Here is a 56,263-nt window from a genome sequence, read left to right as displayed (position 1 = left end):
TCGGCGGCTGGGAGGCAGTGGTCACACAAGCGTCGTCCGTAGGCGTGATGCTGGGGCGCTGAGCGGCGCCCCGGGCCCGGAAGAGCGGTCCGGGCGGGGACATCCGGCCTTGAAACCCCGTGGGGACGGGGGTGCGGCGGACGGCAGAATGCCCGCGCAGCTGGGGAGCTGCGCGGGCATTGCCATACCCACCCCCCCGTCACCGGCCGCCTCTCCCGCCCACCCGCCACGCAGGTGCTCGCCATGCAGGCGGTGGCGCAGGGAATGTGCGCCACCGGCACACGGCCGGGCGGGTCGCCCGCATGGACTGGGATGATCGGAACCCGGCCTCCGGCTCCGGGGACCAGGTGCGCGGACTGCGTGGCAGGCCTGTCCGGCCCGGGGCTGCGCGGGTGCCACGGCTTCGGCTGGCTGCGCGGTAGCCCCGGCCTGGGATGCACGGCGGTGCCCCAGGCCCCGGCTTCGGTTGCGTGGGTGGCCCTCGAGCCCGTGTGCGTAGCGGTCTTGCCCCGACTGCATAGGCCCCCTGGGGCCCCGCTAGGGGCTCCCCCTTCTCCGGGTCCCGCTGCCTGGGCGGCGCCCGTCGAGGCGCATGTGTAGTTCTTCACCGCGCTGTCCCCGGGGGAACGGACCCGCGCAGACCCTCGCCTGCCGCGTGGGCGTGGTCTCCGGCCCCGGCCGCCTGGGTGTTGCCCCCGACCCCGCCCGCTCACACCGTGCCGTCAAGGCGCGTGGCTGGTCGTACGCTTCGGCGACAGCACTTCGACGTACGGAAGCATGTGACCACCGCGATTCTCACCGCTCTGACCGCCAAAGCCCGGACCGCCGTCCACGCCCGTTCCGGTGAGCCCTGCGTCTGCGGAGACGGGGTGCTCGCCGATCGGGCCGATGCCACCGTCGTCCGGCACGGTGACCTCGTTGCGAAGGCCCACGCTCCCGATACGGAGGCGGGAGAGCTGGCGGTACGCCTCGGGGTGGCCGCACGGCTGCCCGGGGTGCTGTTGGCGCCTCTGCGAGCCGTCGCGGACGGGCTCCACGGGCGTCTCGTGACGTTCTGGCCCCACGGCACCCCGGTCGACCGCGAGGACCCCGACGCCGCCCCCTGGGAGGCCGCCGCCACCCTCCTCGCCCGCCTGCACGCCACGCCCGCGGCCGCGCTGCCGCGCCCGCTCCCGCCGATGCGCGGCCCCGCCAAGGCGGCACGGGCCGTCGAGCGGCTCCGCGCCACGGGCCCGCACCCCGCGGCGCCCCCCGTCATGCGGGCGTGGGCGGGGTTGCCGCCCTGGGCCCGCGCCGAAGCCCCCGCACCCGGGGTTGGGTACTTGTGTCACGGGGACTTCCACCTCGGGCAGCTCGTGCGCACGGCAGAAGGGCAGTGGCTGCTCATCGACGTGGACGACCTCGGTGGCGGCGACCCCGCCTGGGACCTGGCGCGGCCCGCCGCCTGGTACGCGTGCGGCCTGCTCGCTCCGGAGGAGTGGGCGCGGTTCCTCGACGCCTATCGGAGGGCCGGGGGCCCTGCGGTCCCCGGGGACGGCTCCGACCCCTGGCCCGCCCTGGACGTCCCGGCCCGCGCCCTGACCGTGCAGACCGCCGCCCTGGCGATCGCCAAGTCGGTCACCGCCGGACGCCCCCTGGACGAGGTGGAACAGGCCCTGGTCGACGCCTGCGACCGGATGACCGGAGTGGCCGCTCGCCCGACCGAGTTGGCCCCGGACACGACGAAGTAGGGTGCAACACACCGAAGCCGGGCAGTCTTCCGGCTAAGCAGTCACCACCGGCGAGGAGTTGAGCCGTCCACATGCAGTGCCCCAAGTGCCACGCACCGATGCACACGTACAACCGCAATGGCGTCCAGATCGAGCAGTGCAACAACTGCCGCGGGATATTCCTCGACTACGGCGAGCTCGAGTCGCTGACCCGTCTGGAGGCGCAGTGGGGCGGCCAGCAGGTTCCTCCGCCGCCCGCGCCGCCCGCCGCCCCCCAGGCCTACCCCGCGGCCCCGGCTCCGGCCTGGGGCGCCCCGCACGTCGCTCACGGCGGCCACCACGGCCACGGCGACCACTACGGCCACAAGCGTCACAAGAGCTTCGGGCACATGCTCTTCTCGTCCTGAACGCACGACAGCTTGATCTGAACAGCTTGATCTGAACGACGAAGCCCCCGGTCGTGGAGACGACCGGGGGCTTCTGTGTGGTGCGCGATACTGGGATTGAACCAGTGACCTCTTCCGTGTCAGGGAAGCGCTCTCCCGCTGAGCTAATCGCGCAGGTCAACCTGCGTTTGTTGCGTACTGCGTGCGCGATACTGGGATTGAACCAGTGACCTCTTCCGTGTCAGGGAAGCGCTCTCCCGCTGAGCTAATCGCGCGGGGTTCGGTCCGAGGACCAGGATCAGAAGATCCAAGTGGACGATACTGGGATTGAACCAGTGACCTCTTCCGTGTCAGGGAAGCGCTCTCCCGCTGAGCTAATCGTCCTTGGAGGTGGAGACGGGATTTGAACCCGTGTAGACGGCTTTGCAGGCCGTTGCCTCGCCTCTCGGCCACTCCACCAGGAGTGCGGGGGTTCGGGAAGATCCCCCACTTTCCTGCGAGCGGACGACCAGGTTCGAACTGGCGACCTCAACCTTGGCAAGGTTGCGCTCTACCAACTGAGCTACGTCCGCTTGTCTTTCCCGGTCCGCTTGCGCGTCCCGGCGACGTGTTGAACTCTAGCGGATTCCTGGGCCAGTACAAAAACGCGTTTGCGCAGCGTGCTGCGCTGTCCCTGGTCCGAGGCACGCCCGGCGCGCCGGTCATAGACTCACAGCCGTGCACAACCCCCCTCTGACGTCCTCCTCCACGCTTCCTCCCATGGCCCGCTTCGGCGGTCTCGTGGCCACCGGTCTGCGCGATGTGACCAGCGACCCCGCGGCCCTGGACTCCACCGGCTTCTGGGCGGTGTCCGCGGACTTCGAGGGGGGCATGGTCTGCGCCCGCTTCGACGACGTACGCACGGAAGCCGTGCCCGCCCCAGTGCCGGGGAAGTGGCACGGCCCTGCCGCCGGCGACTGGACGTCGTCCCTGGACCGCGCCGCGTACACGGACGGCGTGCGCCGCGTACGCGCGTACATAGCCGCCGGCGAGGTCTACCAGGCCAATCTCTGCCGCGTCCTGTCCGCGCCCGTCCCCGCCGACGCCGACGTGGACGCCCTCACCTCTCTCCTCGCGCGCGGGAACCCCGCCCCGTACGCCGGAACGATCCGCCTGCCCGAACACGGCGTGGAAGTGGCCACCGCCTCCCCCGAGCTCTTCCTGCGCCGCCGGGGACGCTTCGTGGAGTCGGGCCCCATCAAGGGCACCGGCCGGACCGAGGCGGACCTCCTAGAGAAGGACTACGCCGAGAACGTCATGATCGTGGACCTCGTCCGCAACGACCTCGGACGCGTCTGCGCGACCGGCTCGGTCACCGTCCCCGACCTCTGCGTCGTCGAGAAGCACCCCGGACTCGTCCACCTCGTCTCCACCGTCGGCGGCGAGCTGCGCCCCGGCGCGGGCTGGCCGGAGCTGTTCGGCGCCGCGTTCCCGCCCGGCTCCGTCACCGGCGCCCCGAAGTCCAGCGCCCTGCGGATCATCGACGAGCTGGAGACGGCGCCCCGCGGCCCGTACTGCGGCGGCATCGGCTGGGTCGACGCCGACCGCGGCACCGGCGAGCTCGCCGTCGGCATCCGCACCTTCTGGATCGACCGGGCCGAGGGCGTCCTGCGCTTCGGCACCGGGGCGGGCATCACCTGGGGTTCGGACCCCGAGGGGGAGTGGCGGGAGACCGAGCTGAAGGCCGCGAGGCTGCTGGCGGTAGCGTCGGGGGCGTACGAAGCGAGCGGAGGGACCACAACGTGAAGATCTGGCTCAACGGCGGGCTGCAGGACCTCGACGACGCCCGCGTCTCCGTCCTCGACCACGGTCTTACGGTCGGCGACGGCATCTTCGAGACGGTGAAGTCGGTCGAGGGCCGCCCCTTCGCCCTGACCAGGCACCTCGCCCGGCTCGCGAGGTCGGCGCGCGGCCTCGGGCTGCCCGAGCCGGACCTCGACGAGGTGCGCCGCGCCTGCGCCACCGTCCTGGACGCCAACCCCCTCCCGCTCGGCCGGCTGCGGATCACCTACACCGGGGGCCTCTCGCCGCTCGGCTCGGACCGCGGCGACCAGGGCACCACCCTCGTCGTGGCCCTCGGCGAGGCCGCGCGGCGGCCCGACACCACCGCGGTGGTCACGGTGCCGTGGACCCGTAACGAACGCGGCGCGCTGACCGGCCTGAAGACCACCTCGTACGCGGAGAACGTCGTGGCCCTGGCCCGCGCGCGCGAGCAGGGCGCTTCGGAGGCACTGTTCGCGAACACCGTCGGACAGCTCTGCGAGGGCACCGGATCCAACGTCTTCGTCGTCCTCGACGGCGAGATCCACACCCCGCCGGTCGCCTCCGGGTGCCTCGCGGGCATCACGCGCGAGCTGGCCGTCGAGTGGACGGGCGCGCACGAGACCGACCTGCCCCTGGACGTCCTAGACCGCGCCGACGAGGTCTTCCTGACGTCGACGCTGCGCGACGTGCAGGCCGTGCACCGCGTCGACGCACGGCAACTCCCCGTGGCGCCGGGCCCGGTGACCACCAAGGCGATGCGGGTCTTCGACGAGCGGGCCGCGGACGACCTGGATCCGTAAGTCCCGGGAATCCCCGGTGACGGTGCGGGCCCGCGGCGGGTAGAACCTGAGGGATGACCACGACCCTGCGGCCGACCGGGCCGCTTCAGCAGAGCGCCGACGGCGGCAAGGCGCGCACGTACGACGTCTGTGTGAACAGCCGTCCCGTGGGCTCGATAGCCCTCGCCACGCACGAGGTCTTCGGCCCCCGCGTCTGCCGGGTCGGCGACCTGCGCATCGCGGAGCCGGACCGCGGCCGCGGGCGAGGCACCGTGGCGGCGCTGGCCGCCGAGGAGGTGGCGCGCGGCTGGGGCTGCACGCGCATCGAGGCCACCGTCCCCGCCGACGCCACGGCGGCCCTGCGGCTCGGCACGGCTCTCGGGTACGTCGAGCGGAACCGCGTGCTGCGCAAGCCGCTGCCCGCCGACGCGCTCGCCCTGCCCGACGGCGTCGAGTGGCGGCCGATGGCCGAGGACGAGTACGAACCGTGGCTGGCGCACGAGGAGGACGGTTACGTCCAGGACTGGACGGAGCGCGGTGTGTCCGAGGCGGAGGCGCGTGCCAAGGCGCGCGCCGACCACGCGCGCCTGCTCCCGCAGGGCCTCGCGACGCCCGACTCCTGGGTGAGCGTCCTGACCCACCACGGTGTGCGGGTGGGCACACTGTGGGTCGCCCTGGAGGGCGAGGACATCTTCGTCTACAAGGTCGAGGTGGCCGAGGCGCACCGCGGGCGAGGCCACGGCCGTTCCCTCATGCTCGTCGCGGAGACGCAGGGCCGTGCGGCCGGCCGTGACCACATCGGCCTCAATGTCTTCGCCGGCAACACCCCGGCCCTGCGCCTGTACGAGTCGATGGGCTACGAGCCGGTCTCGTACTACCTCTACAAGCCGCTGATCTAGGCGTCGTCCGCCGCGAGGAGACGGTCGGCGACCGCCTCGACGCGCTCGCGCAGGCCTTCCTGGCTCTTGCCGCCGTCCAGGCGCTCGCCGCCGATGACGTACGTCGGCGTGCCGGTGACGCCGATCGCCTTACCCTCGGCCTGGTCGGCGTCGACGATCAGGATGTGCCGTCCGTCGATCAGCGCGGTGTCGAACTCCTCGGCGTCGAGGCCGAGTTCGCGGGCGGTGTCCACCAGGTACTTCTCGCCCTCGCGGTCGAGGTTCTCGACCCCGGCGAGCACCGCCTCGACGTACGGCCACCCCTTGCCCTGCTCGAAGGCCTCCTCGGCGGCCTGGGCGGCGGCGAAGGAGTGCTTGTGCTTCTCGAGGGGGAAGTGCCTCAGGCGCAGCTCGACGCGGTCGCCGTAGCGGGCGCGCAGGGCGCGCACGTCGTCGAGGGCGGTACGGCAGTCGGGGCACTGCAGCTCGCACCAGACGTCGACGACGACGGGACGGGCCGGGTGGTCGGGAGGGGAGTCGCTCATACGCACAGTCTTCCAGCCCGGGAACGTGCCACCCAACCGGGAGGGGCGGCGCCGACCGGCACCTGCGGAGGAGGCCGGACCCCGAGATGACCCGGATATGTCCCTGAGGTCCGACCGGGACATGGCTACGCGGCGCCCGTCCGGTGCAGGATGGAAGGGACGACAGCGTCTTTTCCGACGTACGCCTGCATGCCTGGAGGACCGGATGATTGCCGAGACCGTCTGTTCCGCCGTATCCGCGGCCGGGCTCGGCATCGCCGCGGTCACGGCCTACCGCAAGCGTTTCCTCTCCGCGGCCCGGCTCGCCGCGTACTCACTGGTTCCCATCGGCCTGGTGATGACGGGCGTCGTCGGCTGGGCCGCCGACACGGCGTTCAGCCTCAAGGCCTGGATCGGCTTCGGCGTGCTCGGCGTGGCCTGGCTCATGTTCCTGGGCACGCGCGCGGTGGAGCGCCGCACGGGCGGCACCCGCAAGGAGCGCAAGGCGGCGAAGGCCGCGCGGCGGGAGGCGGTGGCGCCCGCCGCGTCGGCGCCCTCGCTCGGTGCGAGCGCCCGTCCCGCCGCGGGCCGGCCCGCGGCCAAGCCGCAGCAGGCCGCACCCGCGGAGGACTTCAGCGACATCGAGGCGATCCTGAAGAAGCACGGCATCTGACGGCAGCCGGGAGCGTGCGGCGTCAGCGGCCCAGCCGGACCTCCGCCAGCACGTTGACGCCGTCGACCCAGTCGACGGAGGCGTTCGCGCACCGCACGGCCCGTCCGCGCGCGGGGAAGGCCGGGTCGGGCAGGGCGAGTCCGATGCGGTGCGGGCCGCGCGCGCCCGCGGGCATGGGGAGCTCCGCGCGCACGGTGGAGGGCGCCGGAGCCGCGTGGTCGTCGTCGGTCTCCGCACGCCCCTGCGGCCGCCAGTCGCGCCAGTCCGCACCCGTATCGGCCGAGGCCACCGTCCGCCCCGCCGCGTCCAGCAGGACCAGCCGGGCGGGACGCGGCTCTTTGGGCGGCGCGAAGCCGCGGTTGACGACGTCGACCTCCACGGGGAGCCGCCCGCGCCGCCGGGCCGCCCCGAGGTCGTAGCGCGCCTCCCGCACCTCCAGCCGGTAGCCCAGGTGGTCGCGGAGGTACTCGAACTGGCTGCGGTCAACGGCACGCCCCCTGCGGTCCTCGAAGTAGCCGTCCGACATCGGAAGCCGAGCCTCCATGACCTGCTTCCCGGTGAGCCGCGCCGCCTTCCACCCCGGGATGGTGACCGTGGCGTTGTGCACGAGCGAGAGGGTGTCGAAGCGGAGCGTCTGCAGCCGCTGCGCCGCGGCGAGCCCCGGGATGACGGTGCTCCATGCGTAGGGATCGGAGCTCTGCCCCTTGTCCCACGGCATCTCGCCGTCCAGCATCCGCGTCCGCGAGACGTCGAGGTAGGTGGGCCAGCCGGGGTTGTCGGGCACGTAGTAGTCCCAGAGGCCCTCGCCCAGCGTCACGTAGTCGTTGTGGAAGCCGACGCGGTCGAGGATCGCCCTGTTGGTGATCATGTCGCGCTTCTCCGCGTACCGGACCTGGGTGTGCAGTCCCGGCGGCAGCGCCTCGACGAGCGTCGTCATGATGGCGGTGACGGCGTCGGGGTACGTCTCGTGCCGGTAATGGCTGCCGTGCCACTCGCCCCAGGTGCCGAGGAAACCCGCCTGCCAGACCGCGACGACGTCGCTGTTGCGCGCGACCAGCGGTGCCAGCTGCCCGATGTGCCGCTGGACGTCCCGCACGGTGTAGCGCCGGTTCTCCCGCACCCCGTCGTCGTACACGAAGCGCAGGACCGCCGCGTACCCCTTGGCGCGCAGCCCCTGGAAGACGCTCTCGATGTTGTCGAGCGCGCTCCGCGGGATCGTCGAGGTCGCGAAGTCCCAGAGGTAGAAGTAGAGCTGGGTGAGGTTCGCGCCGGGCCCGTACTCGCGTTCCAGGAGGTCGAGGGTCTTCGCGGCGTCGGGGGAGTGGTCCTGCTCGTTCGGCCAGGGGCTCGTCAGGTCGCGGGCGTTGTACGACATCTCGTAGCGGAAGCCGCGACGCGGGTTCGGCAGCGGGGCGCGGCCTTCCGGGTCGTCGGGGCGGATGCCGCGGTGCGGGACGCGGTGCCAGGGGACGGTGCGGCCGATGTGGCCGGTGGTGGCCGACGCGGCGCCGAGCGGCGCCGCCGTGACTCCCGCTGTGCCGAGTGCCGCCGTGCCGAGCGCGGTCGTCAACAGCCGTCGGCGTTCCATGGACATGAGCGGCTCCCTCGTTCGAGTGCGGACGGTGCCGCCGAGTCTCGCTAGGGGAGGCGCCCGTGAGCCATGGACGGAACGCGCTGGGCACTGGACTTTCGCCTGTTCACGGGATCCGGCTGACTGCCGCCGCGACTGGGCGTGTTGGTAGGCGACGACCCGGCCGCTGCGTCATCATCACCGCGAGATGCTGGACACCACCACAGAGGGCGATGCCGCCCCGCCGGACGACGGCGGACAGCCGGACGACGGCAGACGAGCGGCACCGGCCCATGAGCGACGACCTGCCGCCACCGAGCGGCGCGCCACCGACGGCGAAGCGGAGCGGCCCACCGGCGACGAGGAGCGGCAGGGCTGTCTCTTCGCCCTCTCGCAGCCACCCTTGATGATCTTTCTGGCGGTGATCAGCACCCTGATCCTGGTGGCCTCGCTGCACGACCTGCTGCTGCTCTAGCCCGCGGCCTCCTTGCGGCGGGCGCGGTACGCGGCGACGTGCAGCCGGTTGCCGCAGGTGCGGCTGTCGCAGTAGCGGCGCGAGCGGTTGCGGGAGAGGTCGACGAAGGCGTGCCGGCAGTCCGGGGCCTCGCAGCGCCGCAGGCGTTCCTGCTCCCCGGCGACGAGGAAGAAGGACAGTGCCATTCCGCAGTCGGCCGCCAGGTGGTCCGCGACGGAGGCGCCGGGCGCGAAGTAGTGGATGTGCCAGTCGTAGCCGTCGTGGTCGGTGAGCCGGGGCGTGGTGCCCGCCGACGCGATCAGTTCGTTGAGGATCACGGACGCAACCTGCGGTTCGGGGTTGGCGAAGACCTCCCCGAAGCGGGCGCGGATGCGGTGGACGTCGGCGAGGTCGCCTTCGGAGAGCGTGCCGACATCGCTGACGTCGTGGCTTCGTACGAATTCACCGAGCGCCGCCAGATTCGCGAGCCCGTCTGTGCCGTTCGTCTCCGGTGCGGTGTTCACCAGATCGACCACGGCGTCGAGAGAACACCGGGTGTCGTGGGTGATCAGCACGATTCGCTCCCTGGCCTGGGGGTCGGGCCGATGCCCGCCGATGCTGGCCGATGCTAGCGGCTTCGTCACCGGACGCACCGGCGCCGTCGCCGCGGGAGGTCCGCGGCGACGGCGCCGGTGTCTGCGTCTGTTCGCCTTGTGTCGTCGTGCCGTGACTGCTTGCGCCGTCGCCCCGAGTCGGACGGCGTGGTGGTTCTCGACGCGCCCTTGTGGCGCTAGCTCTCGGCCAGGATGTGAGAGAGCTCCGTGTCGAGATCGAAGTGGCGGTGTTCCGTGCCGGGTGGCACGGCTGCGTCCGTTCGCTTCAGGAAGGACTCCAGGGCCCGCGCCGGGGCCTCGAGCAGAGCCTCGCCCTCCGGGGAACTCAGGGCGATGCAGACGACGCCCTGACCGTGGCTCCGGGACGGCCAGACTCGGACGTCGCCGGTACCGGTGGGCCGGTGCAGGCCCTCGGCGAGGAGGTCGCGGGCGAACACCCACTCGACGGTTTCCTCGGCTCCGGTGTGGAAGGTGGCGTGCACGGCATAGGGATCGGCCGTGTCATACCGCAGTCCTGCGGGTACAGGCAGTGAGGACTCGCTCGACACAACGAGGCGCAGGTGCAGCTCGCAGCTGACCGTGGTGTTCATAAGCGCCAGGGCCTTTCGCTCAGTGTGCGCTCGGGGATTCGCACGTCGGCGAAATCGACATGCCACCTACGGTGCCGTTGTAAACCCCTCTGAGGGCTTTGCGTGTCTTTAGGTGCCTCGTATGGCGGGTTGTCCCGTCTCTTCGTGCGCCCATTCCGGTGACGGGTTTCCGTCCGGTAAGGTTTGGCCGCATGAATACGGGGAGTAACGAGCCGGCGGGGGTCACGGATCCCGTCGCCGGAGACAGGTCCGACCAGCCGCTCGGCTCGCGGGCGCCGGGGTTCGTCCAGGCCCGCAGGGCCCTGCACCTGAGCTGGCAGGTCGGCGTCTTCATCGTCGGTCTCGCGGTCGTCGTCGCGGGCATCATCATGCTGCCCCTGCCGGGGCCGGGCTGGCTGGTGATCTTCGGCGGCATGGCGATCTGGGCCACCGAGTTCGTCTGGGCCCAGCTGGTGCTGCGCTGGACGAAGCGCAAGGTCACCGAGGCCGCACAGCGCGCACTCGACCCGAAGGTCCGCCGCAGGAACATCATCCTGACGACGATCGGTCTCGTGATCGTCGCGGTGCTCGTCGGTGTCTACGTGTGGAAGTTCGGCATCACCATGCCGTGGGAGATCAAGGAGTGACCCCCGGGTGACTCCGGGGCGGTCCGGAGCACCCGCTGACATGCGGTAATGTTCTCCGTGCGCCCGGGGCGATTAGCTCAGTGGGAGAGCGCTTCGTTCACACCGAAGAGGTCACTGGTTCGAACCCAGTATCGCCCACCCCGGATTACGGCCCGGAGGCTTTTGAGCCTCCGGGCCGTTCTCGTATTCCCGTGTTTTTCAACAGAATTGACGGGTCGACATATGGGCTCATTGACTCCGCATGTCGTGGCGGCGACCGGAATCAGCGCATTCGGTCCAGCGCATTCCGCAACCGCCGCGCGTCCCGCAGCCGTTGTTCGTACGTCGCGCCGACGACGAGCAGCAGCAGACCCGCGAGCGCGGGCGGCAGCCAGCGGGGCAGGATCCCCACGGCCTGCACGATGTACGGGGCCAGTTCGTGCAGCGTGTCCAGGGCGAGGACCGTGCCGCCCAGGACCAGCGGGGAGCGCAGCCGGTGGTGGGCGCCCAGCAGCGTCAGGGCGAGCGCCGTGGTGCCGAGGAGCAGCGGACGCTGCCAGTACGGATCGGCCCAGGCGGCGGCGAGGCTCGGCAGCAGCGTCGTCGCGAGGCCGGGGCCGTACGCCGTCCAGGAAGAGGTCTCGGGGTCGCGGCGGCGCCGCAGCAGGCCGAGGAGCAGCGCGGGGATCGTCACCGGCAGGGTGTACGCCTCCGGGGCCGACACCTCCCACGAGGCGAGGCGGACCCAGCTCGCCAGTACGAACAGCGCCCCGGCCGCGTACCCGACGGGCCTGCGGTCGGGACGCAGCGCGGTGCCGGACGCGATGAGTCCGCCGAGCGCGAGGGCGAGCGCCAGCGTGGGCGCGGTCCCCGAGGCGAGCAGGACGGCGACGGCTCCGGAACCGGCCGCCGTGATCTCGACGGGCGGTGTCAGGGGATGCCGGCCGAGACGCGCCGCCGCGAGTGCGGCAAGGGCCGGGACCGTGAGGGTGAGCAGCCCGATGTGTTCCGGACGCAGCCCCCACGCGGCGCCTACGGCGCAGACCAGCGCGGTGGCATGGGCGAGGACGGCACACCCGGCGAGCACGGCCGTGCCCGGCGCGGACGCCCCGCTCCGCGCCATGCGCACGCAGACGGCGAGATGGAGCGCCGTGAGCACGCCCAGCGTGGTGAGGGTGGCCGTACTCGTGGCCAACGCGAGGAACGCGACGCTCACCGAGGACACGAGCGCCAGGACGGAGGCGATCAGGGCGGGGGTGATGGGTGTGGTGAGTGCGGTGGGGGTGGCGGAGGTAGGTGCCGCGACAGGTGTGGTGGGCGTGCCGGAAGCGGTGAAGGTGGCGGAGGTGGCCGCAGCGGTGGGCGTAGCCGACGCAGAGGACGTAGCCGACGCAGTGGACGTAACCGACGTGGCAGTCGTGAGCGGTTCTGCGGACGTGCCCCAGGTCGCGGCGGCGAGCAGCGCGGCGGTCACCACAACCTGCGCCGAGACCCCCACCCCGTACGGAAGCCGAAGCGCGGCCGGCAGAGCGATCGCCGCCGCCCAGGCGAGCACCGGCGCACCGTACCGGGCCGCACGCCGGGCCGTCCCGCCCAGCGGGCCGCTCGCCGCGACCAGCACCGCGGCGACGGTCGCGAGCACGAGCGGGGCCAGAAGCGGGTGGGGGAGCGGCAGTTCGAGCAGCAGGGCGTCCCGGGCGTCCGAGGGCGCGCCCGACCAGACCCGGGTCGCCCAGCCGAACGGCCCGAGCAGCGCGATCCCGGCGACCGGCAAGGCCCACAGCACCGCGCAGCCCTGCACCACGCCCGACGCCGCGACGATTCCGCGCCGCAGGGGCCGGGGCAGCGCGGGGCGTGCGGTCCCCAACAGCGCGACGCCGCAGGCCAGATAGGCCGGCACCGTCCACGCGGCGGGCAGCACGGTACGCAGCACGCCGCCGAAGGCGGCCACCACGAGCAGACCGGCGAAGGCCGCCGCGCCGGTCGTCACCTCCCGGCTCTTCGCCCACCACGCGGCTGCCAGCGCGATCAGGGCGGCGAACAGCAGCAGCACGCCCGCGCGTGCCGCCTCCGCCGGGTCCGTGGCATGCACGGACAGCCAGCCGGCACCTGCCGCACCCCACAGACCCAGCACGCAGGCACCGGCCGCGGCGACGACCCGTACCGAACGGACGCCCGCCCACAGCGCGAGCGCGGTGTCGAAGGCCGCCGTCACGAGCAGCGCGGCCGTCATCGCGTGCTCACCGGCGTGCACGGCGCCCGCCCACAGCACCAGGGGCAGTTGCGCCGTCGCGACCGCCGTCGGCAGCGGCGAGCGCAACCCGCCGAGCAGCAGCCCGTACCCCGCCCACAGCGTGGCGAGGACCACGGAGGTCCCCGCCGCGTAACCGAGGGCACCCGTGTCGGAGAGGGACAGATGGCGCAGCGCGTACGCGTCCAGGACGGTCAGCGCGAGCCCGAGGCCCGCCACCGCCTCCGCCGTCGAACGCAGCGAACGGCGCAGCAGGAGCGCGGGAGCGGCGAGCGCCGCCAGCGTCACCGCGCCGAGGACCGCGCTGCGGCCGCCGATGCCCAAGTGACCCCAGCTCACCACCGTGAAGGCGATCGCCGCGACGGTCAGGAGCACCCCGCCCAGCGTGAGCAGGACGTTCTGCGCGCTCGGCGGCGCGGCTCCGGGGGCGGGCGGTCCTGCCGGGCGAGGGGGCGGCCAGGCCGGGCCCGCCGCGCGCAGGGCGCCGAGCAGCCCGGCTCTGCGCTGCAGCAACAGCGTCCTGCGCGCCTCAAGTTGGCGCAGCTCCCAGTCGAGGAGGCGGAGCTCCTCGGCAGGGGGCGGAATGTTCGTCATGCCTCGGAGTGTGGTCCGCGCCACCTCGTGCGGCATGGGTGTGGATACTCAGGGACGTACTCAGATCGGGCCCTCGACCAGGCAGACTCGGTCCATGGACTGGTGCCACTACCGATTCCGCAGCGTCTGGGACATCCCCGGCGCACCCGCCGACGCCTTCGCCGAGCTGCAGCGTGCCGAGGACTATCCGCTGTGGTGGCCGCAGGTGCGCGAGGTGAAACCCATCGACGACCGCAGCGGCGTCATCCGCTTCCGGTCCTTCCTCCCGTACGACCTCGTCGTCACCGCGGAGGAGCGGCGCCGCGACCCCGCGGCCGGAGTCCTGGAGATCGGCATGACCGGGGACCTGGACGGCTGGGCGCGCTGGACCCTCACGGCCACACCCGCGGGAACGCGGGCCCGCTACGACCAGGAGGTCGACGTGCGCAGCCCCCTGATGCGGCGCTTCGCCGTCCCCGGACGCCCGCTGTTCCTGCTCAACCACGCCGTGATGATGCGTGCGGGGCGGCGCGGCCTCGCGGCCCGGCTGGCAGCGGTTTGAAGGAAGGGCGCCCGGACCTGTATTGTTCAGTGCGTTCCCGGGCGATTAGCTCAGTGGGAGAGCGCTTCGTTCACACCGAAGAGGTCACTGGTTCGAACCCAGTATCGCCCACCCGGAGAATGCCGGTCCGTCAGCAGACGGACCGGTTTTTTTCTTGCCCGGCGCCAAGGGCCCGCCGGTCTCCCGCCCGTAGTGGCGCGCGTCAGGCGGCCGCCCTGAGTTCGGGACGCAGCGGCCACGCCGGGTCCACGGCCTCCGGTGTGCCGCTCTTCGCGAACCACGCCTGCAGACCGCGCGCCTGCGCCGCGTGCCAGACGGCCTGCAACGTGTGCAGCTCGGCCGGCGACAGCCGCTCAAGGCGCGCCGCGAAACGGCGCCCCACCGCGCGTACGACATCCATCGCGGCCTGCGCGTCCGCCGCCGCGTCATGGGCCTCGGCCAGCTCCACCTCGTAGTGCGCGCACAGGTCGGTGAGCGTGCGGCGGCCCTTGCGGTACCGGTCGAGCTGCTTGTCCAGTACCCGGGGGTCGATCACGCACAGCGACGAACCCTCCATGTAGCGGCTCAGTGACGAGGCTCGGTGCCTGCGCAACTCCCGGTCCAGGATGGTCAGATCGAACGGCGCGTTCATCACCACGATCGGCCGGCCCGCCGCGCCCTGCTCGGCCAGATCCCGTGCGATCTCCTCCATCACCGGCGCCGGCCAGCGGCCGGTGCGCTGCAGGTGTTCCTCCGTCAGTCCGTGCACCGCGGTGGCGGACTCGGGCACGGGTACGCCCGGATTCACCAGCCAGCGGGTGATGCGCGGTCGGGTTCCCGCGCCCTGCTGGACGACGACGGCGGCCGACACGATCCGGTCGGTCTCGACGTCGACGCCCGTGGTCTCCGTGTCGAATGCGGCCAAGGGGCCTTCGTACCAGCACGTCATGGTGACGCAACTCCTCGTCCTCTCCCGGCAGATGACGTTCGGTCCCCTGCCCACGACGGTGATACCCGGGCCGTTTGCGCTGTACGCGGCCCGGAGACAACAGAGGTACGGGGCTTTGGAATTGACCGCCCGAGCGGACAACTACCGGGTTCGGAAGGCTTGTTGACCATGGCGCTCGCGCAGCCCGAACAGGGTGGGCTGCTGCCCGAGCGGATCGCACCGCCGCGCGGCACACTCGCCACCACCGCCTGTATGGAGACGCTCCAGGTGGGCTATCTGCACGCCGTCGCGGCGGCCGCGGGTTGCTCGCTCTCCCAGCCGTTCCCGGACAACGGCATCGACTGGCACGTCAGCCACAGCGCGCCCGGCCACACGGTCGACGACGAGGTGACCATCAAGGTCCAGCTGAAGTGCACGTACCAGCTGCCGCCGCAGCAGGCCGGTGCCGCCTTCTCCTTCACGCTCGACAACGCACACCTGGAGAAGCTCGCCCGCACCCCGGTCTCGGTCCACAAGATCCTCGTCGTGATGCTCGTGCCCCGCTCGCAGGACGACTGGCTGCGCGCCGGTCACGACCGGCTCGACCTGCGGCACTGCTGCTACTGGACCAACCTCGCCGGGCACCCCGTGACCGGCCGGCGCAGGACCACCGTGCGCGTCCCGACCTCGCGGATCTTCGACGACCGGGCCCTCTGCGAGATCATGACGCGCGTCGGGACGGGAGGACGACCCTGATGCACCGCCCCTTCGACCACGACGAGCCCCTGCCTCCCGGCCGCCCGCACCCCGCCCCGGCCGCGGCCCGGTGGGCGCAGCCGCCCGAACCCTCCTCGGTCGACCCCGCCGTCCTCGCCGCACTCCTCGCCCGGCACGGCTGGCAGCGGCGCGGCGGAGCCCCCGGCCGCTATGCCCGGTGGACCCCGCCGGGCCCCGGCGGCGCCGGCACCAGCCTCCTCGTGCCGGAGAGCCGCGCCTTCCCCGACTGCGAGGACCTGATCGGCGAAGCGCTCGACGCGCTGGCCCGCAGCGGCTCGCCCGCCGCCCGCGACGTCCTCGTCGGACTCGCCGTGCCCAGCGACGAGATCCACTGGTGGCGCGACGAACCGGTGGGGCCCGCAGGCACCGCGACCTGGCCGGCGGAGGAACAGCTGCGCTCCGCCGCGCGGCGGATGCTGCTCGCCGGGGCGCTCGCCGCCCGTGCCCGCGCCGGGTACCACGGCGCGCGCCACCGCGGGCCCGCCGCCGCGTCCCTGGAGAACGTCCTGGTGGGCCCGGCGACGGGCGGGCGCAGGCTCACCGCCTTCGTCCCCGTCATGACCGGGCGGCCCCTCGCGGTCCGGCTGCACCAGGCCCTGTACGCGGCCCGGGAAGCCGTCGACTACCAGCGCGCGACCGGCGGCATGGACGCCTTCGACGGGGCGGTCGAGGCGGGCGTCAGCCACGAGCTGACCGAGGCGCTCGTCGCGCTCGTGCGCGGCACGGAAGGGGCGCGCGTGGCGGTGGAGTGGGCGCCGGGCGCCGGGGTGCCCGAGGGCTGCACGGCAGGTGCCGGGCCCGTCGAGTTCTCGCCCGGTGACCTGGCGGCGCTGCGCGCGGCGGGCGCCCGGTACCTGCGTGCCGAGCCGTCGGTCCCGGTGCGGATCACCGGGACCGTGGTGCGGATGCGGCGGGCGGCGCCGAGCGGGGACGGCACGGTGCGGATCCGGGTGATCGCGGGGGCCGAGGTCCCGCACGTGCGGATGACCCTGGACGAGGAGGCGTACCGCATCGCGGGCCACGCGCACCTGGTCGGGCTGCCGATCCGGGTGCACGGGCGGCTCGAGAGCCGGGGCGGCTTCCGCAGGCTCACCGGGGCGACCGGGGTGGTGCCCGTGCAGGTGGACGACGCGGAGCGGGACCGGCTCATGAAGTCGCTCCAGGAGAACCTCGACTTCTTCGAGGAGGCGTGCGGCACGGACTGAGGCGTGCGGCACGGACTCAAGGGGCGCCGGGAGAAGAGGTGCGGAGAGATCCGTTTCGCGGCCGGGGCCCGTGGCTCGGTACGATCCCTCTTGCGCGCGCAGTGGAAAGCGCCGCATCCCCTTCAGCTAGGAGAGACCGGTGTCAGACGTCCGTGTGATCATCCAACGCGATTCCGAGCGGGAAGAGCGCGTGGTGACGACGGGCACTACGGCCGCCGAGCTCTTCCCCGGCGAGCGCACCGTCGTCGCCGCACGCGTGGCGGGCGAGCTGAAGGACCTGGCGTACGCCGTGGCCGACGGCGACGAGATCGAGCCCGTCGAGATCTCCTCCGAGGACGGCCTGAACATCCTGCGCCACTCGACCGCGCACGTCATGGCGCAGGCCGTGCAGGAGCTCTTCCCCGACGCCAAGCTGGGCATCGGCCCGCCCATCCGGGACGGCTTCTACTACGACTTCGACGTCAAGGAGCCCTTCACCCCCGAGGACCTCAAGCGCATCGAGAAGAAGATGCAGGAGATCCAGAAGCGCGGGCAGAAGTTCTCGCGGCGCGTCACCACCGACGACGACGCCCGCGTCGAGCTCGCCGACGAGCCGTACAAGCTGGAGCTCATCGGCCTCAAGGGCAACGCCGCGCAGGCCGCCGACGGCGCCGACGCCGAGGTGGGCGCCGGCGAGCTGACCATCTACGACAACCTCGACGCGAAGACCGGCGAGCTGTGCTGGAAGGACCTCTGCCGAGGCCCGCACCTGCCCACCACCCGCGTCATCCCCGCCTTCAAGCTGATGCGCTCCGCCGCCGCCTACTGGCGGGGCAGCGAGAAAAACCCGCAGCTCCAGCGCATCTACGGCACCGCGTGGCCGTCGAAGGACGAGCTGAAGGCGCACCTGGAGTTCCTCGCCGAGGCCGAGAAGCGCGACCACCGCAAGCTCGGCTCCGAGCTGGACCTCTTCTCCTTCCCCGAGGAGCTCGGCCCGGGCCTCGCGGTCTTCCACCCCAAGGGCGGCGTGATCCGCAAGGTCATGGAGGACTACTCGCGGCGCCGCCACGAGGTCTCCGGCTACGAGTTCGTGAACACCCCGCACATCTCGAAGGAGAAGCTCTTCGAGATCTCGGGTCACCTGCCGCACTACGCGGAGGGCATGTTCCCGCCCATCGAGTTCGACGAGCAGAACTACCGCCTCAAGGCGATGAACTGCCCGATGCACAACCTCATCTTCAAGTCGCGCGGCCGCTCCTACCGCGAACTGCCGCTGCGGCTCTTCGAGTTCGGCACCGTGTACCGCTACGAGAAGTCGGGCGTCGTGCACGGCCTGACCCGCTCGCGCGGCTTCACCCAGGACGACTCGCACATCTACTGCACCAAGGAGCAGATGCCGCAGGAGCTCGACACGCTCCTGACCTTCGTGCTCGACCTGCTGCGCGACTACGGCCTGACCGAGTTCGAGCTGGAGCTGTCCACCCGCGACGACTCCGACAAGTTCATCGGCACGGACGAGGACTGGGCGGAGGCCACCGAGGCGCTGCGGCTCGCCGCCGAGAAGCAGAACCTGCCGCTGGTGCCGGACCCGGGCGGCGCCGCGTACTACGGCCCGAAGATCTCGGTGCAGGCCAAGGACGCCATCGGCCGGTCCTGGCAGATGTCGACCATCCAGGTCGACTTCAACCAGCCCAAGCGGTTCAACCTGGAGTACACGGCCGCGGACGGCTCGCGCCAGCAGCCCGTCATGATCCACCGCGCCCTGTTCGGCTCGATCGAGCGGTTCTTCGGCGTGCTCCTCGAGCACTACGCCGGCGCGTTCCCGGCCTGGCTGGCCCCTGTCCAGGCGGTCGGCATCCCGATCGGTGACGCGCACGTCGCCTACCTCCAGGAGTTCGCCGAGAAGGCGCGCGCCCAGGGGCTGCGGGTCGAGGTCGACGCGTCGTCCGACCGCATGCAGAAGAAGATCCGCAACCAGCAGAAGGCCAAGGTGCCCTTCATGGTCATCGCGGGCGACGAGGACATGAACAACGGTTCCGTGTCCTTCCGCTACCGCGACGGCTCGCAGGAGAACGGCATCCCCGTCGACGAGGCCATCGCGAAGATCGCGAAGGCGGTCGAGGACCGCGTCCAGGTCTGACGTCACGGTGACACTGCGGTGAGCTCGGGCCCCGGGGACCTGTCCCCGGGGCCAAGTCATATGCTTCACCTCATGACGAGTGAGCCGGAGCAGCAGATCGGAGTCGGGTCGCAGGACGCCTTCCAGCGCCTGTGGACGCCCCACCGGATGGCGTACATCCAGGGCGAGAACAAGCCCACGGGCCCGGGGGCCGACGACGGCTGTCCCTTCTGCTCCATCCCGGCCAAGTCCGACGAGGACGGTCTCGTCATCGCGCGCGGCGAGCAGGTGTACGCGGTCCTCAACCTCTACCCGTACAACGGCGGCCACCTGATGGTCGTGCCCTACCGCCACGTCGCCGACTACACGGACCTGACGGGCCCGGAGACGGCCGAGCTCGGCGAGCTCACCAAGCAGGCGATGAAGGCGCTGCGCACCGCGTCCGGCGCGCACGGCTTCAACATCGGCATGAACCAGGGAGCCGTGGCGGGCGCGGGGATCGCCGCGCACCTGCACCAGCACGTCGTCCCGCGCTGGGGCGGCGACACCAACTTCATGCCGGTGGTGGGGCACACCAAGGTGCTGCCGCAGCTGCTCGCCGACACCCGCAAGATGCTCGCGGACGCCTGGCCCGCGGCTCTCTAGTCCGCGGGCCCTGCCCCCTTCGTACGCTCCGTCGGGGCCGTACGATCCCTACGCGTCGTACACGTCCGCCTTCCTCGGCATCGGGTCCTGGATCGCCCCGCTGAGGAAGCCGGAGCGGGCGCCGAACTTCTCCGTGTTCACGCCGTTCTCCTCGAGGACCCTGATCGCCGCCGAGTGCACCACGCGGAGCACGGGCGTGGCGGCGCGCAGCGCGTCGTCGGCCATGAAGCGGTGCCGCCAGGGCTTGTCCGCCCAGGCGTGCCGCAGGCCGAAGGGCTCGGGCAGGACCAGCTTGCCGCCGAGGTAGTCCAGGAGCGGCGGGTACCAGGTGAAGGGGGCGCGGACCGCGAGGCGCACGACCTCGTCGGCGTCGATCAGCGGCAGGTTGCGCGTGGTGGTCTCCCAGAACTTGATCGCCTTGGAGACCGTCTTCGTCTTCGGTGAGGGCTTCGTGGTGAACAGCGAGTGCACCGGGCCGAGGGCGTGGCCCGTGACCTCGATGCGGAGCGTCTCGTGCAGCACGGTCACCGTGATCAGCATGGTGATGACCAACTGGCCGTCCCAGAGCGTGAACTGCACGCCCAGGTAGTGGCGGTTGCCGCTGCCGAACTGCTGTTCGTTGCAGATGCGCTGTATCTCGTGGCCGCGGATCTGGAAGGCCTCGACGTCCGTGCCGGTGGGGCGGGACACCGCCTTGGCGTTCTCCCCGATGGGGGAGACGATCCAGTGCTTTATGTCCGGGGTGGGGAAGCCGCCTGTGTGCAGGGGGCCGCGCTCCAGCATGCGCAGCTGGTCGTGCACCGCCCGTATGACGTCCCAGCTGCGGAAGGGGTGGATCTCCTTGGCCGGGTCGGCCGGCACCAGCTCCTCGGCCAGCTGCCAGCTGCCCCAGCGCGTGCCCATGCCCAATATGCCCTTGGGCCCTGCGTAGAACACGGAGTTGCTCTGCTGCTCCGCGGAGAGCCTCGCCAAGCCCTGGCGGAGCCGCTCGGCGGCCGTCTCGCCGGGGCTGCCGGGCACCGCCTCGGGGATCTTCGCGCCGATGCCGCCGCCCGCGAGCAGGCTCGACCAGCGGTCGCGCAGGTCGCGTGCGGTGCGCTCGGCGATCTGCTTGGCCCAGAACCAGCCCACCACGGGGAGCACGATCGCCGCGCGCAGATACCAGGCCCAGAAGCCGTCGAACGGCAGCTTCAGGAGGGCGAGGACGGCGAGCACCCCCACGGCCACCAGGACGGCCGTCGCGAGCGCGCCCGCGCGCTTGTCCTCGCTCTTGGCGACCTGCCTGCGGATCGTGAAGACGACGAGCCAGACGAGCAGCCCCGGCAGGAAAAGCACCCCGCACAGGACCATCACGGCGGTCAGCCAGCTGTCGCGCTCCTTGCGGATACGGTTCGCCGCGAGGCAGTGCTCGACGACCGCCTGCGGCTCCGTCCCGAAGGACTGGATGAGGGGATTGCGGCCGCCGCCCAGCATCCGCACCTGCACGGCCCGCGCGAACGCCTCGCCGAGGTTCGGCTTGCAGAGGGAGGAGAGGCCGGGCTTCACCTCGGACTTGTGCCACTCGCTGTTGGCCGCCAGGATGCCCTCGACATCGCCGTCGCGGTACGCCGCCGAGGCCAGGGCATGGGTAGCCGCCGTCTGTCCCGCGGCGCCCGAGAGAGGAACCTGGGCCCCGGGCCTGAAGTCGAATACATCGTCCGCCACTGCCGCCCCCATCGCCGCGACGCCTTCGCTGCTGCGGCTCTTCCCGACTTGCCTGTCCGGCACACCTGTTGCCGTCCGGTACACCGTTGATCAGGTCATCAGCGTATCGGGGAGCACCGACATCCGTCAGGGGACAACGGAATGCCGCCCGCCCGCACCGGGCGGCGGGCGGCCCGCGCGCCGGACGCTCCAACTACGAGCCGCCCCGCGCCTGTTCGCGGATCCTCTCGGAGAGCTGCGGAGGCATCGGCTCGTGCCGTGCGTACGTACGGCTGAAGCGCGCGGTGCCCTGCGAGAGGGACCGCAGGTCCACGGCGTACCTGCCGATCTCGATCTCGGGGACCTCGGCCCGCACCAGGGTCCGCCCGCCCGCTGCCTGCTCGGTGCCGACCACCCGGCCGCGGCGGCCCGACAGATCGCTCATCACCGCGCCCACGTAGTCGTCGCCGACCAGGACCCGCACCTCAGCGACCGGTTCGAGCAGATGGATCCGGGCCCCGGCCGCGGCCTCGCGCAGCGCGAGCGCGCCCGCCGTCTGGAACGCGGCGTCGGAGGAGTCCACCGAGTGCGCCTTGCCGTCGAGCAGCGTGACGCGCACGTCGATCAGCGCGTACCCGGCGGCGACACCCTTCGCCGCCTGCGCGCGCACGCCCTTCTCCACGGACGGGATGAACTGCCGCGGGATCGCGCCGCCCACGACCTTGTCGACGAACTCGATGCCGCTGCCGCCGGGCAGCGGCTCGACCTCGATCTCGCAGATCGCGTACTGGCCGTGCCCGCCCGACTGCTTCACATGGCGGCCGCGGCCACCGGACTTGCCGGCGAACGTCTCCCGGAGGGAGACCTTGTGCGGCACCACGTCGACCTGGACGCCGTACCGGCTGCGCAGCCGCTCCAGGGCCACGTCGGCGTGCGCCTCGCCCAGGCACCACAGGACCACCTGATGGGTGTCCTGGTTCTGTTCGAGCCGCATCGTCGGATCCTCGGCGACGAGCCGCGCAAGGCCCTGCGAGAGCTTGTCCTCGTCGGCCTTGCTGTGCGCCTGGATGGCGAGCGGCAGGAGCGGGTCGGGCATGTCCCAGGGCTCCATCAGGAGCGGGTCGTCCTTCGCGGACAGCGTGTCACCGGTCTCGGCCCGGTTCAGCTTGGCCACGCACGCCATGTCGCCCGCCACGCACCGGGTGAGCGTGCGCTGCTGCTTGCCGAAGGGGGAGGAGAGCGCGCCGACGCGCTCGTCGACATCGTGGTCCTCGTGGCCGCGGTCGGCCAGGCCGTGCCCGGAGACGTGCACGGTCTCGTCGGGGCGCAGGGTGCCGGAGAAGACGCGGACGAGAGAGATCCGGCCCACGTACGGGTCGGACGCGGTCTTCACGACCTCGGCCGCGAGCGGCCCGTCCGGATCGCAGGTGAGCGCGGGCCGCGCCTTGCCGTCCGGTGTGGTCACGGCCGGTGCCGGGTGTTCGAGCGGGGTCGGGAAGCCGCCCGTGACGAGCTCCAGGAGCTCGACCGTGCCGATGCCCTGGCGGGCGCCCTCCGCGGCGGGCGCGGCGGCGAGCACCGGATGGAAGATGCCCCGCGCGACGGCCCGCTCCAGGTCGTCCACGAGTGTCTTGAAGTCGATGTCCTCACCGCTGAGATAGCGGTCCATGAGGGACTCGTCCTCGCTCTCGGAGATGATCCCCTCGATCAGGGTGTTGCGTGCCTGTGCGATCAGCGGCAGCTGGTCCTCGCCGGGCTCGGACTCCTTGCGCTCCCCGGAGGCGTAGTCGAAGATCCGCTGCGAGAGCAGCCCGATCAGGCCCGTGACCGGGGCGTGGCCGTCCGGCCCCTGCTCTCCGTAGAGGGGCAGATACAGCGGCAGCACGGCATCGGGGTCGTCGGCGCCGAACGCCTCGGCGCAGGTGCGGGTCATCTCGGTGAAGTCCGCGCGGGCCGACTCCAGGTGGGTGACCACGATGGCCCGCGGCATGCCGACCGCCGCGCACTCCTCCCACACCATGCGGGTCGCGCCGGTGATGCCTTCGGTGCCCTCCGCCGCCGAGACGACGAAAAGGGCCGCGTCCGCGGCGCGCAGACCGGCCCTCAACTCCCCGACGAAGTCGGCGTATCCGGGGGTGTCCAATAGATTGATCTTGAAGCCGCCCCATTCGACGGGGACCAGGGACAGCTGCACCGAGCGCTGCTGCCGGTGCTCGATCTCGTCGTAGTCGGAGACGGCGGTGCCGTCCTCCACACGACCCGCCCGGTTCACCGCCCCGGCGGTCAGCGCGAGAGCCTCCACCAGCGTCGTCTTGCCCGAACCGCTGTGGCCGACCAGCACCACATTCCGTACGGACGCGGGGTGGTCGGCCGACGCTGCCCTGCCGGCGGCTCCGGGGTGTGCGTTCGCCTTGTCGCCCATGCCTTGGCCTCCCGGTTACGTGCACGGTGAGGAGGCTCAGCCCCCTCGGGGATGCTGGCTGCTCGCGGACGCGCGGGGGCCGGGTGCGGGGCGGCCCCGGCGGCGCCCGTCATGCTTTCGAGCTTTCCACTCGGGTCACTCTGCGTCCATACGTCGTACGCGATCGTGAGGGGGCGAGCCGGTCCGTCAAGGGCGTGACTACGATGGGCCAGCCGGTGGCCAACGGGGCCACACGGCGCACCGAACCCTCGGGAAGGCCATGCTGAACAAGTACGCGCGTGCATTCTTCACGCGTGTCCTCACACCGTTCGCCGCGTTTCTCATCCGCCGCGGGGTCAGCCCCGACGCGGTCACCTTCATCGGCACCGCCGGTGTGGTGGCGGGAGCGCTGGTCTTCTTCCCCCGGGGAGAGTTCTTCTGGGGAACGATCGTCATCACCCTGTTCGTCTTCTCGGACCTCGTCGACGGCAACATGGCCCGTCAGCTGGGCCGCTCCAGCCGCTGGGGCGCCTTCCTGGACTCGACGCTCGACCGGGTGGCGGACAGCGCGATCTTCGGAGGCCTCGCCCTCTGGTACGCCGGATCGGGCGACGACAACATCCTCTGCGCCGTCTCCATCTTCTGTCTGGCGAGCGGCCAGGTGGTCTCGTACACGAAGGCACGCGGCGAGGCCATCGGCCTGCCCGTCGCCGTCAACGGCCTGGTGGAGCGCGCCGAGCGCCTGGTGATCTCCCTGGTCGCCGCGGGCCTCGCGGGCCTCCACAAGTTCGGCGTCCCGGGCATTCAGATCCTGCTGCCCATCGCGCTGTGGATCGTCGCGGCCGGCAGCATGGTCACCCTCGTCCAGCGCGTCGTGACCGTGCGCAGGGAGTCCGCGGAGGCGGACGCCGCCGCGGCCGCCGACGCGCAGGAGAGTGAGGCCGCGCAGTGAAGGACCGACTCACCGACGCGCTGTACGGGCTCGGCTGGAGCACCGTCAAGAAGCTCCCCGAGCCGGCCGCCGAACGGCTCGGCAGGACCATCGCCGACACGGTCTGGAAGCGGCGGGGCAAGGGCGTGCTGCGGCTGGAGTCCAATCTCGCGCGCGTGGTGCCCGACGCGAGCCCCCAGCGCCTCGCCGAGCTCTCCAAGGCGGGCATGCGCTCCTACCTGCGCTACTGGATGGAGTCCTTCCGGCTGCCGTCCTGGAGCAAGGAACGCATCGCCGACGGCTTGGACGTCAAGGACGTCCACCACCTCACCGACGGGCTCGCCGCCGGCAAGGGCGTCGTCCTCGCGCTGCCGCACCTGGCCAACTGGGACCTCGCGGGCGCCTGGGTCACCACCAAGCTGGAGACCCCCTTCACGACCGTCGCCGAGCGCCTGAAGCCCGAGACGCTGTACGACCGCTTCGTCGCCTACCGCGAGAGCCTCGGCATGGAGGTCCTGCCGCACACCGGCGGCGCCGCCTTTGGCACGCTGGCGCGGCGGCTGCGCGCGGGCGGTCTCGTCTGCCTCGTCGCCGACCGCGATCTGTCCGCCTCCGGAGTCGAGGTCAAGTTCTTCGGAGACACCGCCCGGATGCCCGCCGGGCCCGCACTGCTCGCCCAGCAGACCGGCGCACTGTTGCTGCCCGTCACCCTCTGGTATGACGAGTCGCCCGTCATGAAGGGCCGCGTCCACCCGCCCGTCGACGTCCCCGAGACAGGTAACCGCGTCGAGAAGACGTCTGCCATGACACAGGCGCTGGCCGACGCCTTCGCCACCGGTATCGCCGACCATCCGGAGGACTGGCACATGCTGCAGCGACTGTGGCTCGCCGACCTGGAGCCCCGCTCCGACCAATCCCGCCGGGCGGGGGAGCCCTCGTGAAGATCGGCATCGTCTGCCCCTACTCGTGGGACGTGCCGGGCGGCGTCCAGTTCCACATCCGCGATCTGGCGGAGCACCTCATCCGCCTCGGGCACGAGGTCTCCGTACTGGCCCCGGCCGACGACGAGACACCCCTTCCGTCGTACGTCGTGTCGGCGGGCCGCGCCGTTCCCGTGCCGTACAACGGTTCCGTCGCACGGCTCAACTTCGGCTTCCTGTCGGCCGCGCGGGTGCGCCGCTGGCTGCACGACGGCACCTTCGACGTCATCCACATCCACGAGCCCGCCTCGCCCTCGCTGGGGCTGCTCGCCTGCTGGGCCGCCCAGGGCCCGATCGTCGCGACGTTCCACACGTCCAACCCGCGCTCCCGGGCCATGATCGCCGCGTATCCGATCCTGCAGCCCGCCCTGGAGAAGATCAGCGCGCGCATCGCCGTGAGCGAGTACGCGCGCCGCACGCTCGTCGAACACCTCGGCGGCGACGCCGTCGTCATCCCGAACGGCGTCGACGTCGACTTCTTCGCCGAGGCCGAGCCCAGACCCGAGTGGCAGGGGGAGACGATCGGCTTCATCGGCCGCATCGACGAGCCCCGCAAGGGCCTCCCGGTGCTGATGAAGGCGCTCCCGCAGATCTTCGCCGAGCGGCCGAACGCCCGGCTGCTGGTCGCGGGCCGCGGTGACGAGGAGGAGGCGGTGGCCTCGCTCCCGGCCGAGCTGCGCTCCCGGGTGGAGTTCCTCGGCATGGTCAGCGACGAGGACAAGGCGCGGCTGCTGCGCAGCGTCGACCTGTACGTCGCCCCCAACACCGGCGGCGAGAGCTTCGGGATCATCCTGGTCGAGGCGATGTCCGCGGGCGCGCCCGTGCTCGCCAGCGACCTGGACGCCTTCGCGCAGGTCCTCGGCCAGGGCGCGGCGGGCGACCTGTTCGGCAATGAGGACGCGGAGTCCCTCGCCAAGTCGGCGGTGCGCCTCCTCGCCGATCCCGAACGCCGCGAGGGCCTGCGCGAGCGCGGCAGCGCGCACGTACGGCGCTTCGACTGGTCGACGGTCGGCTCCGACATCCTCGCGGTGTACGAGACGGTCACGGACGGCGCGGCGTCGGTCGAGGAGGACGAGCGGGTGGGGCTGCGGGCGCGGTTCGGGCTCACCCGCACCTGACGGTTCGGGCTCACCCGCACCTGACGCGCTGCGGTGCTCCCGCCCGGCGGTCCGCCGCGCTCCGGCGCCCCGCGGGTGCCCGGTGGCGGACCGGCGGTCGTGGGGCGACTAGCCTGAACATCCGTGACCTCCACTTTGATCTGGATCGCGGTAGCGCTCTTCGCGATCGGCCTGTACCTGAGCTGGACCGCGGGACGGCTCGACCGACTGCACGCGCGCATCGACGCGTCGCGCGCCGCCCTCGACGCCCAACTGCTGCGCCGCGCCTCGGTCGCCCAGGAGCTGGCCACATCCGGAGTGCTCGACCCCGCCGCCTCGATCGTGCTCTACGAAGCGGCGCACGCGGCCCGGCAGGCGGAGGAGGAGCAGCGCGAGGTCGCCGAGAGCGAGCTCAGTCAGGCGCTGCGGGCGATCTTCGGCGAGGTGCAGCAGGTCGAGGCGGTGCGCGAGGCCCCGGGCGGGGACGAGGCGGCCACCGAGCTGGCCGCGTCCGTGCGCCGGGTGCCGATGGCCCGGCGCTTCCACAACGATTCCGTGCGCGCCGCCCGCGCCCTGCGCAGGCACCGCAAGGTCCGCTGGTTCCGCCTCGCGGGGCACGCGCCCTTCCCGATGGCCTTCGAGATGGACGACGAGCCGCCGACGGCGCTGGCGGACCGTGCGACTACGTAGAGGCACGAAAAGCTGGTCAGTACGGTCCGACCAGGGACGGCAGGACGGTCTGACCAGGGGCGTCCGGGGAAAATGAGCCACTGGTCATCCATTGGCCCTTGCTGTGGCCTGGTCGCCGGGCGTTTCCTCGGAGTTGTAGAAATCCTCTTCAGCGAGTGAGGTCAACTCCGTGTCCAGCACCCCTGACAGCACCAACCACACGCCCGAGACCGGCACCGCCCGCGTGAAGCGCGGCATGGCCGAGCAGCTCAAGGGCGGCGTGATCATGGACGTCGTCAACGCCGAGCAGGCGAAGATAGCCGAGGACGCCGGCGCCGTCGCCGTCATGGCGCTGGAGCGGGTGCCCGCCGACATCCGCAAGGACGGCGGCGTGGCGCGGATGTCCGACCCGAACATGATCGAAGAGATCATCGAGGCCGTCTCGATCCCGGTCATGGCCAAGTCCCGCATCGGCCACTTCGTCGAGGCCCAGGTCCTGCAGTCCCTCGGCGTCGACTACATCGACGAGTCCGAGGTCCTCACCCCGGCCGACGAGGTCAACCACAGCGACAAGTTCGCCTTCACGACCCCGTTCGTGTGCGGTGCCACCAACCTGGGCGAGGCCCTGCGCCGCATCGCCGAGGGCGCGGCCATGATCCGCTCCAAGGGCGAGGCCGGCACCGGCAACGTCGTGGAGGCCGTCCGCCACCTGCGCCAGATCAAGAACGAGATCGCCAAGCTGCGCGGCTTCGACAACAACGAGCTGTACGCCGCCGCCAAGGACCTCCGCGCCCCCTACGAGCTGGTCAAGGAGACCGCTGAGCTCGGCAAGCTCCCGGTGGTCCTCTTCTCCGCCGGTGGCGTCGCCACCCCGGCCGACGCCGCCCTGATGCGCCAGCTCGGTGCCGAGGGCGTCTTCGTCGGCTCCGGCATTTTCAAGTCCGGCGACCCGGCCAAGCGCGCCGCCGCCATCGTGAAGGCCACCACGTTCTTCGACGACCCGAAGATCATCGCCGACGCCTCCCGCAACCTCGGCGAGGCCATGGTCGGCATCAACTGCGACACCCTGCCGGAGACCGAGCGCTACGCGAACCGAGGCTGGTAATGACCACTCCTGTAGTGGGCGTCCTCGCCCTTCAGGGGGACGTACGGGAGCACCTGATCGCCCTGGCCTCGGCGGACGCCGTGGCCAGGCCGGTCCGGCGCCCCGAAGAGCTCGCCGAGGTCGACGGCCTGGTCATCCCCGGCGGCGAGTCCACCACCATCTCCAAGCTGGCCACCCTCTTCGGCCTGATGGAGCCCCTCCGCGCGCGCGTGCGGGACGGTCTGCCGGTCTACGGCAGCTGTGCGGGCATGATCATGCTCGCCGACAAGATCCTCGACCCGCGCTCGGGCCAGGAGACGGTGGGCGGCATCGACATGATCGTGCGCCGCAACGCGTTCGGGCGGCAGAACGAGTCGTTCGAGGCAGCGGTCGACGTCAAGGGCGTCGAGGGCGCCCCGGTCGAGGGCGTCTTCATCCGCGCGCCCTGGGTGGAGTCGGTCGGCGCCGAGGTCGAGGTGCTCGCCGAGCACGGGGGCCACATCGTCGCCGTGCGCCAGGGCAACGCGCTCGCCACGTCGTTCCACCCCGAGCTGACGGGCGACCACCGGATTCACGCGCTGTTCGTGGAGATGGCGCGGGGTAACCCGCGCGCGGGATCCTTGTAGGATCTCCGGGGATCCCCCCGGGGCCTTAAGGTCTGGGAGAGTTCGTACTGGTTGTTGGGTAACGCGAAGGAGACAGGCAGATGTCCGGCCACTCTAAATGGGCTACGACGAAGCACAAGAAGGCCGTGATCGACGCCAAGCGCGGCAAGCTCTTCGCGAAGATGATCAAGAACATCGAGGTCGCGGCCCGCACCGGCGGCGCCGACGTCTCCGGTAACCCGACCCTCTTCGACGCCATCCAGAAGGCCAAGAAGAGCTCGGTCCCGAACAAGAACATCGACTCCGCGGTCAAGCGCGGCGCCGGCCTCGAAGCCGGTGGCGCCGACTACGAGACGATCATGTACGAGGGCTACGGCCCGAACGGTGTCGCGGTGCTCATCGAGTGCCTCACCGACAACCGCAACCGCGCCGCCTCCGACGTGCGCGTGGCCATGACGCGCAACGGCGGCTCGATGGCCGACCCGGGCTCCGTGTCGTACCTCTTCAACCGCAAGGGCGTCGTCGTCGTCCCCAAGGGCGAGCTGAGCGAGGACGACGTCCTCGGCGCCGTCCTCGACGCGGGCGCCGAAGAGGTCAACGACCTCGGCGAGACCTTCGAGGTGCTCAGCGAGGCCACCGACCTGGTCGCGGTCCGCACCGCCCTCCAGGAGGCCGGCATCGACTACGACTCGGCCGACGCCAACTTCGTCCCGACCATGCAGGTCGAGCTGGACGAGGACGGCGCCCGGAAGATCTTCAAGCTGATCGACGCCCTGGAGGACAGCGACGACGTGCAGAACGTCTTCGCCAACTTCGACGTCTCCGACGAGGTCATGGCGAAGGTCGACGCGTAAGCGCTCCGCCGCGTTGAACGGGCCGACGGGACACACCCCGTCGGCCCGTCGCGTTGTCAGAGGGACCCGATAACCTGCACGGACAGGCAATGGGAGGGGCTTACGTGCGCGTGTTGGGGGTCGACCCGGGGCTCACCCGGTGCGGTGTCGGTGTCGTCGAGGGCGTCGCCGGACGACCGTTGACCATGCGCGGCGTCGGGGTCGTGAGGACCCCGGCCGACGCGGAGCTGGGCCACCGCCTCGTCGCCATCGAGCAGGGCATCGAGCAGTGGCTCGACGAGCACAGCCCCGAAGTCCTCGCCGTGGAGCGGGTGTTCAGCCAGCACAATGTGCGCACGGTCATGGGCACCGCCCAGGCCAGCGCCGTCGCCATGCTCTGCGCGTCCCGCCGCGGCATCCCCGTCGCCCTGCACACCCCCAGCGAGGTCAAGGCCGCCGTCACCGGCAGCGGCCGCGCCGACAAGGCCCAGGTCGGAGCGATGGTCACCCGCCTCCTGCGGCTCGACGCACCGCCCAAGCCCGCCGACGCGGCGGACGCCCTGGCCCTCGCCATCTGCCACATCTGGCGCGCCCCCGCGCAGAACCGCCTGCAACAGGCCGTCGCCCAGAACCGCCTCCAGCAGGCCATGGCCCAGCACGCCGCCAGGACCCCCACAGCGCAGACAGCAGCCCAGAAAGGCCGACCCGCATGATCGCCTTCGTCAGCGGCCCCGTCGCCGCCCTCGCCCCCGATACCGCGGTGGTCGAGGTCGGCGGCATCGGCATGGCCGTCCAGTGCACGCCCAACACGCTCTCCACGCTCCGGGTGGGCCAGCAGACCAAGCTCGCCACATCCCTGGTCGTCCGCGAGGACTCCCTCACCCTGTACGGCTTCGCGGACGACGACGAGCGCCAGACCTTCGAGCTGCTCCAGACCGCGAGCGGCGTCGGCCCGCGCCTCGCCCAGGCCATGCTCGCCGTGCACACCCCCGACGCCCTGCGCCGCGCCGTCTCCACCGGCGACGAGAAGGCGCTCACCGCCGTCCCCGGCATCGGCAAGAAGGGCGCCCAGAAGCTCCTCCTGGAGTACAAGGACCGCCTCGGCGAGCCCCTCGGCACCGGCGGCCCGGCCATCGGCAAGGCCGTCACCGCGGGCTGGCGCGACCAGCTGCACGCGGCCCTCATCGGCCTCGGGTACGCCACACGCGAGGCCGACGAGGCCGTCGCCGCCGTCACCCCGCAGGCCGAGGCCACCGAGGGCACGCCCCAGGTCGGACAGCTCCTCAAGGCCGCGCTCCAGACCCTGAACCGCACCCGCTAGCCCCACTGCCCGCCGTACACACCCGCAGGCCACCCCTTGAACCGCATCGCGAGGCACACCGCATGAACTGGGACGACACGACCGACGAAGCTGCCGGCGCGGCCGAGCGGCTCGTCGGGCCCGCCGCGGAGCGGCTGGTGGACTCCGGCGCCGACGGCGAGGACCAGGCGGTCGAGGCCGCCCTGCGCCCCAAGGACCTGGGCGAGTTCATCGGCCAGGAGAAGGTCCGCGAGCAGCTCGACCTGGTCCTGCGGGCGGCACGCGCGCGTGGCGCCACCGCCGACCACGTGCTGCTCTCCGGCGCCCCCGGCCTCGGCAAGACCACCCTCTCGATGATCATCGCCGCCGAGATGGGCGCCCCGATCCGCATCACCAGCGGCCCCGCCATCCAGCACGCGGGCGACCTCGCCGCGATCCTCTCCTCCCTCCAGGAGGGCGAGGTCCTCTTCCTCGACGAGATCCACCGGATGTCGCGGCCCGCCGAGGAGATGCTCTACATGGCCATGGAGGACTTCCGCGTCGACGTCATCGTCGGAAAGGGCCCCGGCGCCACCGCCATCCCCCTCGAACTGCCGCCCTTCACCCTCGTCGGCGCCACCACGCGCGCGGGACTGCTGCCGCCGCCGCTGCGCGACCGCTTCGGCTTCACCGCGCACATGGAGTTCTACGAACCCGCGGAGCTGGAGCGCGTCGTCCACCGCTCCGCCCAGCTGCTCGACGTGGAGATCGACCCGGCGGGCGCCGCCGAGATCGCGGGCCGCTCACGCGGCACGCCCCGTATCGCCAACCGCCTGCTGCGCCGCGTCCGGGACTACGCCCAGGTCAAGGCCGACGGCCGGATCGACCGCGACATCGCAGGCGCGGCCCTCGCGGTCTACGAGGTGGACGGGCGGGGCCTGGACCGCCTCGACCGGGCCGTCCTGGAAGCGCTGCTCAAGCTGTTCGGCGGCGGCCCCGTCGGTCTGTCGACGCTGGCGGTCGCGGTGGGGGAGGAGCGCGAGACGGTCGAGGAGGTGGCGGAGCCCTTCCTGGTACGGGAGGGGCTGCTCGCCCGCACCCCGCGCGGCCGCGTCGCGACGCCCGCGGCGTGGGCGCACCTCGGCCTGGTGCCCCCGCACCAGACGGGCGGAAAGGGACAACAGGACCTGTTCGGGACGTGATATCGGCGAGACAGCACCGCGGACATCGGCGAGAGAGCACCGCGGCCGAAGGACAACGGCGCGGATAGTCGACCCCTCAGGAACTGCGGTGCCATGCTGAGCGTTGTTCGTTAGGCGCGGACTCGCTTAGACTCCGCCGATGCCGCCCTTGCGGGCGGTGTACCCACCCCCATCCCAATGGCCGCTTACCTGCGCGGTCGTGCGAAGGAAACTCCGTCCCGTGAATATCGTGACCCTCCTCCCGTTCATCGTGCTCATCGGGGCCATGTTCCTGATGACCCGGTCTGCCAAGAAGAAGCAGCAGGCCGCCGCGCAGATGCGTAACGAGATGCAGCCCGGCACCGGCATCCGCACGATCGGGGGCATGTACGCCACCGTCAAGGAGGTTCACGACGAAGCCGTCCTCCTTGAGGTGGCTCCCGGTGTCCACGCGGTTTACGCGAAGAACTCGATCGGCGCCGTTCTCGCCGACGACGAGTACAACCGCATCGTGCACGGCACCGAGGACGACCTGAACGAGGACGAGGACGCCCCCGTCGTTCCGGACGACGCCTCCTCCCTGACCGAGACCGACGAGCCCGCCGCCGCTTCCGACGACTCGCCCATCGACCTCGGCAAGAAGGACACGGCCGCCGGGACCGACGACGCGGAGCCGAAGAAGACCGACGGCGAGTCCGACGCGAAGTAGTCACGGCCGGGGCCCGTGGGGCGCGCCGCTCGCGCACCACGGGCCCCGGATCACGTGCATTTCGCGCCGAATCTCGACACCACTTCATGGCCGCCCGCCCGGGCCTCCCCGCACCGCAAGGGGGCAGACCGGACGCCGGGCGGTTGGACAGGGAGAACGAGAAGGTGGCAGCACCCAAGAAGGGCCGAAGGCAGAGCGCTCCGGGCAAGCCGGGACGCTCACTGGTCTTCATCCTGATCGCCCTCGTGGCGCTGACCGGGGGAATGTTCCTTTCGGGGCACACCACGCCTCGCCTGGGCATCGACCTCGCCGGCGGCACGAGCATCACGCTCGAGGCGAAGAACGAGCCCGGTCAGAAGAACGCGATCAACCAGACCAACATGAACACCGCGGTTGACATCATCAACAACCGCGTCAACGGCCTGGGTGTCTCCGAGGCCGAGGTTCAGACCCAGGGCGACAAGAACATCATTGTCAACATCCCCAAGGGTTCGAACGAGAAGCAGGCGCGCGAGCAGGTCGGCACGACCGCTCAGCTCTACTTCCGTCCGGTGATCACGCAGACCAGCGGCGCGCCCACGCCCGAGCCGTCCCCCAGCTCCTCGTCCGGGACGGACAAGGAGAAGGACAAGGACAAGGCCACCGACAAGGCGACGGACAAAGCCACCGACAAGGCGACCTCCCCGACCGACAAGGCCTCGCCCCAGGGCCGCGCCGTCAGCGAGGCCCTGAAGGCGGACCCGACGCCTTCGGACAAGGCCAAGGACGGTGACGACGGCAAGAAGAACGACAAGGCGCCGACTCCCGACCCGGCCACCGCCAAGCTCCAGGAGCAGTTCACCAAGCTGGACTGCACGGACAAGAAGGCGCGCGTCAAGGCCGGCCAGGGCATCAAGCCCTCCGAGCCGACCATCGCGTGCGGCAAGAGCACCGACGGCAAGTCCTGGGACAAGTTCATCCTCGCCCCGGCCGAGGTGAACGGCAAGGACGTCAAGAAGGCCCAGGCGGTCATCAACCAGTCGTCCGGTGCCTGGGTCGTCAACATGGACTTCACCAAGGACGGCTCGAAGAAGTTCTCCAAGGTCACCAGCAAGCTCTCGCAGCAGCAGCCCCCGCAGAACCAGTTCGCGATCGTCCTCGACGGTGACGTGGTCTCCGCCCCCAGCGTCAACACGACCCTGAGCTCCAACGCCGAGATCTCCGGCAGCTTCACCCAGCAGTCCGCGAAGGACCTGGCGAACGTCCTGTCGTACGGCGCCCTGCCGCTCACCTTCCACGAGCAGAGCGTCACCACGGTCAGCCCGGCCCTCGGCGGCGAGCAGCTGGAGGCGGGCCTCATCGCGGGCGCCATCGGCCTCGCGCTGGTCATCGTCTACCTGGTGGCCTACTACCGCGGTCTCTCGCTCATCGCCATCGCGAGCCTCCTGGTCTCCGCGGCGCTGACGTACACGATCATGACGCTGCTCGGCCCGACCATTAAGTTCGCGCTGAACCTGCCCGCGGTCTGCGGTGCGATCGTCGCGATCGGCATCACGGCGGACTCGTTCATCGTGTTCTTCGAGCGCGTGCGGGACGAGATCCGCGAGGGCCGCACGCTGCGTCCCGCCGTCGAGCGGGGCTGGCCGCGCGCCCGGCGCACCATCCTGGTCTCCGACTTCGTGTCGTTCCTCGCCGCCGCCGTGCTCTTCGTCGTCACGGTCGGCAAGGTGCAGGGCTTCGCGTTCACGCTCGGCCTGACCACGCTGCTCGACGTCGTCGTCGTCTTCTTCTTCACGAAGCCGCTGATGACGCTCATGGCCCGCAAGAAGTTCTTCGCCAATGGCCACAAGTGGTCCGGCCTCGACCCGGAGCGGCTCGGCGCCAAGCCCCCGCTGCGCCGGTCCCGCCGCGTCACCGCTCCCCCCGCCGGCCCTGTCGACCCGAAGGAGGCGTGAGATGTCGAAGCTCGGCAATCTCGGCGCCAGGCTCTACCGCGGTGAGGTCGGCTACGACTTCGTCGGCAAGCGCAAGATCTGGTACGGCATCTCGATACTGATCACCATCACGGCCATCGTCGGCCTGGCGGTGCGCGGCCTGAACATGGGCATCGAGTTCGAGGGCGGCGCCGTCTTCAACACCCCGAAGACGAGCGTCTCGGTCTCCCAGGCCGAGGAGTCCGCGGAGAAGGCGTCCGGCCACGACGCGATCGTCCAGAAGCTGGGCGACGACGCGATGCGCATCCAGATCGCGGGCGTGGACATCAAGAAGTCCGACCAGATCAAGAAGGCGCTCGCCGAGGACCTGGACGTCAAGGCCGCCGACATCAACGCCGACCTGGTGGGCCCCAGTTGGGGTGAGCAGATCGCCAACAAGGCCTGGCAGGGCCTGGCGATCTTCATGGTGCTCGTGGTGATCTACCTCGCCATCGCCTTCGAGTGGCGGATGGCGCTCGCGGCACTGATCGCGCTGATCCACGACATCACCATCACCGTGGGTGTCTACGCACTGGTCGGCTTCGAGGTCACCCCGGGTACGGTGATCGGTCTGCTGACCATCCTCGGTTACTCGCTCTACGACACCGTGGTGGTCTTCGACAGCTTGAAGGAGCAGTCGAAGGACATCACCAAGCAGACGAGGTACACCTACAGCGAACTCGCCAACCGCAGCATCAACGGCACCCTGGTCCGCTCCATCAACACCACGGTCGTCGCGCTGCTCCCGGTGGCGGGCCTGCTCTTCATCGGTGGCGGTGTCCTGGGTGCCGGCATGCTCAACGACATCTCGCTGTCGCTGTTCGTCGGCCTCGCGGCCGGTGCGTACTCCTCGATCTTCATCGCCACGCCGCTCGTCGCCGACTTCAAGGAGCGCGAGCCGCAGATGAAGGCCCTCAAGAAGCGGGTGCTCGCCAAGCGCGCGGCGGCCGCGGCCAAGGGCGAGTCGGCGGAGGCGCCGGAGCCCACCGGGGACGAGGAGCCGCAGGACGCCGTGGTCGGTGACGCCACCCCGGCCGTCGTCGGTCCCCGCTCGCAGCCCTCGTCGCGCGGCCGCGGCAAGGGCCGTCCTTCCGGGAAGCGCCGATGACCGAGCTCGCAGGCGTCACGGAGCTGCTGCTCAGCCGCATCCGTGACGTCCCGGACTACCCGGTGCCGGGCGTGATGTTCAAGGACATCACGCCGCTGCTCGCCGACCCGGTGGCGTTCGCCGCGCTCACGGAGACGCTCGCCGACCTCAGCGTGCGGCACGGCGCCACGAAGATCGTCGGCCTGGAGGCCCGCGGCTTCATCCTCGGCGCCCCGGTCGCGGTCCGCGCCGGGCTCGGCTTCGTCCCCGTACGCAAGGCGGGCAAGCTCCCCGGAGCGACGCTGAAGCAGAGCTACGACCTGGAGTACGGCAGCGCCGAGATCGAGGTGCACGCCGAGGACCTGGACGCGGGCGACCGCGTCATGGTCATCGACGACGTCCTCGCCACCGGTGGCACCGCGGCGGCCTCGCTGGACCTGATCCGCCGCTCGGGCGCCGAGGTGGCCGGTGTCGCGGTCCTCATGGAGCTCGGCTTCCTCGACGGCCGCCAGAAGCTGGCGCAGGCCTTGGGCGGGGCACCGCTGGAGGCGCTGATCACCGTCTGAGCGACGGTCCGCAGGACGGCACGACGGGCGTTCCGGTATCCACCGGGGCGCCCGTCGTCGTCCGGGCCGGTTCCCGCCCGGACAGGCTCGGGAATCCAGCCATCGCCTCTCGCGTTTCTCCAGTACAGAGGTGTCTCACCGGCCCAGGGCGAGCCGACGGTCCAGGATCGATACCATGGACTCTTCGGGGCCTGACCGGGGGACCCCGATCGCGCACAGGGAGCGCTCTTGCCAGACGAGTCCCAGCCACTCACCGCCGCCAAGGCCGCGCAGCAGGCCCAGCAGGCCTCGGCGGGGTCAGCCGCGCCCGCGAAGAAGGCAGAAGGCGGGCAGGGCGGCACGTCCGCGCAGCGCGCCCAGGCAGAGGTCGCCCGGGGCGACAAACCGGCCGAGCAGCCCCGCCCGAAGCCGCCCGCGGACCACCACCCGACGGCCCCCGCGATCCGGCCCGCCACCGGCCAGCCCGCGCGCACGGGCTCCTCCAACCGCGTCCGGGCCCGGCTCGCCCGGCTCGGCGTCCAGCGCTCGAACCCGTACAACCCGGTCCTTGAGCCCCTGCTGCGCATAGTGCGCAGCAACGACCCCAAGATCGAGACGTCCACGCTCCGCCAGATCGAGCGGGCCTACCAGGTCGCCGAGCGCTGGCACCGCGGCCAGAAGCGCAAGAGCGGCGACCCGTACATCACGCACCCGCTCGCCGTGACGACCATCCTCGCCGAGCTGGGCATGGACCCCGCCACCCTGATGGCGGGCCTGCTCCACGACACCGTCGAGGACACCGAGTACGGCCTGGACACCCTCAAGCGCGACTTCGGCGACCAGGTCGCGCTGCTCGTCGACGGCGTCACCAAGCTGGACAAGGTCAAGTTCGGCGAGGCCGCGCAGGCCGAGACCGTGCGCAAGATGGTCGTCGCCATGGCCAAGGACCCCCGCGTCCTCGTCATCAAGCTCGCCGACCGCCTGCACAACATGCGCACGATGCGGTACCTCAAGCGCGAGAAGCAGGAGAAGAAGGCCCGCGAGACCCTGGAGATCTACGCTCCGCTGGCGCACCGCCTGGGCATGAACACCATCAAGTGGGAGCTGGAGGACCTCGCCTTCGCGATCCTCTACCCCAAGATGTACGACGAGATCGTGCGCCTCGTCGCCGAGCGGGCCCCCAAGCGCGACGAGTACCTCGCCATAGTGACCGACGAGGTCCAGGCCGACCTCAGGTCCGCCCGCATCAAGGCCACCGTCACCGGCCGCCCGAAGCACTACTACAGCGTCTACCAGAAGATGATCGTCCGCGGCCGTGACTTCGCGGAGATCTACGACCTGGTGGGCATTCGGGTACTCGTCGACACCGTGCGCGACTGTTACGCCGCGCTCGGCACCGTCCACGCGCGATGGAACCCGGTCCCCGGCCGGTTCAAGGACTACATCGCGATGCCGAAGTTCAACATGTACCAGTCGCTGCACACGACGGTCATCGGTCCCAACGGCAAGCCCGTCGAGCTCCAGATCCGTACGTTCGACATGCACCGCCGCGCCGAGTACGGCATCGCCGCGCACTGGAAGTACAAGCAGGAGGCCGTCGCCGGTGCCTCCAAGGTGCGCACCGACGTGCCGAGGAAGGCCGGCGGCAAGGACGACCACCTCAACGACATGGCGTGGCTGCGCCAGCTCCTGGACTGGCAGAAGGAGACCGAGGACCCCAGCGAGTTCCTGGAGTCGCTGCGCTTCGACCTGTCGCGCAACGAAGTCTTCGTGTTCACGCCGAAGGGCGACGTCATAGCGCTGCCGGCGGGCGCCACCCCCGTCGACTTCTCGTACGCGGTGCACACCGAGGTCGGCCACCGCACCATAGGCGCGCGGGTCAACGGCCGCCTCGTACCGCTCGAATCGACCCTGGACAACGGCGACCTGGTGGAGGTCTTCACCTCCAAGGCCGCGGGCGCGGGCCCGTCCCGCGACTGGCTCGGCTTCGTCAAGTCGCCCCGGGCGCGCAACAAGATCCGCGCGTGGTTCTCTAAGGAGCGCCGCGACGAGGCCATCGAGCAGGGCAAGGACGCCATCGCGCGGGCCATGCGCAAGCAGAACCTGCCGATCCAGCGGATCCTCACGGGCGACTCCCTGGTCACCCTCGCCCACGAGATGCGCTACCCCGACATCTCGTCGCTGTACGCGGCGATCGGCGAGGGCCACGTCACCGCGCAGTCCGTGGTGCAGAAGCTCGTCCAGGCGCTCGGCGGCGAGGAGGCCGCCAACGAGGACATCGCCGAGAGCGCGCCGCCCTCGCGCGGCCGCAGCAAGCGCCGCTCCAACGCCGACCCGGGCGTGGTCGTCAAGGGCGTCGAGGACGTGTGGGTCAAGCTGGCCCGCTGCTGCACGCCCGTCCCCGGCGACCCCATCATCGGCTTCGTCACGCGCGGCAGCGGAGTGTCGGTCCACCGCAGCGACTGCGTGAACGTGGACTCGCTCTCCCGTGAGCCCGAGCGGATCCTGGAAGTCGAGTGGGCGCCCACCCAGTCGTCGGTCTTCCTGGTCGCCATCCAGGTCGAGGCCCTGGACCGCTCGCGCCTCCTGTCGGACGTCACGCGCATCCTCTCGGACCAGCACGTGAACATCCTGTCGGCGGCCGTGCAGACCTCCCGCGACCGCGTCGCCACCTCGCGCTTCACCTTCGAGATGGGCGACCCCAAGCACCTCGGGCACGTGCTCAAGGCGGTCAGGGGCGTCGAGGGCGTGTACGACGTCTATCGGGTGACGTCGGCGCGCAGGCCGTAAACGCAGTACTACGTAGAGGGGCTCCCGCACATCGTGTGCGGGAGCCCCTCTACGTAGCGTGCGGAAAACTCAGCCGCCGAACTCGTGCAGACCCTTCAGTGCCTGGTCGAGCAGCGCCTGGCGGCCGTCCAGCTCCTTCTGGAGCTTGTCGGCCTTGGAGTTGTTGCCCGCGGCGCGCGCCTTCTCGATCTGCTCCGTCAGCTTGTCCACCGCGGCCTGCAGCTGACCGGTGAGACCCTCGGCACGCGCGCGTGCCTCCGGGTTCGTCCGGCGCCACTCGGCCTCCTCGGACTCCTGCAGCGCACGCTCCACGGCCTGCATGCGGCCCTCGACCTTCGGGCGGGCGTCACGCGGGACGTGGCCGATGGCCTCCCACCGCTCGTTGATGGACCGGAACGCGGCACGCGCCGCCTTCAGGTCCGTCACCGGGACGAGCTTCTCGGCCTCGGCGGCCAGCTCCTCCTTCAGCTTCAGGTTCTCGCCCTGCTCGGCGTCGCGCTCCGCGAAGACCGCGCTGCGCGCCGCGAAGAAGACGTCCTGGGCGCCGCGGAAGCGGTTCCACAGATCGTCCTCGTGCTCGCGCTGGGCGCGGCCCGCCGCCTTCCAGTCGGCCATCAACTCGCGGTACCGCGCGGCCGTCGGGCCCCAGTCCGTCGAGCTCGACAGCGCCTCGGCCTCGGCGACCAGCTTCTCCTTGGCCTTGCGGGCCTCCTCGCGCTGCGCGTCCAGCGAGGCGAAGTGCGCCTTGCGGCGCTTGGAGAACGCCGAGCGCGCGTGCGAGAAGCGGTGCCACAGTTCGTCATCCGACTTGCGGTCCAGACGCGGCAGACCCTTCCAGGTGTCCACCAGGGCCCGCAGCCGTTCACCGGCCGCCCGCCACTGCTCGCTCTGGGCCAGCTCCTCGGCCTCGACGACCAGGGCCTCCTTGGCGTGCCGCGCCTCGTCGGACTGCTTGGCCTTCTGCGCCTTGCGCTCCTCGCGGCGCGCCTCGACGGTCTCCACCAGCTTGTCGAGCCGCTTGCTCAGGGCGTCCAGATCACCGACCGCGTGCGCCTCGTCGACCTGCTGACGCAGGTGGTCGATGGCGGTCATCGCGTCCTTGGCCGACAGATCGGTCGTCTTCACCCGGCGCTCGAGAAGTCCGATCTCGACGACCAGACCGTCGTACTTGCGCTCGAAGTAGGCAAGGGCCTCGTCGGGAGATCCTGCCTGCCACGAACCGACCACTCGCTCGCCGCCGTCGGCCGTACGCACGTACACGGTCCCCGTCTCGTCGACGCGGCCCCACGGGTCGCTGCTCACAGCGCCTCCTCCACATGATGCCTGCGCAGGGCCTCGGGGCCCCCGGCATCGTCCACAGTTTCGTCACCGCCAACATAGGCGACCGGCGGGGCGGCTGTCCGCATCCCGCACGACCGAAGTTTGCCTGGCGGCGCTCAGGATTTGGTGACGGTGGCCTTGTCGATGACGACCGTCGCGTTCGGGGCGCCGTCGCCCTGCCCGGTGCTCTCGCCGGCGGCGGCGATCTTCTTCAGGACCTTCATCCCGGAATCGGAAATGGTCCCGAACGGTGTGTAGTCGGGCGGGAGCTGACTGTCCTGGTAGACGAGGAAGAACTGGCTGCCGCCGGTGTTCCTGCCCTTCTTCGCCTGGGCGTTGTACTGGTTCGCCATCGCGACCGTGCCGGCCGGGTACACGTTCCCCTTGAGGCGCTTGTCCTTCAGGTTCTCGTCCGGGATCGTGTAGCCGGGGGAGCCCTTCCCGGTGCCCTTCGGGTCGCCGCACTGGAGGACGTAGATGCCGCCGGTGGTCAGGCGGTGGCACTTGGTGTGATCCAGATAGCCCTTGTTCACCAGGAAGTTGAAGGAGTTGACGGTGCGCGGGGCCTTCGCCGCGTCCAGGTCGAGGCCGATGTCACCGCACGTCGTCTTCAGGTCCATCCGGTAGTCGGCGGACTTGTCGATGGTGAGCGCCGGCTCCTTCTTGAAGCTCAGCGGCTTCACCTTGCCGGGCGCCGCCTTCTCGCACGGGTCCTTCGGCGCGCTGCTCGCCTGCGCGTTCGCGTCGTCCCCGTCGAAGGCCCCCGCCGCGTACGACACGGCGCCACCGGCCACGACCACCGCGAGCGTGCCCGCGATCACCGCGTTGCGCGCCCGTACCCGGCGCCGTGCGGCCTCGCGCCGCTCCTGCTGCCGCAGCCGCTTCTCCCGCGCGAGCTGCTTGCGCCGCTGTTCCTGGCTGACCACCGGCTCTTCTCCCCTTCTCCGGCGTATGTCTCGTCATACGCTGCGTAGTGCCCCGTACCGTATATGGGTTACCTGTGGAATCGGCAGCGCCGGTAGGCTCTGATCTGCCGCGTTCTCCCGCCGGGGGCCGTGGCTCCCTCCCGCCGGACGACGAATGAAGGACGATCGTGCTGATTGCCGGGTTCCCCGCCGGGGCCTGGGGCACCAACTGCTACGTGGTCGCCCCCGCCGCAGGCGAGGAGTGCGTGATCATCGACCCGGGCCACCAGGCCGCCCAGGGAGTCGAGGACGCACTCAAGAAGCATCGGCTCAAGCCCGTCGCGGTCATCCTCACCCACGGCCACATCGACCACGTCGCCTCGGTCGTCCCGGTGTGCGGAGCGCACGACGTGCCCGCGTGGATCCACCCCTCCGACCGGTACATGATGAGCGACCCGGAGAAGGCCCTCGGGCGCTCCATCGGGATGCCGCTCATGGGCGAGCTGACGGTGGGGGAGCCCGACGACCTGCGCGAGCTGACCGACGGCGCCGGGCTGAAGCTGGCGGGTCTCGACTTCACCGTCGCGCACGCGCCGGGCCATACGAAGGGGTCGGTGACCTTCCAGATGCCCGAGACGGCCGAGATCCCCTCGGTCTTCTTCTCGGGCGATCTGCTCTTCGCCGGCTCCATCGGACGCACCGACCTGCCCGGCGGCAGCCACACCGAGATCCTCCAGTCGCTGGCCCGCGTGTGCCTGCCGCTCGACGACTCGACCGTGGTGCTGTCCGGCCACGGCCCCCAGACATCCATCGGCCAGGAGCGCGCCACCAACCCGTATCTGCGGCAGGTGGCCGCCGGCCTGGGTCCGGACGACACGTCCGCCCCGCGACGAGGAATGTGACGAGAGAACTCCCGTGAGCACCTTCAAGGCCCCCAAGGGCACGTACGACCTGCTGCCGCCCGACTCCGCGAAGTTCCTCGCGGTGCGCGAGGCGATCGCCGCGCCGCTGCGCGACTCCGGCTACGGCTACATCGAGACGCCCGGCTTCGAGAACGTCGAGCTGTTCGCGCGCGGTGTCGGTGAGTCCACCGACATCGTCACCAAGGAGATGTACGCCTTCACGACCAAGGGCGGCGACGAGCTCGCGCTGCGCCCCGAGGGCACCGCGTCCGTGCTGCGCGCGGCCCTGGAGGGCAACCTCCACAAGGCGGGCAACCTCCCCGTCAAGCTCTGGTACTCGGGCTCCTACTACCGGTACGAGCGCCCCCAGAAGGGCCGCTACCGGCACTTCTCCCAGGTCGGCGCCGAGGCGATCGGCGCCGAGGACCCGGCGCTGGACGCCGAGCTGATCATCCTGGCCGACCAGGCGTACCGCGCCCTCGGCCTGCGGAACTTCCGCATCCTGCTCAACTCGCTCGGCGACAAGGAGTGCCGCCCCGTCTACCGCGCCGCGCTCCAGGAGTTCCTCCGCGGCCTGGACCTGGACGAGGAGACACGTCGACGTATCGACATCAACCCGCTGCGCGTCCTCGACGACAAGCGGCCCGACGTCCAGAAGCAGCTGGTGGGCGCGCCCTCGCTGCGCGACCACCTGTGCGACGCGTGCAAGGCGTACCACGAGCAGGTCCGCGAGCTGATCACGGCGGCGGGCGTCGCCTTCGAGGACGACGAGAAGCTCGTCCGCGGCCTGGACTACTACACCCGCACCACCTTCGAGTTCGTCCACGACGGCCTGGGCGCGCAGTCCGCGGTCGGCGGCGGCGGCCGCTACGACGGCCTGTCCGAGATGATCGGCGGCCCCTCGCTGCCCTCGGTCGGCTGGGCGCTCGGCGTGGACCGCACGGTGCTCGCCCTGGAGGCGGAGGGCGTCGAGCTCGAACTCCCCGCGTCCACCAGCGTCTTCGCGGTACCGCTCGGCGACGAGGCGCGCCGCGTCCTCTTCGCCAAGGTCACGGAGCTGCGCAGGGCCGGGGTCGCGGCGGACTTCTCGTACGGCGGGAAGGGCCTCAAGGGCGCGATGAAGAACGCCAACCGCTCGGGCGCGCGCTTCACCGTCGTCGCCGGCGAGCGCGACCTGGCGGACGGCGTCGTCCAGCTCAAGGACATGGAGTCCGGTGAGCAGGACGCGGTGGCGGTGGACGACATCGTGACGGTCCTGAAGGACCGGCTCGGAAAGTAGCGCCTCGCGGACGGCCGACGACCGGGGGCGAGGTCACGGGGTGAGCCCGTGGCCTCGCCCCCTTCGACTCGTCCCCCGTCCGTGCCTCCTTATGTCCATCGAACGGTGGACCCACAGGCGCATACGGCACAATGTGCGTGCCCGCGGACACCTCGAGCGACGGAACGGCGTGATGAGCAAAACGATGTCAGCGAAGGACGACGCCTCGGACGAGCGGAAGCGCACGGACGTTCCCGGCGCCGTCGGCGGCAGCCGCGCGCTCGCCCTGCTGCTGGTGATCACGGGCGCCGCCGGGCTGCTCGCCTCCTGGGTGATCACCATCGACAAGTTCGAGCTCCTGAAGGACCCGAACTTCCAGCCGGGCTGCAGCATCAACCCCGTCGTCGCCTGCGGCAGCATCATGAAGAGCGAGCAGGCCGAGGCCTTCGGCTTCCCCAACCCGATGCTGGGCCTGGTCACCTACGGCATCGTGATCTGCGTCGGCATGAGCCTCCTCGCCGGGGCCCGCTTCCCGCGCTGGTACTGGCTCACGTTCAACGCGGGCGCGCTGTTCGGCGTCGGGTTCTGCACCTGGCTGATGATCCAGTCGCTCTACCACATCAACGCGCTCTGCCTCTGGTGCACCCTGGCCTGGATCGCCACGCTCCTGATGTTCTGGTACATCACGTCCTTCAACATCCGGGCCGGCTTCCTGCCCGCGCCGGCCTGGGCCAAGAGCTTCCTGGCCGACTTCACCTGGGCGCTGCCGGTGATGCACACCGGCGTCATCGCGATGCTGATCCTCACCCGCTGGGGCGCCGACCTCTGGGCCTGACCGGCGCCCGGAGGGATTGTCAGTGGGGTGACATAGGGTTCTCGACGTGGAGCCCGACCTGTTCACCGCCGCAGCCGAAGACCGCCAGGAGAAGGATCCGTCCAGCAGCCCCCTGGCCGTCCGGATGCGCCCGCGTACCCTCGACGAAGTCGTCGGCCAGCAGCATCTGCTGAAGCCGGGCTCGCCCCTGCGCCGCCTCGTCGGCGAGGGCGGCGGCGGCCCCGCCGGACCCTCGTCGGTCTTCCTGTGGGGCCCGCCGGGCATCGGCAAGACGACCCTCGCGTACGTGGTCTCCAAGGCCACGAACAAGCGCTTCGTCGAGCTGTCCGCGATCACCGCGGGCGTCAAGGAAGTGCGTGCCGTCATCGACGGCGCCCGCAGGGCGATGGGCGGCCACGGCAAGGAGACCGTCCTCTTCCTCGACGAGATCCACCGCTTCAGCAAGGCCCAGCAGGACTCCCTCCTGCCCGCCGTCGAGAACCGCTGGGTGACGCTCATCGCGGCGACCACCGAGAATCCGTACTTCTCGATCATCTCGCCCCTCCTCTCCCGCTCCCTGCTCCTCACCCTCGAACCGCTCACGGACGACGACCTGCGCGCCCTGCTCCGCCGGGCGCTCGTCGACGAGCGCGGCCTGGCCGGCGCGGTCGAGCTGCCCGAGGAGGCCGAGGAGCACCTGCTGCGCATCGCCGGCGGTGACGCCCGCCGCGTGCTCACCGCCCTGGAGGCGGGCGCGGGCTCGGCGCTCGCCAAGGGCGAGAGGGAGATCACCCTCCAGACCCTGGAGGAGTCGGTCGACCGGGCCGCCGTGAAGTACGACCGCGACGGCGACCAGCACTACGACGTCGCGAGCGCCCTCATCAAGTCCATCCGCGGCTCGGACGTGGACGCCGCCCTGCACTATCTGGCCCGCATGATCGAGGCGGGCGAGGACCCCCGCTTCATCGCCCGGCGCCTGATGATCTCCGCCAGCGAGGACATCGGTCTCGCCGACCCGACCGCGCTGCCCACCGCCGTCGCCGCCGCCCAGGCCGTCGCCATGATCGGCTTCCCCGAGGCCGCGCTCACCCTCAGCCACGCCACGATCGCCCTGGCCCTCGCCCCGAAGTCGAATGCCGCGACGATCGCGATCCAGCAGGCCCAGGCCGACGTCCGCGGCGGCCTCGCCGGGCCCGTCCCGCCCCACCTGCGCGACGGCCACTACAAGGGCGCGGCCAAGCTCGGCCACGCCCAGGGGTACGTCTACCCGCACGACGTCCCCGGCGGCATCGCCGCCCAGCAGTACGCGCCGGATACCATCGAGGGCAAGCGCTACTACCAGCCGACGAGGTACGGAGCGGAGGCCAGATACGCCGACGTGGTCGAGCGTGTCCGCTCCCGCCTCAAGGGCGAGCAGCCCGAGGGCTGAGGCATCTCGCCGCACCCGGTATAGTTGACCGGAGTGCTGCGTCCCGTGTCCGGTCTCGTACCGGCACCACCAGAACGGGACATCCAGCCGGAGCCCCACCGCCGCGAGGCAAGGGGGATCCAGGAGCGTCGCGCACCGTTGAAGGTGTCGCGGGCAGCCCACCACCACCCCGGAGCACCGGGAATCGGTCGGTGGGCCACTCGCGTGCTGCACATTGTGCCCAGACCAGGGAGCGGCTGCCGGGCCCGTCCATCAGGACGAGCCGGGTTTCCCAGGCTGCGGATTGCGACCTCCCCTAACCACTGGTGAAGCCGATTTCACTTAAGAACAGAGAGGTTGGTTCATGCCGAACCAGTCCCGCCCCAAGGTCAAGAAGTCGCGTGCCCTCGGCATCGCGCTGACCCCGAAGGCCGTCAAGTACTTCGAGGCCCGCCCCTACCCGCCGGGCGAGCACGGCCGTGGGCGCAAGCAGAACTCGGACTACAAGGTCCGTCTGCTCGAGAAGCAGCGGCTGCGCGCGCAGTACGACCTCTCCGAGCGCCAGCTCGTCCGTGCCTACGAGCGTGCGTCCAAGACGCAGCTCAAGACCGGTGAGGCCCTGGTCATCGAGCTGGAGCGTCGTCTCGACGCCCTGGTTCTGCGTTCGGGCATCGCCCGCACGATCTACCAGGCCCGCCAGATGGTCGTGCACGGCCACATCGAGGTCAACGGCGGCAAGGTCGACAAGCCGTCGTACCGCGTCCGTCCCGACGACGTCGTGATGGTCCGCGAGCGCAGCCGTGAGAAGCCGCTGTTCCAGGTCGCGCGCGAGGGTGGCTTCGCCCCCGACGGCGAGATCCCGCGCTACCTCCAGGTGAACCTGAAGGCCCTGGCCTTCCGCCTGGACCGCGACCCGAACCGCAAGGAGATCCCCGTGATCTGCGACGAGCAGCTCGTCGTCGAGTACTACGCCCGCTGACCCGGACGTAGCTCACCCTGCTGCAGCCCGTCGCCTCCCCGCCCTTCGTGGTGGGGGAGGCGGCGGGTTCGGTCGTTTTCGGGGCCGCCGCGCAGCGCCCGGGCCACCGCCGCCTCCAGATCGAGGGCGGCCCCCGCGCGCACGCACTCCTCGTACCGCTCGTCGCCGAGCGCCTCGCGGGCCTGCCGCTCACAGAGCACGTGCGGCCCGCCGAAATGGACCGAGCCGAACAGCGGCAGACCCACCGAGGTCCAGATGCGGGACGCGGCGCCCTGCAGCACCGCCGCCTCCGCCGGATCACCCTCCGCCGCGGTGAACAGCGCCAGCAGCTCGATGGACAGGACCGTGCCGAGCAGATCGTGGAAGCGGTGGTCGAGATCCAGCGACTCGGCGAGCAGCTCGCGCGCCGTCGCCGCCTCACCGCGGGTCCACGCCGCGTAGCCGAGGACATAGAGGGCGTACGCGAGGGTCCAGCGCTCGCCGTGGTCCTCGCAGACCCGGCGCACATCCTCGCAGAGCTCCACCGCGGCGGCGAGCTCGCCGCGGAAGGCCAGCACCATGGCGAGCTCCGTCTGCCCCATCAGGACATTGCTGTTGAGCTCGCCGATCTCCCGGTACCGCTCCAGCGCCGCGCGCAGCAGCGTCTCCGCGCGCGGCAGGTCGTCCGTGACCAGGGCCAGACAGCCGATGCGGTGCTCCGCGTACGCCGCGGCGATCGCGCTGCCCGCGTGGTGCGCGCCGTCACGGCACTCGTGCAGCGCGGCCAGCGCGGCGGCCGCGTCCCCTTGCAGCACCGCCACATAGCCGAGCACCCACAGCGCCTTGAGCCGCGGCTCCTCGTGGCCGCCGTCGAGTTCCAGGGCCCGGTCCAGCCAGTGCCTGCCCTCCGTGAGCCTTCCGCAGCCGACCCAGTAGAACCACAGCGTTCCGGCGAGGTGCTGCCCCAGGTGGGTCTCGTCCCGCTCGGTCAGACAGAACTCCAACGCGGCCCGCAGATTGGGCAGTTCGGCGTCGACGAGCGCGGCGATCTCCTGCTGGCGCGGCGAGAACCAGTCCAGCTCGCACCAGGTGGCGAACCCCAGATACCAGTCGCGGTGCCTGCGCCGCATCCGTGCGCTCTCGCCCGCCGCCGCCAGCCAGTCGGCGCCGTAGGCCCTGACCGTGTCGAGCATGCGGTAGCGCACCCCCGAGGGCCCCTCCTCACGGGTGAGGACGGATTGTGCGAGGAGCTCGTCCAGTACGTCAAGCACATCATCGGCGGGCAGCCCGTCCCCGGCGCAGACGTATTCGGCGGCCTCCAGGTCGAACTGTCCGGCGAACACCGAGAGACGTGACCACAGCAGCCGCTCCCGCGGCGCGCACAGCTCGTGGCTCCAGCCGATCGCGGTCCGCAGCGTCTGATGGCGCGCCGGGGTGTCGCGCCGGGCGCCGGTGAGCAGCCGGAACCGGTCGTCGAGCCGGGCGAGGAGCTGCGCGGGCGAGAGCGCCCGCAGCCGTCCCGCGGCCAGCTCCACGGCGAGCGGGATGCCGTCGAGACGCCGGCACAGCTCCATGACGTCCGCGCGATTGCCGTCGTCGAGGACGAAACCGGGCAGACCGGCCGTCGCACGGTCGGTGAAGAGCGCGGCCGCCTCCGGGCAGGGCATCGGCGCGAGCGGGAAGAGCCGCTCGCCCTCGGTCTCCAGCGGCCGGCGCCCCACGGCCAGCACCCGCAGCCCGGGGGAGTGCACCAGCAGATCGCGCACCAGCGAGGCGCAGGCGTCGACGAGGTGCTCGAAACCGTCGACGACGAGCAGCAGTTCCCGCTCCGCGAGGTGCCCGAGCAGCACCTGGCGCGGCGGCCTCTTCGTGTGGTCCGTCAGCTCCAGGGCCTCGACGACCGCGTGGTCGAGCAGGTCCGGGTCCCGCAGCGCCGTGAGATCCACCAGCCAGGCGCCGTCGCGCGGTCCGCTCCGCGCCGCGGCCCGCACGGCCAGCCGGGACTTCCCGACCCCGCCGACCCCGGTGACCGTGACCAGCCGCCCGGCCTCCAACGCGGCGGTGAGCTCGGTGAGTTCGGTCTCGCGCCCGACGAAGGCGTTCAGTTCCAGGGGGAGATTGCCGGGCTGAGAGGGTCGCATGGGGTACGGAGCGTACCCAGTCGTTTGCGCTCCGTACAATCATGCCGGGCAACTCCTGGGCAAGCGGCGGGGAATGCGGTACGGAGCGACGCCACCGGCGCGATAGGGTCGGAGGACGACTTTTAGATGTTCAGGTACGAAGTTCAGGGACGAGATTCAGGGAGCGGTGCCAAGTGTCCGGTGGAGAGGTTGCCGGGATCCTGGTGGCCGTCTTCTGGGCGATCCTGGTCTCCTTCCTCGCGGTGGCACTGGCGAGGCTGGCCCAGACGCTCAGGGCGACCACCAAGCTCGTCGCGGAGGTGACCGAGCAGGCGGTGCCCCTGCTGGCGGACGCCTCCACCGCGGTGCGCTCCGCGCAGACGCAGATCGACCGCGTCGACGCCATCGCCTCCGACGTCCAGGAGGTCACGTCGAACGCGTCGGCGCTGTCCACGACGGTCGCCTCCACCTTCGGTGGCCCGCTCGTCAAGGTCGCCGCGTTCGGCTACGGCGTCCGCAGGGCCATCAGCCGCAAGGCCGCCCCCGCGGCAGAGGAAATGCCCGCCAGGCCGTCCCGTCGTACGGTGATCGTGGGCCGAACCGTCCCGTCCGCACGGCGGACCAAGCGGGCCAACCGGAGTAAGAGGGACTGACGCAGCGATGTTCCGCCGTACGTTCTGGTTCACCGCGGGCGCAGCCGCCGGCGTATGGGCCACCACCAAGGTCAACCGCAAGCTCAAGCAGCTGACCCCCGAGAGCCTCGCCGCGCAGGCCGCGAACAAGGCGATCGAGACGGGCCACCGCCTGAAGGACTTCGCGCTCGACATCCGCGACGGCATGGCCGAGCGCGAGGCCGAACTGGACGAGGCGCTGGGGCTGCGGGACCACCCCGACGCCGAGCTGCCCGCCTCGCGCCGCTTCGCGGTCATCGAGAACCATCTCAGCAAGAACCCCAGCAGTAACACGAACCACAAGAAGACGCAGTACAACTGGAATGAGGACCACTGATGGAGTCGGCTGAAATCCGCCGCCGCTGGCTGAGCTTCTTCGAGGAGCGCGGGCACACCGTCGTCCCTTCGGCGTCGCTCATCGCGGACGACCCGACTCTGCTGCTCGTCCCCGCTGGCATGGTGCCCTTCAAGCCCTACTTCCTGGGTGAGGTCAAGCCGCCCGCGCCGCGCGTCACCAGCGTGCAGAAGTGCGTGCGCACGCCCGACATCGAAGAGGTCGGCAAGACCACGCGCCACGGCACGTTCTTCCAGATGTGCGGCAACTTCTCCTTCGGCGACTACTTCAAGGAAGGCGCCATCACGCTCTCCTGGGAGCTGCTGACCAGCCCCGTCGAGAAGGGCGGCTTCGGCCTCGACCCCGAGCGGCTGTGGATCACGGTCTACCTCGACGACGACGAGGCCGAGCAGATCTGGCGCGAGAAGGTCGGCGTCCCTGCCGAGCGCATCCAGCGCCTGGGCAAGAAGGACAACTTCTGGTCCATGGGCGTGCCCGGACCCTGCGGCCCCTGCTCGGAGATCAACTACGACCGCGGCCCGGAGTTCGGCGTCGAGGGCGGCCCTGCCGTCAACGACGAGCGCTACGTGGAGATCTGGAACCTGGTCTTCATGCAGTACGAGCGCGGCGAGGGCACCTCGAAGGAGGACTTCGAGATCCTCGGCGAGCTGCCGACCAAGAACATCGACACCGGTCTCGGTCTCGAGCGTCTCGCCATGATCCTCCAGGGCGTACAGAACATGTACGAGACGGACACCCTGCGCGTCGTCATGGACAAGGCCACCGAGCTCACCGGCGTGCGCTACGGCGCCGAGCACGGCACGGACGTCTCCCTGCGCGTGGTCGCCGACCACATCCGTACGTCGACGATGCTCATCGGCGACGGCGTCACCCCCGGCAACGAGGGCCGCGGCTACGTGCTGCGCCGCATCATGCGCCGCGCCATCCGCAACATGCGCCTGCTCGGCGCCACCGGTCCCGTCGTCAAGGACCTCGTCGACGTCGTGATCGAGACGATGGGGCAGCAGTACCCGGAGCTCGTCACCGACCGCAAGCGCATCGAGACCGTCGCCCTCGCCGAAGAGGCCGCCTTCCTCAAGGCCATCAAGGGCGGCACGAACATCCTCGACACCGCCGTCACCGAGACCAAGGCCGCCGGCGGCAAGGTCCTCTCCGGCGACAAGGCGTTCCTGCTGCACGACACGTGGGGCTTCCCCATCGACCTCACCCTGGAGATGGCCGCCGAGCAGGGCCTCTCCGTGGACGAGGACGGCTTCCGCCGCCTCATGAAGGAGCAGCGGGACCGCGCCAAGGCCGACGCCATGGCCAAGAAGACCGGCCACGCCGACCTGCACGCCTACCGCGAGATCGCCGACACCTCCGGCGCCACCGACTTCACCGGCTACTCCCTCACGGAGAACGAGGCCCAGATCGTCGGCCTGCTGGTCAACGGCGTCTCCTCGCCCGCCGCCACCGAGGGCGACGAAGTCGAGATCGTCCTCGACCGCACCCCGTTCTACGCCGAGGGCGGCGGCCAGATCGGCGACACCGGCCGCATCCGCCTGGACAGCGGCGCGATCGTCGAGATCCGTGACGTGCAGAAGCCGGTGCCCGGCGTGCACGTCCACAAGGGTGTCGTCCAGGTCGGCGAGATCACCGTGGGTGCCCCGGTGTGGGCGTCGATCGACGCCCACCGCCGCCGCGCCATCGCCCGCGCCCACTCCGCCACGCACCTCACCCACCAGGCGCTGCGCGACGCGCTCGGCCCGACGGCCGCCCAGGCCGGTTCCGAGAACCAGCCCGGCCGCTTCCGCTTCGACTTCGGCTCGCCGTCCGCCGTGCCCACCGCCGTGATGACGGACGTCGAACAGAAGATCAACTCGGTGCTCTCCAGGGAACTGGACGTCCAGGCCGAGGTCATGTCGATCGACGACGCGAAGAAGCAGGGCGCCATCGCCGAGTTCGGCGAGAAGTACGGCGAGCGCGTGCGCGTCGTCACCATCGGCGACTTCTCCAAGGAGCTGTGCGGCGGTACGCACGTCCACAACACCGCCCAGCTGGGTCTGGTGAAGCTCCTCGGCGAGTCCTCCATCGGCTCCGGCGTGCGCCGCATCGAGGCGCTGGTCGGCGTCGACGCGTACAACTTCCTCGCCAAGGAGCACACGGTTGTCGCCCAGCTCCAGGAGCTGGTCAAGGGCCGTCCCGAGGAGCTGCCCGAGAAGATCTCCGGCATGCTCGCCAAGCTGAAGGACGCCGAGAAGGAGATCGAGAAGTTCCGCGCGGAGAAGGTCCTCCAGGCCGCCGCCGGTCTCGTCGAGTCCGCCAAGGACGTGCGCGGTGTCGCCGTCGTCACCGGGCAGGTGCCGGACGGCACGGGCGCCGACGACCTGCGCAAGCTGGTCCTCGACGTGCGCGGCCGCATCCAGGGCGACCGCCCGGCCGTCGTCGCGCTCTTCACCACGGCCAACGGCCGGCCGCTGACGGTCATCGCCACCAACGAAGCCGCCCGTGAGCGCGGCTTCAAGGCCGGCGACCTGGTCCGTACGGCCGCCAAGACCCTCGGCGGCGGTGGCGGCGGCAAGCCGGACGTCGCCCAGGGCGGCGGCCAGAACCCGGCCGCCATCGGCGACGCCATCGCCGCCGTCGAGCGCCTCGTCACCGAGACGGCCTGATGACGGAGTCGGCAGGGCAGTCAGGGGGCATGCGCCGCGGCCGCCGCCTCGCCATCGACGTCGGGGACGCCCGCATCGGGGTCGCCTCGTGCGACCCCGACGGGATCCTGGCCACGCCGGTGGAGACGGTGCCGGGGCGCGATGTCCCGGCCGCCCAGCGCCGCTTGAAGCAGCTCGCCGACGAGTACGAGCCGATCGAGATCGTCGTCGGCCTCCCTCGCTCCCTGAACGGGGGCGAGGGCCCGGCGGCCGCCAAGGTCCGCGCGTTCACCCGGGACCTCGCCCGCATGGTCGCCCCCATTGCGGTGAGGCTCGTGGACGAGAGGATGACCACAGTGACGGCCAGTCAGGGGCTGCGCGCCTCCGGCGTGAAGTCCAAAAAGGGCAGGTCTGTCATCGATCAGGCGGCGGCTGTGATCATCCTGCAGCAGGCCCTGGAGTCCGAACGGGCGTCAGGTAAAGCTCCCGGCGAGGGCGTCGAAGTGGTCATCTGATCGCGATACGGTAACGTTCCGCGCGATGCGGCGGCGTTCGAACAGCTGCCGCACAGCATCAAGAGGCGGAACGGTTGCCCGGCCATCCCGACGGCGGCCCCGCCTCGCGGCATGTAGGGGATCGATGACTGAGTATGGCCGGGGCCCAGGCTCCGAACCGTGGCATCCGGAGGACCCGTTGTACGGGGACCGCGGATGGGGAGGACAGGAGCCTTCGGGCGGCACGTCCACCTACGGCGGCCAGGGGCAGTACCACCCGCAGCAGCCGCACCAGCATCAGCAGCCGCACCAGCAGCAGCCGTCGCACGATTCCCAGTACGGCGGTGACTGGAGCACCGGACAGCAGCAGGCCTACGGACAGCAACAGCAGTACGGCGGCCAGCAGCAGTACAACGGCGACGCCGGTCAGGGTTACCACGGAGGCTCGGACCAGGGCTACAACGGCGATTCCGGCCAGGGTTACAACGGCGGCCCCGAGCACGGCTACAACGGTGGCGACGGTGGCTGGGACACCGGTCAGCAGGGCCAGGTCCCCTACAGCGGCGACCCGATGGACCCCTACGGCGCTCAGCAGGCCGGCTACGGCTCGGAGAGCCACGACTACTACTCCACGCCGGACGCCTACTCGCCGCCGGAGCCGCCCGGTCGCCGACGCTCGCCCGGGCCCCCCGAGTCCGGGTCCGACTCTGAGACGGACTGGGACCCGGGTCCTGACCAGGGCGAACATGCCTTCTTCGCGGGCGACGACGCCGAGGACGACGACGGGGCGGGCCGCCGGGGCGACCGGCGCGGCGGCCGTGGCGGAAAGAAGCCCAAGAAGCGCCGCAACGGCTGTGCCTGTCTGGTCGTCACGCTCGTCTTCGGCGGCGGCCTCGGCGGAGTCGGCTACTTCGGCTACCAGTTCTACCAGGACCGTTTCGGCACGGCGCCGGACTACGCGGGTGAGGGCTCGGGGACGGCCGTCGTCGAGATCCCCAAGGCCTCCAGCGGTTACGCGATCGGGCAGAAGCTGAAGGACGCGGGCGTCGTCAAGAGCGTCGACGCGTTCGTCTCCGCCCAGGGGCAGCACCAGCAGGGCAAGTCCATTCAGTCGGGCGTCTACACGCTCAAGAAGCACATGTCCGCCAAGAGCGCCGTCGCGCTGATGCTCAACCCGAAGAGCCGCAGCAACCTCATCATTCCCGAGGGCCGGCGGAACGTCTGGGTCTACGAGCAGATCGATGACCGCCTCGACGTGGCCAAGGGCACCACGGAAAACGTGGCCAAGAAGGAATGGCGGAGCCTCGGACTTCCTGCCTGGGCCAATACGAACAAGGACATCAAGGACCCACTGGAAGGATTCCTCTATCCCTCCAGCTATCCGGTCGCGAAGGGCCAGAAGCCCGCGGACGTCCTCAAGAACATGGTCGCCCACGCGACGGAGAAGTACGACGAGCTCGGCCTCGCCTCCAAGGCCAAGGACCTGAACCTCAAGAATCCGCTCGAACTTCTCACCGTGGCGAGCCTGGTCCAGGCCGAAGGCAAGTACAAGCACGACTTCGAGAAGGTCGCCACGGTCGTCTACAACCGCCTCAAGCCCAACAACACCGAGACATACGGCCTGTTGGACTTCGACTCGACGGTGAACTACCTGCGCGGCAAATCCGAGTTGGCGACGGGCTCGGTCGACGAGCTCCGCAAGCTCAAGGACCCGTACAACACGTACAAGATCAAGGGCCTGCCGCCCGGGCCGATCGGAAACCCGGGAGAGGTGGCGCTGAATTCCGCACTGCATCCCGCCAAGGGCAACTGGTACTACTTCGTCTCCGTCAGCGAGGACAAGACGCTCTTCGCCGAAACGAACGAGGAACAGAACCGGAACCGCGAGAAATACCTGAAGGGGCAATGAGCGCGCAGAAGCGACGAGCCGCAGTCCTCGGCTCCCCGATCGCCCATTCACTCTCCCCGGTGCTGCACACCGCGGCGTACGAGGAATTGGGCCTGAGCGACTGGACGTACGACCGTTTCGAGATCGACGAGGCGGCCCTGCCCGAATTCGTCGAAAAACTCGGCCCCGAATGGGCCGGGCTCTCGCTGACCATGCCGTTGAAGCGGGCGATCATGCCGCTGCTCGACGGGATCAGCGAGACCGCCGCGTCCGTCGAGGCGGTGAACACGGTGGTGTTCGGCCCCGACGGGCGGCGCACCGGCGACAACACCGACATCCCCGGCATGGTCGCCGCGCTCCGCGAGCACGGCATCGAACAGGTCGAGTCGGCCGCGATCCTCGGCGCGGGCGCCACCGCGTCGTCGGCGCTGGCCGCGCTCGCCCGGATCTGCACGGGCGAGGTCGTCGTCTACGTACGCAGCGACGCCCGCGCCGCCGAGATGCGGCAGTGGGGCGAACGCCTCGACGTGGAGGTCAGGACCGAGGCCTGGGAGGACGCCCGCGAGGCGCTGACCGCCCCCCTGGTGATCGCCACGACCCCGGCGGGCACCACGGACGCGCTGGCCGGTCTGGTCCCCGAGCGGCCCGCCACCCTCTTCGACGTGCTGTACGACCCGTGGCCCACCGACCTCGCGGCGCGCTGGTCGGCGTACGGCGGGGCGGTCGTCAGCGGACTCGACCTGCTCGTCCACCAGGCCGTGCTCCAGGTCGAGCAGATGACGGGTCGCGCGCCCGCGCCGCTGGCCGCCATGCGCAAGGCGGGGGAGCGCGCGCTCGCCGCCCGGTAAATCCCTGGTCGCGCCGTGGTCGAGGCGCGACCGAGGGGTGGGCCGATGACGTCCGTCAGATGGACCGGACGGCAGGTCGCGCCTCAGGTCGTGGGAGGATCGGGGTGGCGGGCCAGGGCCGCGCACCCGGCCGCGCCGTCGAAGACCGCAGTTCGAGGCGCGAGCATGAGGAGCACACCGTTGAGCAGGTTGCGTTGGCTGACCGCGGGGGAGTCGCACGGACCCGCGCTTGTCGCGACGTTGGAGGGTCTTCCCGCCGGCGT

51 protein-coding genes, 7 tRNA genes and 1 pseudogene (1 of these 59 cut by a window edge) are annotated in these 56,263 nt (G+C 71.0%); 42 read left to right on the top strand and 17 right to left on the bottom strand.

Translation table 11 applies throughout. The features are described from left to right. The 3 genes from ACH4D5_RS35075 to ACH4D5_RS35065 all read left to right on the top strand — a co-directional run. A protein-coding gene (locus ACH4D5_RS35075; RefSeq protein WP_055569527.1) for a hypothetical protein crosses the window boundary here: on the top strand, nt 1-62 show its final stretch. It extends 142 nt beyond the left edge of the window; only the last 62 of its 204 coding nucleotides appear in the window; its start codon lies off the left edge, out of view; it ends in the stop codon at nt 60-62. A 717-nt stretch (nt 63-779) separates the two neighbouring features. Next, nucleotides 780-1,730, top strand: coding sequence for a phosphotransferase family protein (locus tag ACH4D5_RS35070; protein ID WP_398310948.1), 951 nt, complete (start codon nt 780-782; stop codon nt 1,728-1,730). Nucleotides 1,731-1,801: 71 nt separating this feature from the next. Continuing rightward, nucleotides 1,802-2,116, top strand: coding sequence for a zf-TFIIB domain-containing protein (locus ACH4D5_RS35065; RefSeq protein ID WP_398310945.1), 315 nt, complete (start codon nt 1,802-1,804; stop codon nt 2,114-2,116). Nucleotides 2,117-2,194: 78 nt separating this feature from the next. Here ACH4D5_RS35065 and ACH4D5_RS35060 read toward each other — a convergent pair. From ACH4D5_RS35060 to ACH4D5_RS35040, 5 genes are all read right to left on the bottom strand, one after another. Beyond that, nucleotides 2,195-2,269 (bottom strand) — tRNA-Val (locus tag ACH4D5_RS35060). A 29-nt stretch (nt 2,270-2,298) separates the two neighbouring features. Then, nucleotides 2,299-2,370, bottom strand: a tRNA-Val gene (locus ACH4D5_RS35055). A gap of 37 nt (nt 2,371-2,407) precedes the next feature. Beyond that, nucleotides 2,408-2,479 (bottom strand) — tRNA-Val (locus ACH4D5_RS35050). 1 nt (nt 2,480) lies between these two features. Then, nucleotides 2,481-2,554: transfer RNA gene (locus ACH4D5_RS35045), tRNA-Cys, on the bottom strand. 40 nt (nt 2,555-2,594) lie between these two features. Beyond that, a tRNA-Gly gene (locus tag ACH4D5_RS35040) sits at nt 2,595-2,667 on the bottom strand. 187 nt (nt 2,668-2,854) lie between these two features. Here ACH4D5_RS35040 and ACH4D5_RS35035 point away from each other — a divergent pair. Genes ACH4D5_RS35035 through ACH4D5_RS35025 form a run of 3 tightly spaced genes read left to right on the top strand, consistent with a single transcriptional unit; the run spans nt 2,855 to nt 5,576 of the window. Beyond that, complete coding sequence (locus ACH4D5_RS35035; protein ID WP_398311272.1) at nt 2,855-3,880, top strand: chorismate-binding protein; 1,026 nt, start codon at nt 2,855-2,857, stop codon at nt 3,878-3,880. Further along, on the top strand, nt 3,877-4,698 hold the full coding sequence (locus ACH4D5_RS35030; RefSeq protein WP_398310942.1) for an aminotransferase class IV: 822 nt from the start codon (nt 3,877-3,879) through the stop codon (nt 4,696-4,698). Before ACH4D5_RS35035 ends, ACH4D5_RS35030 begins: the two co-directional genes overlap by 4 nt. A 53-nt stretch (nt 4,699-4,751) precedes the next feature. Then, complete coding sequence (locus ACH4D5_RS35025; RefSeq protein ID WP_398310939.1) at nt 4,752-5,576, top strand: GNAT family N-acetyltransferase; 825 nt, start codon at nt 4,752-4,754, stop codon at nt 5,574-5,576. On the opposite strand, the gene ACH4D5_RS35020 is transcribed toward ACH4D5_RS35025, so the two are convergent. Further along, nucleotides 5,573-6,100: a DsbA family protein gene (locus tag ACH4D5_RS35020; protein WP_398310936.1), complete on the bottom strand. Its 528-nt coding sequence runs from the start codon at nt 6,098-6,100 to the stop codon at nt 5,573-5,575. The genes ACH4D5_RS35025 and ACH4D5_RS35020 overlap by 4 nt on opposite strands. Nucleotides 6,101-6,305: 205 nt before the next feature. Between ACH4D5_RS35020 and ACH4D5_RS35015 the strand changes: the two genes are divergently transcribed. Further along, a complete protein-coding gene (locus ACH4D5_RS35015; RefSeq protein WP_398310933.1) occupies nt 6,306-6,752 on the top strand; it encodes a hypothetical protein in 447 nt (148 codons plus the stop codon). Nucleotides 6,753-6,774: 22 nt separating this feature from the next. On the opposite strand, the gene ACH4D5_RS35010 is transcribed toward ACH4D5_RS35015, so the two are convergent. Further along, nucleotides 6,775-8,346 carry a DUF4874 domain-containing protein gene (locus tag ACH4D5_RS35010; RefSeq protein ID WP_398310930.1) on the bottom strand — a complete coding sequence of 524 codons (1,572 nt, stop codon included), beginning with the start codon at nt 8,344-8,346 and terminating at the stop codon, nt 6,775-6,777. A gap of 184 nt (nt 8,347-8,530) precedes the next feature. On the opposite strand from ACH4D5_RS35010, the gene ACH4D5_RS35005 reads away from it, so the two are divergent. Next, nucleotides 8,531-8,797, top strand: a complete 267-nt coding sequence (locus ACH4D5_RS35005; RefSeq protein ID WP_398311298.1) for a hypothetical protein — start codon at nt 8,531-8,533, stop codon at nt 8,795-8,797. On the opposite strand, the gene ACH4D5_RS35000 is transcribed toward ACH4D5_RS35005, so the two are convergent. Together ACH4D5_RS35000 and ACH4D5_RS34995 are read right to left on the bottom strand one after the other, a co-directional pair. Continuing rightward, nucleotides 8,794-9,351 carry a CGNR zinc finger domain-containing protein gene (locus ACH4D5_RS35000; RefSeq protein ID WP_398310927.1) on the bottom strand — a complete coding sequence of 186 codons (558 nt, stop codon included), beginning with the start codon at nt 9,349-9,351 and terminating at the stop codon, nt 8,794-8,796. The two genes, ACH4D5_RS35005 and ACH4D5_RS35000, sit on opposite strands and share 4 nt — an antisense overlap. Before the next feature lie 215 nt (nt 9,352-9,566). Beyond that, on the bottom strand, nt 9,567-9,980 hold the full coding sequence (locus ACH4D5_RS34995; RefSeq protein WP_003959770.1) for an SsgA family sporulation/cell division regulator: 414 nt from the start codon (nt 9,978-9,980) through the stop codon (nt 9,567-9,569). A 191-nt stretch (nt 9,981-10,171) separates the two neighbouring features. On the opposite strand from ACH4D5_RS34995, the gene ACH4D5_RS34990 reads away from it, so the two are divergent. Next, the gene (locus tag ACH4D5_RS34990; protein ID WP_398310924.1) at nt 10,172-10,606 is read left to right on the top strand and encodes a TIGR02611 family protein; all 435 of its coding nucleotides are present in this window, start codon (nt 10,172-10,174) and stop codon (nt 10,604-10,606) included. A gap of 66 nt (nt 10,607-10,672) precedes the next feature. Further along, nucleotides 10,673-10,744 (top strand) — tRNA-Val (locus ACH4D5_RS34985). A gap of 124 nt (nt 10,745-10,868) precedes the next feature. Here the strand turns inward: ACH4D5_RS34985 and ACH4D5_RS34980 are convergent. Continuing rightward, a complete protein-coding gene (locus tag ACH4D5_RS34980) occupies nt 10,869-13,430 on the bottom strand; it encodes an SCO7613 C-terminal domain-containing membrane protein (RefSeq protein ID WP_398310921.1) in 2,562 nt (853 codons plus the stop codon). 94 nt (nt 13,431-13,524) lie between these two features. Between ACH4D5_RS34980 and ACH4D5_RS34975 the strand changes: the two genes are divergently transcribed. Continuing rightward, on the top strand, nt 13,525-13,971 hold the full coding sequence (locus ACH4D5_RS34975) for an SRPBCC family protein (RefSeq protein WP_398310918.1): 447 nt from the start codon (nt 13,525-13,527) through the stop codon (nt 13,969-13,971). A gap of 39 nt (nt 13,972-14,010) precedes the next feature. Further along, nucleotides 14,011-14,082, top strand: a tRNA-Val gene (locus ACH4D5_RS34970). A gap of 91 nt (nt 14,083-14,173) precedes the next feature. On the opposite strand, the gene ACH4D5_RS34965 is transcribed toward ACH4D5_RS34970, so the two are convergent. Further along, entirely contained in the window at nt 14,174-14,899 is a 726-nt protein-coding gene (locus tag ACH4D5_RS34965; RefSeq protein WP_398310915.1) for a 3'-5' exonuclease, read from the bottom strand. Between the two features lie 168 nt (nt 14,900-15,067). Here ACH4D5_RS34965 and ACH4D5_RS34960 point away from each other — a divergent pair, with 168 nt between their 5' ends. The 4 genes from ACH4D5_RS34960 (at nt 15,068) to ACH4D5_RS34945 (ending at nt 19,603) form a co-directional block, all read left to right on the top strand. After that, nucleotides 15,068-15,634 carry a DUF4365 domain-containing protein gene (locus tag ACH4D5_RS34960; protein WP_398310912.1) on the top strand — a complete coding sequence of 189 codons (567 nt, stop codon included), beginning with the start codon at nt 15,068-15,070 and terminating at the stop codon, nt 15,632-15,634. Beyond that, nucleotides 15,631-16,860 (top strand): hypothetical protein, encoded by a 1,230-nt coding sequence (locus ACH4D5_RS34955; protein ID WP_398311270.1) that lies wholly within the window; start codon nt 15,631-15,633, stop codon nt 16,858-16,860. Before ACH4D5_RS34960 ends, ACH4D5_RS34955 begins: the two co-directional genes overlap by 4 nt. Before the next feature lie 139 nt (nt 16,861-16,999). Further along, nucleotides 17,000-18,979 (top strand): threonine--tRNA ligase, encoded by a 1,980-nt coding sequence (thrS, locus tag ACH4D5_RS34950; RefSeq protein WP_398310909.1) that lies wholly within the window; start codon nt 17,000-17,002, stop codon nt 18,977-18,979. Nucleotides 18,980-19,039: 60 nt separating this feature from the next. Then, the gene (locus tag ACH4D5_RS34945) at nt 19,040-19,603 is read left to right on the top strand and encodes an HIT family protein (RefSeq protein ID WP_398310906.1); all 564 of its coding nucleotides are present in this window, start codon (nt 19,040-19,042) and stop codon (nt 19,601-19,603) included. 48 nt (nt 19,604-19,651) lie between these two features. Here the strand turns inward: ACH4D5_RS34945 and ACH4D5_RS34940 are convergent, their stop codons facing one another. Beyond that, the gene (locus ACH4D5_RS34940) at nt 19,652-21,319 is read right to left on the bottom strand and encodes a hypothetical protein (RefSeq protein ID WP_398311267.1); all 1,668 of its coding nucleotides are present in this window, start codon (nt 21,317-21,319) and stop codon (nt 19,652-19,654) included. A gap of 181 nt (nt 21,320-21,500) precedes the next feature. After that, on the bottom strand, nt 21,501-23,708 hold the full coding sequence (locus ACH4D5_RS34935; RefSeq protein ID WP_398310903.1) for an elongation factor G-like protein EF-G2: 2,208 nt from the start codon (nt 23,706-23,708) through the stop codon (nt 21,501-21,503). Between the two features lie 259 nt (nt 23,709-23,967). On the opposite strand from ACH4D5_RS34935, the gene pgsA reads away from it, so the two are divergent. The 15 genes from pgsA (at nt 23,968) to ACH4D5_RS34860 (ending at nt 39,429) form a co-directional block, all read left to right on the top strand. Beyond that, nucleotides 23,968-24,639: a phosphatidylinositol phosphate synthase gene (pgsA, locus tag ACH4D5_RS34930; protein WP_362999331.1), complete on the top strand. Its 672-nt coding sequence runs from the start codon at nt 23,968-23,970 to the stop codon at nt 24,637-24,639. Continuing rightward, a complete protein-coding gene (locus tag ACH4D5_RS34925; RefSeq protein ID WP_398310899.1) occupies nt 24,636-25,559 on the top strand; it encodes a phosphatidylinositol mannoside acyltransferase in 924 nt (307 codons plus the stop codon). Before pgsA ends, ACH4D5_RS34925 begins: the two co-directional genes overlap by 4 nt. Further along, on the top strand, nt 25,556-26,716 hold the full coding sequence (locus ACH4D5_RS34920) for a glycosyltransferase family 4 protein (protein ID WP_398310896.1): 1,161 nt from the start codon (nt 25,556-25,558) through the stop codon (nt 26,714-26,716). The genes ACH4D5_RS34925 and ACH4D5_RS34920 overlap by 4 nt, the downstream gene beginning before the upstream one ends. A gap of 123 nt (nt 26,717-26,839) precedes the next feature. Next, nucleotides 26,840-27,385, top strand: a complete 546-nt coding sequence (locus ACH4D5_RS34915; protein WP_398310893.1) for a hypothetical protein — start codon at nt 26,840-26,842, stop codon at nt 27,383-27,385. Between the two features lie 169 nt (nt 27,386-27,554). Then, nucleotides 27,555-28,469 (top strand): pyridoxal 5'-phosphate synthase lyase subunit PdxS, encoded by a 915-nt coding sequence (pdxS, locus tag ACH4D5_RS34910; protein WP_398310890.1) that lies wholly within the window; start codon nt 27,555-27,557, stop codon nt 28,467-28,469. After that, nucleotides 28,469-29,074 carry a pyridoxal 5'-phosphate synthase glutaminase subunit PdxT gene (gene pdxT, locus ACH4D5_RS34905; protein ID WP_398310887.1) on the top strand — a complete coding sequence of 202 codons (606 nt, stop codon included), beginning with the start codon at nt 28,469-28,471 and terminating at the stop codon, nt 29,072-29,074. Before pdxS ends, pdxT begins: the two co-directional genes overlap by 1 nt. Before the next feature lie 80 nt (nt 29,075-29,154). After that, complete coding sequence (locus ACH4D5_RS34900) at nt 29,155-29,907, top strand: YebC/PmpR family DNA-binding transcriptional regulator (protein WP_398310884.1); 753 nt, start codon at nt 29,155-29,157, stop codon at nt 29,905-29,907. 104 nt (nt 29,908-30,011) lie between these two features. Next, entirely contained in the window at nt 30,012-30,599 is a 588-nt protein-coding gene (ruvC, locus tag ACH4D5_RS34895; RefSeq protein WP_398310881.1) for a crossover junction endodeoxyribonuclease RuvC, read from the top strand. Continuing rightward, the gene (gene ruvA / locus ACH4D5_RS34890) at nt 30,596-31,207 is read left to right on the top strand and encodes a Holliday junction branch migration protein RuvA (protein ID WP_398310878.1); all 612 of its coding nucleotides are present in this window, start codon (nt 30,596-30,598) and stop codon (nt 31,205-31,207) included. The genes ruvC and ruvA overlap by 4 nt, the downstream gene beginning before the upstream one ends. A 62-nt stretch (nt 31,208-31,269) precedes the next feature. After that, nucleotides 31,270-32,367 carry a Holliday junction branch migration DNA helicase RuvB gene (ruvB, locus tag ACH4D5_RS34885; protein ID WP_398310875.1) on the top strand — a complete coding sequence of 366 codons (1,098 nt, stop codon included), beginning with the start codon at nt 31,270-31,272 and terminating at the stop codon, nt 32,365-32,367. Nucleotides 32,368-32,587: 220 nt separating this feature from the next. Beyond that, nucleotides 32,588-33,055 carry a preprotein translocase subunit YajC gene (yajC, locus tag ACH4D5_RS34880; protein WP_398310872.1) on the top strand — a complete coding sequence of 156 codons (468 nt, stop codon included), beginning with the start codon at nt 32,588-32,590 and terminating at the stop codon, nt 33,053-33,055. 164 nt (nt 33,056-33,219) lie between these two features. Beyond that, nucleotides 33,220-34,989 (top strand): protein translocase subunit SecD, encoded by a 1,770-nt coding sequence (gene secD / locus ACH4D5_RS34875; RefSeq protein ID WP_398310869.1) that lies wholly within the window; start codon nt 33,220-33,222, stop codon nt 34,987-34,989. A 1-nt stretch (nt 34,990) separates the two neighbouring features. Then, the gene (gene secF / locus ACH4D5_RS34870) at nt 34,991-36,115 is read left to right on the top strand and encodes a protein translocase subunit SecF (RefSeq protein WP_398310866.1); all 1,125 of its coding nucleotides are present in this window, start codon (nt 34,991-34,993) and stop codon (nt 36,113-36,115) included. Beyond that, nucleotides 36,112-36,660, top strand: a complete 549-nt coding sequence (locus ACH4D5_RS34865) for an adenine phosphoribosyltransferase (protein ID WP_398310863.1) — start codon at nt 36,112-36,114, stop codon at nt 36,658-36,660. The genes secF and ACH4D5_RS34865 overlap by 4 nt, the downstream gene beginning before the upstream one ends. A gap of 228 nt (nt 36,661-36,888) precedes the next feature. Further along, nucleotides 36,889-39,429, top strand: a complete 2,541-nt coding sequence (locus ACH4D5_RS34860; RefSeq protein ID WP_398310860.1) for a RelA/SpoT family protein — start codon at nt 36,889-36,891, stop codon at nt 39,427-39,429. 69 nt (nt 39,430-39,498) lie between these two features. On the opposite strand, the gene ACH4D5_RS34855 is transcribed toward ACH4D5_RS34860, so the two are convergent. Continuing rightward, nucleotides 39,499-40,731 (bottom strand): DUF349 domain-containing protein, encoded by a 1,233-nt coding sequence (locus tag ACH4D5_RS34855; protein ID WP_398310857.1) that lies wholly within the window; start codon nt 40,729-40,731, stop codon nt 39,499-39,501. A 134-nt stretch (nt 40,732-40,865) separates the two neighbouring features. Continuing rightward, the gene (locus tag ACH4D5_RS34850) at nt 40,866-41,675 is read right to left on the bottom strand and encodes a peptidylprolyl isomerase (protein WP_398310854.1); all 810 of its coding nucleotides are present in this window, start codon (nt 41,673-41,675) and stop codon (nt 40,866-40,868) included. Between the two features lie 167 nt (nt 41,676-41,842). Here ACH4D5_RS34850 and ACH4D5_RS34845 point away from each other — a divergent pair, with 167 nt between their 5' ends. The 5 genes from ACH4D5_RS34845 to rpsD all read left to right on the top strand — a co-directional run bounded on the left by ACH4D5_RS34845 (nt 41,843) and on the right by rpsD (nt 47,015). Continuing rightward, complete coding sequence (locus ACH4D5_RS34845; RefSeq protein ID WP_398310852.1) at nt 41,843-42,556, top strand: MBL fold metallo-hydrolase; 714 nt, start codon at nt 41,843-41,845, stop codon at nt 42,554-42,556. Nucleotides 42,557-42,569: 13 nt separating this feature from the next. Beyond that, on the top strand, nt 42,570-43,835 hold the full coding sequence (gene hisS, locus ACH4D5_RS34840) for a histidine--tRNA ligase (RefSeq protein WP_398310849.1): 1,266 nt from the start codon (nt 42,570-42,572) through the stop codon (nt 43,833-43,835). A 184-nt stretch (nt 43,836-44,019) separates the two neighbouring features. Next, nucleotides 44,020-44,649: a vitamin K epoxide reductase family protein gene (locus tag ACH4D5_RS34835; RefSeq protein WP_398310846.1), complete on the top strand. Its 630-nt coding sequence runs from the start codon at nt 44,020-44,022 to the stop codon at nt 44,647-44,649. Between the two features lie 46 nt (nt 44,650-44,695). Beyond that, entirely contained in the window at nt 44,696-46,057 is a 1,362-nt protein-coding gene (locus ACH4D5_RS34830; RefSeq protein ID WP_398310843.1) for a replication-associated recombination protein A, read from the top strand. Nucleotides 46,058-46,400: 343 nt separating this feature from the next. Then, entirely contained in the window at nt 46,401-47,015 is a 615-nt protein-coding gene (gene rpsD / locus ACH4D5_RS34825; RefSeq protein WP_125511570.1) for a 30S ribosomal protein S4, read from the top strand. A 25-nt stretch (nt 47,016-47,040) separates the two neighbouring features. On the opposite strand, the pseudogene ACH4D5_RS34820 reads toward rpsD, so the two are convergent. Then, nucleotides 47,041-49,135 (bottom strand): annotated as a pseudogene (locus tag ACH4D5_RS34820) (ATP-binding protein); the annotation flags it as partial. Nucleotides 49,136-49,308: 173 nt separating this feature from the next. On the opposite strand from ACH4D5_RS34820, the gene ACH4D5_RS34815 reads away from it, so the two are divergent. The 6 genes from ACH4D5_RS34815 (at nt 49,309) to ACH4D5_RS34790 (ending at nt 56,000) form a co-directional block, all read left to right on the top strand. Beyond that, the gene (locus ACH4D5_RS34815; RefSeq protein ID WP_398310839.1) at nt 49,309-49,767 is read left to right on the top strand and encodes a DUF948 domain-containing protein; all 459 of its coding nucleotides are present in this window, start codon (nt 49,309-49,311) and stop codon (nt 49,765-49,767) included. Between the two features lie 7 nt (nt 49,768-49,774). Continuing rightward, nucleotides 49,775-50,122, top strand: coding sequence for a DUF6167 family protein (locus tag ACH4D5_RS34810; RefSeq protein ID WP_398310836.1), 348 nt, complete (start codon nt 49,775-49,777; stop codon nt 50,120-50,122). Continuing rightward, on the top strand, nt 50,122-52,791 hold the full coding sequence (gene alaS, locus ACH4D5_RS34805; RefSeq protein ID WP_398310833.1) for an alanine--tRNA ligase: 2,670 nt from the start codon (nt 50,122-50,124) through the stop codon (nt 52,789-52,791). The genes ACH4D5_RS34810 and alaS overlap by 1 nt, the downstream gene beginning before the upstream one ends. Beyond that, nucleotides 52,791-53,285: a Holliday junction resolvase RuvX gene (gene ruvX, locus ACH4D5_RS34800; protein WP_398310830.1), complete on the top strand. Its 495-nt coding sequence runs from the start codon at nt 52,791-52,793 to the stop codon at nt 53,283-53,285. The genes alaS and ruvX overlap by 1 nt, the downstream gene beginning before the upstream one ends. A gap of 124 nt (nt 53,286-53,409) precedes the next feature. After that, on the top strand, nt 53,410-55,173 hold the full coding sequence (gene mltG / locus ACH4D5_RS34795; RefSeq protein WP_398310827.1) for an endolytic transglycosylase MltG: 1,764 nt from the start codon (nt 53,410-53,412) through the stop codon (nt 55,171-55,173). Further along, nucleotides 55,170-56,000 carry a shikimate dehydrogenase gene (locus ACH4D5_RS34790; protein WP_398310824.1) on the top strand — a complete coding sequence of 277 codons (831 nt, stop codon included), beginning with the start codon at nt 55,170-55,172 and terminating at the stop codon, nt 55,998-56,000. Before mltG ends, ACH4D5_RS34790 begins: the two co-directional genes overlap by 4 nt. A gap of 83 nt (nt 56,001-56,083) precedes the next feature. On the opposite strand, the gene ACH4D5_RS34785 is transcribed toward ACH4D5_RS34790, so the two are convergent. Beyond that, on the bottom strand, nt 56,084-56,263 hold a 180-nt coding region (locus ACH4D5_RS34785), incomplete at its 5' end, for a hypothetical protein (RefSeq protein WP_398311295.1).

Source organism: Streptomyces sp. NPDC018029 (assembly GCF_044327655.1).
In the GTDB taxonomy this organism is placed as follows: domain Bacteria; phylum Actinomycetota; class Actinomycetes; order Streptomycetales; family Streptomycetaceae; genus Streptomyces.
The sequence above is the reverse complement of the archived record's forward strand: the minus strand, read 5'-3'. Positions and strand labels throughout refer to the sequence as shown.

Excerpts from the sequence above, each read along its gene's own strand:
- ACH4D5_RS35065 (WP_398310945.1), top strand. The coding sequence starts at position 1,802 with ATGCAGTGCCCCAAGTGCCACGCACCGATGCACACGTACAACCGCAAT.
- ACH4D5_RS35035 (WP_398311272.1), top strand. The coding sequence starts at position 2,855 with ATGGCCCGCTTCGGCGGTCTCGTGGCCACCGGTCTGCGCGATGTGACC.
- ACH4D5_RS35025 (WP_398310939.1), top strand. The coding sequence starts at position 4,752 with ATGACCACGACCCTGCGGCCGACCGGGCCGCTTCAGCAGAGCGCCGAC.
- ACH4D5_RS35020 (WP_398310936.1), bottom strand. The coding sequence starts at position 6,100 with ATGAGCGACTCCCCTCCCGACCACCCGGCCCGTCCCGTCGTCGTCGAC.
- ACH4D5_RS35015 (WP_398310933.1), top strand. The coding sequence starts at position 6,306 with ATGATTGCCGAGACCGTCTGTTCCGCCGTATCCGCGGCCGGGCTCGGC.
- ACH4D5_RS35010 (WP_398310930.1), bottom strand. The coding sequence starts at position 8,346 with ATGTCCATGGAACGCCGACGGCTGTTGACGACCGCGCTCGGCACGGCG.
- ACH4D5_RS35005 (WP_398311298.1), top strand. The coding sequence starts at position 8,531 with ATGCTGGACACCACCACAGAGGGCGATGCCGCCCCGCCGGACGACGGC.
- ACH4D5_RS34995 (WP_003959770.1), bottom strand. The coding sequence starts at position 9,980 with ATGAACACCACGGTCAGCTGCGAGCTGCACCTGCGCCTCGTTGTGTCG.
- ACH4D5_RS34990 (WP_398310924.1), top strand. The coding sequence starts at position 10,172 with ATGAATACGGGGAGTAACGAGCCGGCGGGGGTCACGGATCCCGTCGCC.
- ACH4D5_RS34980 (WP_398310921.1), bottom strand. The coding sequence starts at position 13,430 with ATGACGAACATTCCGCCCCCTGCCGAGGAGCTCCGCCTCCTCGACTGG.
- ACH4D5_RS34975 (WP_398310918.1), top strand. The coding sequence starts at position 13,525 with ATGGACTGGTGCCACTACCGATTCCGCAGCGTCTGGGACATCCCCGGC.
- ACH4D5_RS34965 (WP_398310915.1), bottom strand. The coding sequence starts at position 14,899 with ATGACGTGCTGGTACGAAGGCCCCTTGGCCGCATTCGACACGGAGACC.
- ACH4D5_RS34960 (WP_398310912.1), top strand. The coding sequence starts at position 15,068 with ATGGCGCTCGCGCAGCCCGAACAGGGTGGGCTGCTGCCCGAGCGGATC.
- ACH4D5_RS34945 (WP_398310906.1), top strand. The coding sequence starts at position 19,040 with ATGCTTCACCTCATGACGAGTGAGCCGGAGCAGCAGATCGGAGTCGGG.
- ACH4D5_RS34940 (WP_398311267.1), bottom strand. The coding sequence starts at position 21,319 with ATGGGGGCGGCAGTGGCGGACGATGTATTCGACTTCAGGCCCGGGGCC.
- ACH4D5_RS34935 (WP_398310903.1), bottom strand. The coding sequence starts at position 23,708 with ATGGGCGACAAGGCGAACGCACACCCCGGAGCCGCCGGCAGGGCAGCG.
- pgsA (WP_362999331.1), top strand. The coding sequence starts at position 23,968 with ATGCTGAACAAGTACGCGCGTGCATTCTTCACGCGTGTCCTCACACCG.
- pdxT (WP_398310887.1), top strand. The coding sequence starts at position 28,469 with ATGACCACTCCTGTAGTGGGCGTCCTCGCCCTTCAGGGGGACGTACGG.
- ACH4D5_RS34900 (WP_398310884.1), top strand. The coding sequence starts at position 29,155 with ATGTCCGGCCACTCTAAATGGGCTACGACGAAGCACAAGAAGGCCGTG.
- ruvA (WP_398310878.1), top strand. The coding sequence starts at position 30,596 with ATGATCGCCTTCGTCAGCGGCCCCGTCGCCGCCCTCGCCCCCGATACC.
- ruvB (WP_398310875.1), top strand. The coding sequence starts at position 31,270 with ATGAACTGGGACGACACGACCGACGAAGCTGCCGGCGCGGCCGAGCGG.
- secF (WP_398310866.1), top strand. The coding sequence starts at position 34,991 with ATGTCGAAGCTCGGCAATCTCGGCGCCAGGCTCTACCGCGGTGAGGTC.
- ACH4D5_RS34865 (WP_398310863.1), top strand. The coding sequence starts at position 36,112 with ATGACCGAGCTCGCAGGCGTCACGGAGCTGCTGCTCAGCCGCATCCGT.
- ACH4D5_RS34835 (WP_398310846.1), top strand. The coding sequence starts at position 44,020 with ATGTCAGCGAAGGACGACGCCTCGGACGAGCGGAAGCGCACGGACGTT.
- rpsD (WP_125511570.1), top strand. The coding sequence starts at position 46,401 with ATGCCGAACCAGTCCCGCCCCAAGGTCAAGAAGTCGCGTGCCCTCGGC.
- ACH4D5_RS34810 (WP_398310836.1), top strand. The coding sequence starts at position 49,775 with ATGTTCCGCCGTACGTTCTGGTTCACCGCGGGCGCAGCCGCCGGCGTA.
- alaS (WP_398310833.1), top strand. The coding sequence starts at position 50,122 with ATGGAGTCGGCTGAAATCCGCCGCCGCTGGCTGAGCTTCTTCGAGGAG.
- ruvX (WP_398310830.1), top strand. The coding sequence starts at position 52,791 with ATGACGGAGTCGGCAGGGCAGTCAGGGGGCATGCGCCGCGGCCGCCGC.
- mltG (WP_398310827.1), top strand. The coding sequence starts at position 53,410 with ATGACTGAGTATGGCCGGGGCCCAGGCTCCGAACCGTGGCATCCGGAG.
- ACH4D5_RS34790 (WP_398310824.1), top strand. The coding sequence starts at position 55,170 with ATGAGCGCGCAGAAGCGACGAGCCGCAGTCCTCGGCTCCCCGATCGCC.